Source organism: Streptomyces sp. NPDC059582 (genome assembly GCF_042735715.1).
Lineage (GTDB): Bacteria > Actinomycetota > Actinomycetes > Streptomycetales > Streptomycetaceae > Streptomyces.
Window position 1 is genome coordinate 1 of sequence record NZ_JBHWCC010000036.1, and the last position, 57,671, is coordinate 57,671.

Sequence of the window (57,671 nt, forward strand, 5' to 3'; positions counted from 1 at the left end):
GCCGCCGGCGGGGCCGACGGCGGCCGGTCTGCCGGGGGCGCCCGTCCCGCCGTGACCGCCGTCGTCGACCAGCCGGGCGCGAGCGTCCGGCTCGCCGGATGCTGTACGCCCGTACCGCCCGACGAGGTCACCGGCTTCGCCGTACGCGGGGGAGCGGTGACCGTGCACCGCGTGGAGTGCGCCGGGGTGGCGCGGATGAAGAGCACAGGGCGCGCGGAGGTGGGCGTGCGCTGGGGGGACACCACCGAGTGCCGGGTCACACTGGTCGCTGAATCGTTCGGCCGCCCGCATCTCCTGGCCGACCTCACCGAGGCCATGGCCCTGGAAGGCGCCGAGATCGTCTCCGCGACCGTCGAGCCCCCGAGCCAGCAGCGCGTACGCCACACCTACACCCTGCAACTCCCGGACGCGGCCCACCTGCCGGCCCTCATGCGCGCGATGCGCAACGTGCCCGGTGTGTTCGACGTGAGCCGCGCCCAGCACCAGGCGCCGGCGATCTGAGGGCGCCTCCTCGTGACGCGGGCGCCTCCTCGTGACGCGGGCGCCCCCTGAAGTACCCGTTCGGGTGGGATCGACGCGCGCCGTCGCCGTGGCACCCGCGCGCGCTGGTAGCCGTGGGGCATGTCGCACACCCTTCGTATCCGGGCTCCCCGACCCCGCACCCAGGTCCGCCGACGTCTGAAGGCGGCCCTGCTCGCCTCCGCCGTCTCCGTCTGCCTCGTCGCCGCGAGCGCACCCCCGGTCCCGCTGGGCGTCGGCGACCGCCTCTTCCCGTACCTGGGCAACCCCGGCTACGACGTGGCGTCGTACGACCTCTCCTTCACCTATCCCGGCAGCAACAACAAGCCCCTCCAAGCGGTCACGACGATCGACGCCTGGACCACCGCCTCGCTGGACCGCCTCAACCTCGACTTCGCCCATGGCACGGTCGAGTCGGTCCTCGTCGACGACCTGCCCGCCTCCTTCGCCACCGTCGGCGACGACCTCGTGATCACACCCGAGACCCCGCTGCCGGAGGGCAGCTGGATGCGGATCACCGTGCGGCACACCAGCGACCCCAGGGCCGTCGAGGGCCGGGACAGCGGCTGGGTACGGACCGCGGACGGCCTCGCCATGGCCAACCAGGCAGATGTCGGCCACCTGGTGTTCCCGTCCAACGACCACCCCTCCGACAAGGCCATGTTCACCATCCGGGTCACCGCGCCCGACGAGTACACCGCCGTCGCCAACGGGCTCCCCACCGGCGTCGACCGGGCCGGCGGGGCGACCACCTGGACCTACCGCACCCAGCACCCCATGGCCACCGAGCTGGCCCAGGTGTCCATCGGCCGCTCCAGCGTCCCGCACCGCGAGGGACCGCACGGACTGCCCGTACGGGACGTCGTTCCCACCAAGGACCGCGACAAGCTCGAACCGTGGCTGGCGAAGACCCCCGACCAGATCGCCTGGATGGAGAGCAAGGTCGGGCCCTACCCCTTCGAGACCTACGGCCTGCTCATGGCCGAGGCCTCCACCGGCTTCGAACTCGAGACGCAGACCCTCTCCCTCTTCGAGAAGGACCTGTTCACCGAGCCCCTCTACCCGAAGTGGTACGTGGAGTCGATCATGGTGCACGAGCTCTCGCACCAGTGGTTCGGCGACAGCGTCAGCCCCCGCACCTGGTCCGACCTGTGGCTCAACGAGGGACACGCCACCTGGTACGAGGCCCTGTACGCGCAAGAGAAGGCGAAGAAGCCGATGGAGACGCGGATGAAGGCGGCCTACGGCGCCTCCGACGGCTGGCGCGCGGCCGGCGGACCGCCCGCGGCCCCCAAGGCCCCCGCCGAAGGCCAGAAGATCGGCATCTTCCGGCCCAACGTCTACGACGGTGCCGCCCTCGCCCTCTACGCCCTGCGCCAGGAGATCGGACGCGAGGCCTTCGAGCGGCTGGAACGGTCCTGGGTGCAGGACCACCGGGACGGCACGGCGACCACCGCCGACTTCGAGCGCCTCGCCTCGGACATCTCCGGACGCGACCTGAGCGGGTTCTTCAAGGGCTGGCTCTACGGCGAGAAGACCCCGCCGATGCCCGGTCACCCGGACTGGAAGCCGGACGCACCGACCAAAAAGCCCGCGGCGAAGCCCGCCCCGAAGGCCGCCGCGGTGACCGCGAAGCCCGCTTCGGCGCGCTAGTGCCGCAGCAGGCGACGTGCGCCCCGTCGCGACGCCCGGTGCGCCCTCTCGCCGCACCGGCCGAAAGCCCACGTACGTCCAGTACGAGGACGTCCGGCCGGCCCGCCGGGAGCGCGCACCGGACGCCGCTCCTTCACGGGCGAACGTTGCCTGCCACGGCCCTAGAAGGCCGCTGCCGCGCCCGCGAAATAACACGGTGACGAGACGGGCCGTCCCGTGCGACCATCATCAGGTCGGCGACGCACCCCGGCGGCCCGCCCCCCGCGGCATGGGTGGCCGGGAATCTCCCGGGGTACTCAAGCGTTGTGACCTGTGACGGTTCACGTTTTGTCGCCGAACCGGCAACTCCATCGACGTAAGGATCCAATGACCTCCTCTTCTTCCCCTTCCCAGGACACCAAGCGCTTCGCGCACGCCTACCCCGAAGGTCTCCGGGCCGATGCCCTGATGGAAGAGGACGTCGCCTGGAGCCACGAGATCGACGGAGAGCGGGACGGCGAGCAGTTCGACCGCTCCGAGCGCGCGGCCCTGCGCCGTGTGGCGGGTCTGTCCACCGAGCTCGAGGACGTCACCGAGGTCGAGTACCGCCAGCTCCGCCTGGAGCGGGTCGTGCTCGTCGGCGTCTGGACCTCGGGCACCGTGATCGACGCGGAGAACTCCCTCGCGGAGCTCGCCGCCCTCGCGGAGACCGCGGGAGCGCTCGTGCTCGACGGCGTGATCCAGCGCCGCGACAAGCCCGACGCCGCCACCTACATCGGTTCGGGCAAGGCCGAGGAGCTGCGCGACGTCGTCCTCGAGACGGGCGCGGACACCGTCATCTGCGACGGTGAGCTCAGCCCGGGCCAGCTGATCCATCTCGAGGACGTCGTCAAGGTCAAGGTCATCGACCGTACGGCCCTGATCCTCGACATCTTCGCCCAGCACGCCAAGTCCCGAGAGGGCAAGGCGCAGGTCGCGCTCGCGCAGATGCAGTACATGCTGCCGAGGCTGCGCGGCTGGGGTCAGTCGCTGTCCCGTCAGATGGGCGGCGGCAAGGGCGGCGGTCTCGCCACCCGTGGTCCCGGTGAGACCAAGATCGAGACGGACCGGCGCCGGATCCGCGAGAAGATGGCGAAGATGCGCCGGGAGATCGCGGAGATGAAGACCGGCCGCGAGATCAAGCGCCAGGAGCGGCGCCGCAACAAGGTGCCTTCCGTCGCCATCGCGGGCTACACCAACGCCGGAAAGTCCTCGCTGCTCAACCGCCTCACGGGCGCGGGCGTGCTGGTCGAGAACGCCCTGTTCGCGACCCTCGACCCGACCGTGCGCCGGGCCGAGACGCCGAGCGGCCGGCTGTACACGCTGGCCGACACGGTCGGGTTCGTCCGGCATCTGCCGCACCACCTGGTCGAGGCGTTCCGCTCCACCATGGAGGAGGTCGGCGACTCCGACCTGATCCTGCACGTGGTGGACGGCTCACACCCGAACCCGGAGGAGCAGCTGGCCGCCGTACGCGAGGTGATCCGCGATGTCGGCGCCACCAAGGTGCCCGAGATCGTCGTGATCAACAAGGCGGACGCGGCCGACCCGCTGACCCTTCAGCGGCTGATGCGGATCGAGAAGCGCTCCATCGCGGTATCGGCCCGCACCGGCAGGGGCATCCAGGAGCTGCTCGCGCTGATCGACAACGAGCTGCCCAGGCCCTCGGTCGAGATCGAGGCGCTCGTGCCCTACACGCACGGCAAGCTGGTCGCCCGCGCCCACTCCGAGGGCGAGGTGATCTCCGAGGAGCACACCCCCGAGGGCACCCTGCTCAAGGCCCGGGTTCACGAGGAGCTCGCGGCGGACCTCGCGCCGTACGTGCCCGCTCCCGCGCTCTGACCGTCGACGCGAAGGCCCGCCCCCTCTCGCAGGGGGCGGGCCTTCGACGCATCCGGACGACTACCTGCCGCCGTACGTCCTGCTCATGTTCTCGTACATCGTCTCGGCCTCCCGGCCCAGCTGCGGGCCCGCCAGCCAGGTGTTGTCGGCCGGGCCGATCGACGTGTTGGACACCAGCTCGGTCCTGCCGTCCACCACCCGGAACCAGCCGCCGCCCGACGAGCCGCCGGTCATGGTGCAGCCGATGCGGTACATCGTCGGCAGCGAGGCGCTGAGCGAGAGACGCCCCGGCCGGTCGATGCACTTGAACATCTTCTGGCCGTTGAACGGCGGCGCCGCCGGATAGCCCCAGGCCCCCATCCTGGCGGCCTCCGTCGCCGACGGGGCGGTGAAGTCGACGTCGAGCGCGGCGCCGACCGTCTCCTCCAGCGACTTGGCACCCTGCTCCGGCCGCACATGCAGCACCGCGTAGTCGTACGGGGCACCCGCGCCGCCGGTCTCCGAGCCGCCCTGGATCCACTCGTCCGAGGTGGAGGCCCAGTCCGCCCACCAGTTGCCGTAGGGGGCGATCTCCGAGGAGTTCGCGTCGGTCAGCTGCGCCTCGGACCTACCGAGGTCGTTGTAGGCCGGGACGAAGGCGATGTTGCGGTACCAGCCGCCCTTCCCGCCCGCGTGCACACAGTGGCCGGCCGTCCAGACGAGGTTCGACCTGCCGGGGTGGTTCACATCCTTGACGACCGTGCCGGAGCAGACCATCGAACCCTCGGGAGAGTCGAAGAAGACCTTGCCGACCGGCGCCGCGTTGTCGTGGTACGGCGTCTTCTCGGCCACGGCCTGCACGGGCGCCGGTTCGGGATCGCTGGCCCCCTGATCGGCCGCCGCGTCCTTCGTCGAGACCGTCTTGTCGGCCTCCTCGGCGGACTTCATCCGCTCGGGCTTCCAGAGACCCTCGATCACCGGGTTGACGAAGTCCTTCGCCTCACTGAGCCACTTGTCCTTGTCCCAGTCCTTCCAGGCGCCGTTCTTCCACTTGTCGACGTCGATGCCGTGTTCCTTGAGCCGGTTCGCGAGCTCGGCCGGGATCCGGACCTCGCCGCCGGAGTTGCCGGCGGCCTGCGAGGTGGTGGCGGCGGGCTTGGCGTCCGCCTTGTCGTCGCCGGAGCCGTCGCAGGCGGTCGCGGTGAGCGCCAGGGCCGCGACGAGGCCGGTGGCGGCGAGCAAGGTGCGCCGCCTACGTGGTGTCGCGGGCGTACGTATGGAGCGCATGATGCGTTGACCCCCGTTGAAATGTGCGTCTGTCATACAAGCGTCCCGAGCCGCGCGGACCGGGTCGTCACTGCTTGGCGAACTTGCCGCTCACCGAGTCGTACACACCCTTCGCCACCGTGCCCAGCCGCGGGCCGGCCAGCCAGCCGGCGGTCACCGGGCCGATCGAGGTGTTGGACACCAGCGCCGGCTTGCCGTCCGAGCCCGACGCGACCCAGCCGCCGCCCGAGGAGCCACCCGTCATGCTGCAACCGATCCGGTACATCGTCGGATCCGAGGCGTTGATCGACAGGCGTCCCGGCTTGTCCTGGCACTGGTACAGCGTCTGCCCGTCGTAGGGCGGCGCCGCCGGATAGCCGGTCGCCGTGATGCTCTTCACGTTCGGCACGGCCGGAGCGTTGAAATTCACCGGCAGCGCGGAACCGACCGTCTCCTCCAGGGACTTGCCCGTGCCGCCCTTCTCGAGCGTCACATGGATGACGGCGAAGTCGTACGAGGCACCGTCACCACCCGACTCGCTGCCCCCCTTGATCCACTGGTCCGAGGTCTGCGCCCAGTCGCCCCACCACACACCGTAGGGAGCGACCTCCTCCTTGGTGGCGTTCTGCAACTGCGCCGCTGTGGCACCCGCGTTGTTGTACGACGGCACGAACGCGATGTTGCGGTACCAGCCGCCCTTCTTGCCGGCGTGCACACAGTGGCCCGCCGTCCACACCAGGTTGGACTTGCCCGGGTGGGCCGGGTCCTGCACGACCGTCGCCGAGCAGACCATCGTGCCTTCGGGGGAGTCGAAGAACACCTTGCCCGCCTCGGGGGCGTTGCCGTGGTACGTAGGCGCCACGGTGCTGGCGTCCACCGGTGCGGGCGTCGGGTCGGTCACGCCCTGGTCACCGGAGAGGTCGTTCTCGTCCACGCCCTGGTCGGGGTCGTCGGCGCCTCGCATCCGGTCCGAGCTCCACAGCCCCTCGATGATCGGATTGACGTAGTCCTGCGCCTCGCGCAGCCAGTCGTCCTTGTCCCACTTCTTCCAGGCGCCGTTCTTCCACTTGTCGATGTCGATCCCGTGCTCTTTGAGCCGGTCCCTGATGTCGTCCGGGATCTTGATCTCGCCGTTGTCGCCGGTCGCCGAGGCGGCGGCGGACGCCTTGGCGTCGGCGTTCGTATCCCCCGAATCGCAGGCGGTGACGGTGAGCGCCAGGGTCGAGGCCAGGGCGACCGCGACCAGCACGGGGGAGGTCCTGCGGCGCGCACTCCTCCTTCGTCGAGTGTGGAACGACGGCCGTATGGATCGCATGGTCTGACTCCCCCTGAACTGAGACGACTTGGCACTCTGCCAACGCTGTGGGAACGGCATCACACACTATGCGCTCGCTGTGGGGGACTGCCGACGAAGCCGCAACAGTTCCGTCACGGCAAGGATCTTGAAGCAACCCGTAACCCGCTGGACGGTCCGCGGTTGGTAGCGGTGGGGACTGCGCGGGGGTGTACGGGGAGGAGAGTGAGCCGTGGCGGTGACCGAGGGGATCCTGCGACGTCAGTCGGCACGCGAGTCGGCGGCGCGCACCTACGCGCGCGCCCTTCCGATCGTGCCGGTGCGGGCCCGTGGCCTGACCATCGAGGGTGCGGACGGCCGCCGCTATCTCGACTGCCTCTCCGGCGCCGGAACACTCGCCCTGGGACACAACCACCCGGTCGTCCTGGAGGCCATCCGCAAGGTTCTGGACTCCGGCGCACCCCTGCACGTCCTCGACCTGGCGACCCCCGTCAAGGACGCCTTCATCACCGAACTGTTCCACACCCTGCCGCCCGGCCTCGCCGACCACGCGCGCGTGCAGTTCTGCCGGCCGGCCGGCACGGACGCGGTGGAGGCCGCGCTCAAACTCGTCCGGGCCGCCACCGGTCGGTCGGGCATCCTCGCCTTCACCGGCGCCTACCACGGCATGACCGCCGGAGCCCTCGCCGCGTCCGGCGGCGCCGCCGACGTCCGGGTCACGCGCCTGCCCTTTCCGCAGGACTACCGCTGCCCGTTCGGCGTCGGCGGCGAGGCCGGCGCCGAACTCGGCGCCCGTTGGACCGAATCCCTCCTCGACGACCCCAAGTCGGGGGTACGGCACCCGGCCGGCATGATCCTCGAACCCGTCCAGGGCGAGGGCGGGGTGATCCCCGCGCCGGACACCTGGCTGCGGCGCATGCGGCAGATCACCGCCGACCGCTCCATTCCGCTGATCGCCGACGAGGTCCAGACCGGGGTCGGCCGCACCGGAGCCTTCTGGGCGGTCGAGCACAGCGGGGTGACCCCCGACGTGATGGTGCTCTCCAAAGCCATCGGCGGCAGCCTCCCGCTGGCTGTCGTGGTCTACCACGACGATCTCGACGTCTGGGAACCCGGCGCCCACGCGGGCACGTTCCGCGGCAACCAGCTCGCCATGGCCGCGGGCACCGCGACCCTCGCCTACGTCCGCGAACACCACCTCTCCGAACGAGCGGCCGACCTCGGTGCGCGCATGCTGTCCCAACTCCACGCCTTGGCCCGGGATTTTCCGTGCATCGGGGACGTACGGGGACGCGGTCTGATGATGGGCGTGGAGGTGGTGGATACGAGCGGGGTCGCGAGCGGGAGCGGGAGCGGGAGTGCGGGGGTGGATGTGGATGTTGATCTGGACGCCGGTGGTGGTGCGGGCTTCGGCTTCGGCGTTGGTGCTGGTGCGGAGGCTGGAGGTGTCTATGCCGGTGCCTCCGGACGTGCGGGGGTCGGTGAAACCGCCGGGGACCTTGTCGGTGCCGTGACGCACGGGGCCCGGGAGCCTGCGGGCGGCCCCTACCCTGCGGCGCCCGAACTCGCTGCCGCCGTCCAGCGGGAGTGCCTGCGCCGAGGTCTCATCGTCGAACTCGGCGGCCGCCACTCCAGCGTCGTACGCCTGCTCCCGCCACTGACCATTACGGACGAGCAGGCCTCCGCCGTACTCGACCGTCTCGCCGACGCCGTGGCTTCGGCGGCCAGGAGCCACACGACCCACGACGAGCCGGCTCAACCACAGCGCCGCCGACGTCGCCAGGGCGACCGCGCCGAGCGCGCGGGGTAGGCCGGCAACCGGTGGCTGACTGGTCCGGCCGGGGGTTCGGGCCGGACCTTCCGGGCTGCGGCTTCGCTGATCAGCGAGTGGGTGTGCGCATCTGTGTTCCCCAGGTCCGGGGCCGGTCGACCTGCGAGTGGGCAGGGCCGGACGCACGTCAGGCCCTGCCCACTCGGACCCGCCTGACGTCCGGGGTCCGCTCCACCGGCGTACGCGCCACACCCCGAGCCGACCCCGGACACCGAGCCACCGGGAGCAGCCCCGTCCACGACCCTGAAGCACAGAGCGCCAGTTCCGCCGGCCCGCACCACAGCCCCGAAACACTGAGCGACCGGCCTGTCGGCCGACACCACTGCCCCGGTCCGCCGCTGTCGCACACGCCGGAACCACCCGATGAGGAACCGTCTTGAACACCACTCCCACCTCCACCTCCACGCCGGACTCCTCCGTCTCACAGGTCGAGCAGACTGCGGTCACCGCCTCTTTTCCCGCGCAGCAGGACGGGATCCCGGCCGCGGACGGCGCCCGTGACGGGGAGGGCGCCTTGGATGCGGACGGTGCCCTGGCCGCGGACGGCGCCTTGGGCGTGGACGGTGTCCTGGACGAGGTGGGTGCTTTGGGCGCGGAGGGCGCCGGTGACGGGGAGGGCGCCTCGGATACGGACGGTGCCCTGGCCGCGGACGGCGCCTTGGGAGTGGACGGACTCCTGGACGAGGTGGGTGCTTTGGGCGCGAAGGGTGCCCGTGACGGGGTGGGCGCCTCGGATACGGACGGCGCCTTGGGCGTGGACGGTGTCCTGGACGAGGTGGGTGCTTTGGGCGCGGAGGGCGCCCGTGACGGGGTGGGCGCCTCGGATACGGACGGTGTCCTGGCCGCGGACGGCGCCTTGGGAGTGGTGGGGGTCCGTGACGGGGAGGGCGTCTCGGGAGTGGAAGGTGTCCTGGACGAGATGGGCGCGGAGGGCGCCCGTGACGGGGAGGGCGCCCTGGACTCGGAGGGTGCCCTGGACTCGGAGGGTGCCCCGGACGAGGCGCGGGAGTCCGGTGCCGCGGACGATCCCCTGGAGCATCCGGACCCGCACACCGCAGCCGAAGCCGCCGTCGTCGAGAACCTGCTCCGCTGTTGGGTACGCGAGACCGGTCTCCCCGCCCCAGACGACGGCGTCCTTCGCATCCCCCTCCCCGCCAGCGCCACGGCTCTGCTCGCCCCCGTCCATTACTGGTCCGCGACGGGCTGGCACCGCTTCGGTCTCCCGAACCTGGCCGACACTCCCGACCCGTCCCCACCTGCCGACGCGGTCACGATCGCCGCGCTGCTCACCCGTGAGACCTCCGTGACGCCACCCCGACCGTCGGCCGGCGCATCAGCAGGTACGCGGACCGACACGCCCTCCGGCTCGGTCACCGGCGCCGGAACCGGCCCAGGGACCGGCACCGACCTGGTTGCCCGCGTCGCCGACTCCGTCCGTCGTATCGCCACCTTCGTCAGCGATCGCAGGGAACACCCCGGGGACGACGCCGACCACTTCCTCGCGGCCGAACAGGCCCTCATGCTGGGGCACCCACTGCACCCGACCCCGAAGAGCCGCGAGGGTCTCTCCGAGTCCGAAGCTCGCCAGTACTCACCCGAATTGCGCGGAGCCCACCCGCTCCACTGGATGGCTGTCGCCCCTTCCGTACTCGCCACCGACTCGGCTTGGACCGAGCGCGGCCGTCCTGTCTCCGCAGCCGCCCTCACGGCACGGCTCGCCGGAACCGGACTGCCGCTGGCCGACGACTACGTAGCCCTGCCGCTGCATCCGTGGCAGGCCCGCGAAGTCCGTCCCCGGCCCGAGACCGCGGCCCTGATCGAGTCCGGACTTCTCCAGGACCTCGGTCCGCACGGTTCGCCGTGGCACCCCACCTCCTCGCTGCGAACCGTCCACCGGTCCGGCGCCCCCGCCATGCTCAAACTCTCCCTGGGCCTGCGCATCACCAACTCCCGTCGTGAGAACCTCCGCAAGGAGCTCCACCGTGGCGTAGAGGTCCATCGCCTGCTGCGGTCCGGCCTGTCCCAGCAGTGGCAGGCCGTGCACCCGGGCTTCGACATCGTCCGCGACCCGGCCTGGCTCGCCGTCGACGGCCGGGACGGTGCCCCCGTTCCCGGGCTCGACGTGGTGATCAGGCACAACCCCTTCGCCCCCTGGAACGACGTCTCCTGCATCGCCGGACTCGTCTCGCCCCGGCCCCGCGAGGATCCGTCCGACACGGGTTCGGACCAGCAGGAAGGCGGCAGGTCGGTCCTGCGCTCCCGATTGGCCGAGGTCGTCACGCGCCTCGCCGACCGGACCGGTCGCCCCCTGGGAGCCGTCGCCGTCGAGTGGTTCCTGCGCTACCTCCAGCAGGTCGTCCGTCCGGTGCTGTGGCTGGACGCGGAGGCGGGAATCGCCCTGGAAGCACACCAGCAGAACACGCTGCTCCTGCTGGACGGGGACGGTTGGCCCACCGGCGGCCGATACCGCGACAACCAGGGTTACTACTTCCGCGAATCCCGGCGAGCGGAACTCGACGCCCGGCTGCCAGGCATCGGAGAGCACAGCGACACGTTCGTCTCCGACGAGGTCACCGACGAGCGATTCGCGTACTACCTCGCGATCAACAACGTCTTCGGTCTCATCGGCGCGTTCGGATCGCAGCGCCTCGCCGACGAGCAGTTGCTGCTCGCCGCCTTCCGCCGATTCCTCGGCTGCGCCGTCTCCGGTCCTTCCCGGCTGCGCACCTCCCTGCCCGCCAGGCTGCTCGACTCACCCGTCCTGCGCTGCAAGGCCAATCTGCTCACCCGGCTGCACGGCCTCGACGAGCTCGTCGGCCCGGTGGACACCCAGTCCGTCTACGTCACCATCGCGAACCCCCTGCGCTCTTGACCTTCACCCGCACTCCTGGCCATCGCCACTCCCCGTCATCCCTGAGGAACATGCCCCACCCCACCTCCTGAGAGGAGCGTCCCCGTGCCTCCCAACGACGCCTGGCCCGACGCCGGTACCGTCCCGGTCGCAGACATCGGCCCCGACACGTGCTTGGATCCGGTCGGGCGTGACACCGACACGGCCCACGGCACGGACAGTGAGGACACCGAGGACAGCGAGGACACGCTGGACCTGCGTCTGCCCGATGAGTTCCTCGCGCTCATCGCGGAGGAGGGGACCGAAGCCGACCCTGGGCGGAGCCCGGGCGCCTCCACCGGCATGGCACGAGCCGGCCTCCTCACAGCGAACAGTGACGACCTGCTCGACGGTGTCGCGGACTGGGGACCGATCGCCACCCCCGCCGGTGAGTTTTGCCTTGTGCCGGTCCACGTCGACCGGGACCTTGCCCTCATCGGCGGATGGATGAACGACCCCGCCGTGGCGGCGTTCTGGCACCTGGCCGGATCGCAGGCCGCGACCGAGGACCACCTCCGGGCCCAGCTCACCGGTGACGGGCGCACCGTTCCCTGCCTCGGCGTGCTGGAAGGCACGCCGATGAGTTACTGGGAGATCTACCGGGCAGACCTCGACCCGCTAGCCCGGCACTATCCCGCGCGACCTCATGACACCGGAATCCACCTCCTCATCGGCGCTGTCGCCGATCGTGGTCGTGGCGTCGGCAGCACCCTGCTCAGAGCGGTCACCGACCTTGTGCTCGACAGACGCCCCGCCTGCGCACGCGTCGTGGCAGAACCCGACCTTCGCAACACCCCCTCCGTCGCCGCCTTCCTGAGTGCCGGCTTCCGGTTCTCCGCCGAGGTCGACCTGCCCGCCAAGCGGGCCGCCCTCATGGTCCGAGACCGGAGCCGACGTGATCTGATGTGACGCCCTGCAGCAGTGCCGTCACTTCTGGTACACCGCTCGGGCCGATCCGGTTCCCACGGTTCCCACGGTTCCCACGGTTCCCACGGTCTTCCTGCGATCGGCGTCCCACCCCTGTCCCGCGATCCGTTTCCACCGTCCCGCGATCCGTTCCCACCCTCCTGTCGCCACCCACACCCCCTGCCGACCCAGACCGCCTCCTGCGGACCCCCGACCCGAGAAACCCGCACTGTGACTCCGCCCCCAGCCTCCGTCATCAGCCCTGCCCATAGCCCTGCCCACGTTCCGCCACCGAGCGGAGCCCGCACTCCCACCCCTGTCCCCGCTCCCACGCCCGCCGTGATCCCCTGCTTGATCACACGTTTGTCAGTGCCGAGCCGTAGGGTGGTCGGGCTATGACGAAGCCTTCACTCCCCGAACTCCTGCACGCTGCCGTCACTGCTGTCGGCGGTATGGAGCGCCCCGGCCAGGTGACCATGGCCGAAGCCGTCGCGGAGGCGATCGACGACGGTTCCCATCTGCTGGTCCAGGCCGGCACAGGAACCGGAAAGTCCCTCGGCTATCTCGTGCCCGCGCTCGCGCACGGGGAGCGTGTGGTCGTCGCGACGGCCACCCTGGCCCTTCAGCGTCAGCTCGTGGAGCGGGATCTGCCGCGCACGGTCGACGCGCTGCATCCGCTGCTGCGCCGCCGACCGGAGTTCGCGATGCTCAAGGGCAGGTCGAACTACCTGTGCCTGCACCGCCTGCACGAAGGGGTCCCGCAGGACGAGGAGGAGGGCCTCTTCGACCAGTTCGAGGCCGCCGCGCCCACCAGCAAGCTGGGCCAGGACCTGCTGCGCCTGCGCGACTGGGCGGACGAGACGGAGTCCGGCGACCGGGACGACCTGACTCCCGGCGTCTCCGACCGTGCCTGGGGCCAGGTGTCGGTCTCGTCCCGCGAGTGCCTGGGCGCGTCGAAGTGCGCGTACGGCGCGGAGTGTTTCGCCGAGATGGCCCGCGAGCGGGCCAAGCTGGCCGAGGTGGTCGTCACCAATCACGCCCTGCTCGCGATCGACGCCATCGAGGGGGCGCCGGTCCTGCCGCAGCACGAGGTGCTGATCGTCGACGAGGCGCACGAACTGGTCTCGCGCGTCACCGGGGTCGCCACCGGCGAACTGACCCCTGGCCAGGTCAACCGTGCGGTGCGGCGCGCCGCCAAACTCGTCAACGAGAAGGCCGCCGACCAGCTCCAGACCGCGGCCGAGGGCTTCGAGCGGCTGATGGAGCTGGCACTGCCCGGCCGCCTGGAGGAGATCCCGGAGGATCTCGGCTACGCGCTGATGGCGCTGCGGGACGCTGCCCGCACGGTCATCTCCGGCATCGGCGCCACCCGCGACAAATCCGTCCAGGACGAGGACGCCGTGCGCAAGCAGGCACTGGCCTCCGTGGAGTCGGTGCACGACGTGGCCGAGCGGATCGTGAACGGCTCCGAGTGGGACGTCGTCTGGTATGAGCGACACGACCGTTTCGGGGCCTCCCTGCGTGTCGCCCCGATGTCCGTGTCGGGCCTGCTGCGGGAGAAGCTCTTCGCCGACCGCTCGGTGGTCCTGACCTCCGCGACGCTGAAACTGGGCGGCGACTTCAACGGCGTGGGCGCCTCGCTGGGGCTCGCTCCCGAGGGCACGGTGGGCAAGGAGGACGAGGACGTCCCGCAGTGGAAGGGCGTCGACGTGGGGTCCCCCTTCGACTACCCCAAACAGGGCATCCTCTACGTCGCCAAGCATCTGTCGCGCCCCGCGCGTGACGGCGACCGGGCCGACATGCTCGACGAGCTGACCGAACTGATCCAGGCGGCCGGCGGCCGAACGCTCGGCCTCTTCTCCTCGATGCGGGGCGCCCAGTTGGCCGCCGAGGAGCTGCGTGGCCGGATCCCCGATTTCCCGATCCTCCTCCAGGGCGAGGAGACCCTCGGAGAGCTCATCAAGAACTTCGCGGCCGATCCCCGGACGTGCCTCTTCGGCACGCTGTCCCTGTGGCAGGGCGTCGACGTGCCCGGCCCGAGCTGTCAGCTGGTCGTCATGGACAAGATTCCGTTCCCGCGCCCGGACGACCCGTTGATGAGCGCCCGCCAGAAGGCGGTGGAGGACGCCGGCGGCAATGGCTTCATGGCTGTCGCCGCCACGCACGCGGCGCTGCTCATGGCGCAGGGCGCGGGTCGCCTCGTACGGGCAATGGGGGATCGCGGCGTGGTGGCCGTACTGGACCAGCGCCTGGCCACGGCGCGCTACGGAAGCTATCTCAAGGCGTCACTGCCCGACTTCTGGTTCACCACGGACCGTAACCAGGTCCGGAAGTCGCTGGCGGCCATTGACGCGACGGCGAAGCAGACGGAAGCGGTGTGACGGTCGCGGGGTGGTCTGTTGTGTCGCAGCGACAGACCACCCGCGAAGCCCGAAGCTGGACAGCCACCCTGCGCGGTCCGACGCCAGACGGCCAGCCACCGTGAGGTCCGACAGCGGCCAGCCACTCCGTGAGGTCCGACGGCGGACCTCACGGCGCGACACCCGATGGGCGCTTTCCGCCGCAGCGCGACCCCCAGCCGCAACCCGTCACAGCGCGACCCCCGCGCAGGAACTCTGAACCACCACAGCCCTGGATCACGGGAGAGATCACTCTCGAACCGGACGCGGACAACACAGGGCCCCGGAACCGGCGCAGGGGTCCCGGGGCCCAGTCAGGCGGCGGGTCGGTGAGGCCTTCCCGCGGGTGTGCTCAGACGCGGCGCAGAACGGCCACCACCTTGCCGAGGATGGTCGCGTCGTCGCCGGGGATCGGCTCGTAGGCCGCGTTGTGCGGGAGCAGCCAGACGTGGCCGTCCTCGCGCTTGAAGCGCTTCACAGTGGCCTCGCCGTCGAGCATCGCGGCGACGATGTCGCCGTTCTCGGCTACCGGCTGGCGGCGGACGGTGACCCAGTCGCCGTCACAGATCGCGGCCTCGATCATCGAGTCACCGACGACCTTCAGCACGAACAGTTCACCGTCGCCGACCAGCTGCCGGGGGAGCGGGAAGACGTCCTCGACGGATTCCTCGGCGAGGATCGGGCCACCTGCCGCGATGCGGCCGACCAGGGGGACGTACGACGCGGCAGGCTTGCCCGCGGTGTCCGTGGGCTGCGCGGAGGCTGCCTGGTCGGAGCCGCGGACCTCGTACGCGCGCGGGCGGTGCGGGTCTCGGCGTAGGAAGCCCTTGCGCTCCAGTGCCATGAGCTGGTGTGCGACCGAGGAAGTGCTGGACAGGCCGACCGCCTGGCCGATCTCCCGCATCGACGGCGGGTAGCCGCGCCGCTGCACGGAGTCCCTGATGACCTCGATCACCCGGCGTTGCCGGTCGGTGAGTCCTGAGCTGTCCGCCCGGATCCCTGGGGGTCGGCCTGGCAGGGACCGCTTGTGTCCCTCGGGATTCGCGGCTTCGTTCATCGCATGCACCGGCTCGAGTCGGCCCTGGGAGCGGTCCTGGGCAGTGATGGTGGCACTGTCTGCGGTGGTGGTCACGTCGGCCCCTCTCGATGGTCTCCCTGCTGGACAACGGTAGTTGCTTTCGAAAGGTTGCGCCAAACACACGTTCGAGTGAAAAATCGCGGATTGTCTGTCGCGATCATGTGTCTGGGTGTATGGCTAACGTGCTGGCCGACGGACAAAAGGGCTCATTGTCGTACCCTTCGCCGCCGGGGCCGGTGACCTCTTGGGTTGCCGCCCCAGTTTGCCATCCGGAGGTCCGCCGACCGTGAACCACCCGCGCTCTGTGCGGGAGTCCCACGTCTCCTCCGTGCGGCGCCCACGGTATCTCCGTAAGTGCCGAAACGGTACGCCCGTGCGCGGCGCGGCCACCCGCGCCCCCGCGCATCCGCGTGTCGCGCGGGGCCCCGGACGTTCGGTGTGGCGGTACTGGCGTCTGGCACGTGCCAATCCGCAGGTGACACGCGAGTTCCGCGTGTATGTATGAGCCAAGCCCCACATCTAGTGGTTGGATTGCGGCTGCGGCCCAGAAGTTGTGGTCCCCCCGGTCTTCGGACACCCGGCGATCGCCTATGCTTGGGGCTGCTTCGAGGGGCCCGGGAGGTCTTTCGAGGCCATTGAGTCTGCTGTGAGGAGGGTTGGAGTACATGCACTGCCCCTTCTGCAGGCACCCCGACAGCCGTGTGGTCGACAGTCGTACGACCGACGACGGCACGTCGATCCGCAGGCGCCGCCAGTGCCCTGACTGCTCCCGTCGGTTCACGACCGTGGAGACGTGCTCGCTGATGGTGGTGAAGCGGTCCGGAGTCACCGAGCCCTTCAGCCGCACCAAGGTCATCAACGGCGTGCGCAAGGCGTGCCAGGGTCGGCCTGTCACCGAGGACGCCCTCGCCCAGCTCGGCCAGCGGGTCGAGGAGGCGGTGCGGGCCACCGGAAGCGCCGAGCTGACCACCCACGACGTGGGGCTGGCCATACTCGGCCCGTTGCAGGAACTTGACCTCGTCGCCTATCTGCGGTTCGCCTCGGTCTACCGGGCGTTCAACTCGCTCGAGGACTTCGAGGCTGCGATCACGGAACTCAGGGAACAGCCGGGACGCCCCGCCGCGGACGACGAAGACCGCGAGGGCCGTGAAGACGGTACGGGCGTGAGCCCGGGGGGCCAGGAAGACCATCGCGGGTCCGGCGGGACTGCTCAAGTCCCCGATCCCGCGCACGCCGCCGACTGACCGACGGGCCGGACCCGGGCGGAAACGCCGGATCCGGCCGAGCGGCGGCGACCGGAGACCTGTTGCGGGGGCAGTGTGAGAGCGCCCGTGACACCAGACAGAACACCGTGCCCTGGGAACAATCAGGGCACTTCAGGGCGTTTTTGCCCGTAGAGGGAGGCGGCATGACAGAGACGGCGAGCGGTCCGGCACGGAGTTCCCGCGCCAAGGGCACCAAGGTGAACAAGGGCCTGCGTATCGAGCGCGTCCACACCACCCCCGGCGTGCATCCGTACGACGAGGTGGCCTGGGAGCGCCGTGACGTCGTCATGACCAACTGGCGCGACGGCTCGATCAACTTCGAGCAGCGTGGCGTCGAGTTCCCCGACTTCTGGTCGGTGAACGCGGTCAACATCGTCACCAGCAAGTACTTCCGGGGCGCCGTCGGCACCCCGCAGCGCGAGACCGGTCTCAGGCAGCTGATCGACCGCATCGTGAAGACGTACCGGAAGGCCGGCGAGGACCACAAGTACTTCGCCTCGCCCGCCGACGCCGAGATCTTCGAGCACGAGCTGGCGTACGCCCTCCTGCACCAGATCTTCAGCTTCAACAGCCCCGTCTGGTTCAACGTCGGCACCCCTCAGCCCCAGCAGGTCTCCGCCTGCTTCATCCTGGCCGTCGACGACTCCATGGAGTCGATCCTCGACTGGTACAAGGAAGAGGGCATGATCTTCAAGGGCGGCTCCGGCGCCGGCCTGAACCTGTCCCGCATCCGCTCCTCCAAGGAGCTGCTCTCCTCCGGCGGCAACGCCTCCGGCCCGGTCTCCTTCATGCGCGGTGCCGACGCCTCCGCCGGCACGATCAAGTCGGGTGGTGCCACCCGCCGCGCGGCCAAGATGGTCATCCTGGACGTCGACCACCCCGACATCGAGGACTTCATCCAGACCAAGGTCAAGGAGGAGGAGAAGATCCGCGCCCTGCGCGACGCGGGCTTCGACATGGACCTGGGCGGCGACGACATCACGTCCGTCCAGTACCAGAACGCCAACAACTCGGTCCGCGTGAACGACGAGTTCATGAAGGCCGTCGAGAACGGCGAGAAGTTCGGCCTGCGCGCTCGCATGACCGGTGAGGTCATCGAGGAGGTCGACGCCAAGTCCCTGTTCCGCAAGATGGCCGAGGCCGCCTGGGCCTGCGCCGACCCGGGCATCCAGTACGACGACACGATCAACAACTGGCACACGTGCCCGGAGTCCGGTCGTATCAACGGCTCGAACCCGTGCAGCGAGTACATGCACCTGGACAACACGTCCTGCAACCTCGCCTCGCTGAACCTGATGAAGTTCCTCAAGGACGACGGCAAGGGCCACCAGTCCTTCGACGTCGAGCGCTTCGCCAAGGTCGTCGAGCTCGTCATCACCGCGATGGACATCTCCATCTGCTTCGCGGACTTCCCGACCCAGAAGATCGGCGAGAACACGCGCGCGTTCCGCCAGCTCGGCATCGGCTACGCCAACCTCGGCGCCCTGCTGATGGCGACCGGCCACGCGTACGACTCCGACGGCGGCCGCGCCCTCGCCGGCGCGATCACCTCCCTGATGACGGGTACGTCGTACCGCCGCTCCGCCGAACTGGCCGCGGTCGTCGGCCCGTACGACGGCTACGCCCGCAACGCCGACGCCCACAAGGGCGTCATGAAGCAGCACTCCGACGCCAACGGCAAGGCCGTCCGCATGGACGACCTGGACTCCCCGATCTGGGCCGCCGCCACGGAGGCCTGGCAGGACGTCATCCGCCTCGGCGAGCAGAACGGTTTCCGTAACTCCCAGGCGTCCGTCATCGCCCCGACCGGCACCATCGGTCTCGCGATGTCCTGCGACACCACCGGCCTCGAGCCCGACCTCGCCCTGGTCAAGTTCAAGAAGCTGGTCGGCGGCGGCTCGATGCAGATCGTCAACGGCACCGTCCCGCAGGCCCTGCGCCGCCTGGGATACCAGGAGGAGCAGATCGAGGCGATCGTCGCCCACATCGCCGAGAACGGCAATGTGATCGACGCCCCCGGCCTCAAGCACGAGCACTACGAGGTCTTCGACTGCGCCATGGGCGAGCGTTCCATCTCCGCGATGGGCCACGTCCGCATGATGGCCGCGATCCAGCCGTGGATCTCGGGCGCCCTCTCCAAGACGGTCAACCTCCCGGAGACCGCCACCGTCGAGGACGTCGAGGAGGTCTACTTCGAGGCCTGGAAGATGGGTGTCAAGGCGCTCGCCATCTACCGCGACAACTGCAAGGTCGGCCAGCCCCTCTCCGCCAAGACCAAGGAGAAGGAGAAGTCCGCGACGGACGCTGTCACGGCGAAGGCCGAGGACACCATCCGTACCGCGGTGGAGAAGGTCGTCGAGTACCGCCCGGTCCGCAAGCGTCTTCCCAAGGGCCGTCCGGGGATCACCACGTCCTTCACGGTCGGTGGCGCCGAGGGCTACATGACCGCCAACTCCTACCCGGACGACGGTCTCGGCGAGGTCTTCCTGAAGATGTCCAAGCAGGGGTCGACGCTCGCGGGCATGATGGACGCCTTCTCCATCGCCGTCTCGGTGGGTCTGCAGTACGGCGTGCCGCTGGAGACGTACGTCTCGAAGTTCACCAACATGCGCTTCGAGCCGGCCGGTATGACGGACGACCCGGACGTGCGGATGGCGCAGTCGATCGTCGACTACATCTTCCGTCGCCTGGCTCTGGACTTCCTGCCCTTCGAGACGCGATCGGCGCTCGGTATCCACTCCGCCGACGAGCGCCAGCGTCACCTCGAGACCGGCTCCTACGAGCCGACCGACGACGAGGTCGACGTCGAGGGCCTGGCCCAGTCGGCACCGCGCCAGACGGACCTGAAGGCTGTCGCCCCGCCGAAGGTCCAGGTCGAGGAGATCAAGCCGGAAGCCCCCAGGCAGGTCCACACCAGTGCCGAACTGGTCGAGATGCAGCTGGGCATCCAGGCCGACGCCCCGCTGTGCTTCTCGTGCGGTACGAAGATGCAGCGGGCCGGCTCCTGCTACATCTGCGAGGGCTGCGGCTCGACCAGCGGCTGCAGCTGAGTCCGCGAAGCGACGACGCGCAGTGACTCGCACTCGACGGGCCACTGACGCCTAGTCCCTGAGGAGGAGGGGCGCCGACCATCCGTCGGCGCCCCTTTTTCTGTTTCCTGTCGGCGACTCTTTTCGCACCGGCAGCCCTTTTCGGTGCGTGTCCGAACCGGAGGCGGCTCCCTTAGCCTCCGATCATGACCACGACGCAGTTGTACGACGGTGATATCGGCGAGCTCTCGGGGGCGCCCCGCGCCGCCGCCCTGGACGGCCTGGTCACCGCTCTCCGCTCACCCGACCCGACGGTGCGCGACGACCGGGCCTACGTCACGGCCGTGGGCTGGATACCGGCCCTCGACCCAGCGGAGCGGAACGACCTCGGCGACCGCATGGCCGCGTACTTCACCGATGCCGAACCGCAGGCCCGTACCTTCGCCCCGCTCGTCCTGGCGCGGATCGTCGAGGCGGGGGACTGGCGCGAAGCCTGGTGGCGGCCGTTCGCCGCCTGGTATCCGGCGGAGCAGGACCTGCGCGGGTACGACCCGGCACTCGGCTGGCTGCACGCCGCCGCACACGGCGCCGACCTGTTGGCCGCCCTGTCCCGGCATCCTGGCCAGGACCCGCTGCCGCTGGCCGGGTTGGCGGCCGATCGGCTGCTGGCCCCCACCGACCACCTCTTCGACGCCCTGGAGGACGACCGCATCGCCTACGCCCTCGCCCGGATCCTGAGCCATCCGGACCTCACCGCGGCGCAGTCCGTGGCGTGGCTGGACCCGATCGCCGAGGCCTTTCATACGGGCGAGCCCGGACCGGTGCCCGCCTGGGCCTCCAACGCCGTACGCACGCTGCGCATGCTCTACGTGGTGGCCCACCGTGGTGTGCGCACCCGCAACACCGACGGGCCGCCCCGCCCGCTCACCCACCGGGAACAGGTCCTGGAGGCCCTGGCGGAGACCCTCGCGATCGTCGCCCCCTGGACCGGATGAGGGACCGACCGTCACGCCCTGCCCATGGTCCTGGTGAAGGTCGTGGGATCGTCGTCGAAACCCTCGACACCGGAGTGGAAGGTCCACCCTCCGGAGGAGTCGCGGACGAACTCCGCGACCGTCGCGGCCGTCGCGCCGAGGACGCTGCCGAAGTCGTCCTCGGCCAGGACCGTGTAACCCTCCCGTATGCGCAGCCCCGGGTTGAGCACGCCGACGAACGTGCGCTCGGCGGAACGCTGCTGGATGACGACGCCGACCACCACGCGCGCGTACCGGGCGTCGAGCCGGTCGAGCTCCAGCGTCATGACCTCGTCCCAGCCGAAACCCTTGCCGTCCTTGCTGTCCCGGTTGAGGTAGATCGTGCCGTCGGGGGAGCGGCTGTCGAAGTACACGACGTAGGCAGGGGTGCCATGGGGATCGCCCGCGATGTACGTCGCGGCGACGATGTCCAGGTCGGTCGGCGCCTCCCCCGGCGCGCTCGGGTCCCACTTCAGCGCGACTTCGACCTTGCGGATGCCCTTGTTGAGGCCGCTCACCGGACTCCCCTTCCCCGTGTCACCGAAGCCCTTGGACCGAACTGCCCGTTCGTCAGGGCCGGTTGTCCATCCTGCCACGCGCACGTGTCGCTCGCGTGGCTGCTCTCGGCCGGACAGTGACGGGTGCCACGCTCAGGGCCGTACGATGGCGCGGTGCTGGTCAAGTGGATTCGCTGCACCGTCGTGGACCGCCGCGGCTTCGAGCGGGGGCAGCGAAAGTGGGCGGGGCTTCTGGGAGAGCCGGGATTCCGGGGACAGGGCGGAGGCTGGAGCAGGGGGCGGCCCTCGGTGGCGCATGTCTTCGCGTTCTGGGAGAGCCGCGCCTTCTACGACTCCTTCATGGCCCGCTCTCACGACCGGCTCGCGACGGCCCAGGCCGGCACGTTCAAGGATCCCCAGGTCAAGCTGTTCGACCACCGCTTCGACGTGAAGACCGGTTTCGAACCGCGCTTCACGGACGCGGACCTGATCAGGGTGGCCCTCTGCCGGGTTCACGAGGAGCGCGCCGAGCACTTCACCCTCATGCAGGAGAAGGTCTGGAACCCAGCCATGGCCGGCTCGCCCGGGATGGTCCGTGGGCTGTTCGGCGAGGCGCCGGGGCAGGAGTTCCTGGTGCTGTCGATGTGGCGCTCGCAGGCCGAGCACGGCAAGTACCGCACCGAGCGGGTGGAGCGGCTCGCCCTGCGAGCCCAGCTGGAGGCGGACGTCGCCGCCCTGACCGGGGACATCGTGGAGATGGAACCGAGCTGGACGGTGTGATCTCCCGTACGGTCGATCATGTGCCCTTGTGCGGTCCCTGGGCAGGATCTGTGTGACCTACGCCGTATGGAGGCCGTAGGAGTCTTCGATCGGCCGCCACTAGATCTAGGGTCTTGGCATGGCACGACCACGGCGCATCGTCCTTGTCCGGCACGGCGAGTCAACGGGCAATGTTGATGACACCGTCTACGAGCGTGAGCCCGACCACGCCCTGGCCCTGACCGAACAGGGATGGCGACAGGCCGAGGAGACGGGTAAACGGGTGCGCGAGGTGTTCGGCCGCGAACGCGTCAGTGTGTACGTCTCCCCGTACCGCCGTACCCACGAGACGTTCCGGGCGTTCCACCTGGACCCCGAGCTCATACGGGTGCGTGAGGAGCCCCGGCTGCGCGAGCAGGACTGGGGAAATTGGCAGGACCACGACGACGTACGTCTGCAGAAGGCCTACCGGGACGCGTACGGGCACTTCTTCTTCCGCTTCCCCCAGGGGGAGTCCGGCGCCGACGTCTACGACCGGGTCGGCGGCTTCCTGGAGAGCCTCTTCCGCAGTTTCGAGGACCCCGACCATCCACCGAACGTGCTCCTGGTGACCCACGGCCTGGCCATGCGCCTGTTCTGCATGCGCTGGTTCCACTGGACGGTCGCGGACTTCGAGTCGCTGTCGAACCCGGGGAACGCGGAGATGCGGATGCTCGTTCTGGGGGACGACGGCAAGTACACGCTTGATCGGCCGTTCGACCGTTGGCGAGATCCGGAACCGTACGGGATCACCGGATAGAGTGGCAGAGCGATGACTTCCTCACACGACGGGCGCCTGGAGCGCGCCCTGGCGAGCCTGCGCGGACTGGCGGTGGGGGACGCGCTGGGCTCGCAGTTCTTCGTGCCGGTGAACTATCCACTGCTCAAGCAACGACAGCTGCCATCCGGCCCCTGGCAGTGGACCGACGACACGGAGATGGCCTGTTCCGTCGTGACCGTCCTGGCCGCACACCGGCGCATCGACCAGGACGCCCTGGCCCTCTCCTTCGCCCGGCACCACGACTTCGACCGCGGGTACGGCCCGGCGGTCAACCGGCTGCTGCGCCTGGTCCGCGAAGGCGGCGACTGGCGCGAACTGGCTGCCGCGCTCTTCAACGGACAGGGGTCGTGGGGCAACGGCGCCGCGATGCGGATCGCACCCCTGGGTGCCTATTACGCGGACGATCCCGAGCAGGCGACCCACCAGGCGGAGATCTCCGCCTATCCGACGCACCAGCACCGTGAGGCCGTCGTCGGCGCCATGGCCGTCGCCGCGGCTGCCGCGCTGGCCGGCGCCCCCGGTGGGCCGCCCAGCCCCGAGGCGCTCCTCGACGGCGTCATCGCGCTCGTCCCCAGGAGCGCCGTCGGCGCGGGCCTGCGGCGCGCCCGGGACATGCTGGACTACGGCGACGCGGCCACGGTCGCGGCGGTGCTGGGCTGCGGGCGGCGTACGACCGCCCATGACACCGTGCCCTTCGCTATCTGGTCGGCCGCGCGAGCGCTGGGCGACTACGAACAGGCGTTCTGGAGGACCGCTCAGGTCGGCGGGGACGTGGACACGACCTGCGCCATCGTGGGCGGGGTGCTGGCGTCGGGGAAGGCGGGAGCCCCGCCGGCCGCCTGGCTGGAGCAGACGGAGGCAGTGCCGGGCTGGGTCACGACGTCCGTCTGACACGATCTGTCGCCTCTCGAAGCGTCACGGTGTCCGATGGCCGCCGGGCCCTGCCCTCGCGGCACGGGACGGTCTTGGCGTCGGCGCCACGGTGCGTGCCGGTCCCGGGCGCTGCGGCCAGAAGGCTCGTCGCTGGACTACCTGGCAAAGGTCCTGTCGGCTTCGAGGGGGGGCGACGCGCCGGATGTCAACTCTCCGTGCCCGTCGGGAACTCTGCGTGACCACTCGCTCGTTCTTCTGACATCCACCGTGCGACGCATGGGGGCGCACAGGCAGGTGGCACGGGAGCGGGGCGGGGGAGGTCGGGGTGCGGCTGGTGTCCATGATGTTCACGTTCGCCGTGTACGCGGCAGTGTGGGTGACCGGACCGACGACTCTGCCGTCATCCTGTCGGACATGGTCCGGTCACCTGTGGTACCGCGCGGGCCCGGCTGGATCAGCCGGCCGTGGGGCCGGCCGTCCCCGCCAGTGCCTCCAGGTCGCTCTTGCGGACCCGTATCACCAGCCCTGCGGTCGCCAGGGCGAGCAAGGCCATGGCGGCTGCCGGGATGAAGGCGGTGGAGATGCCCTGGGCGAGCACCTCGTGGCCCCAAGGGGCGGGCAGTTGGTGCGTCTTCGCGAACTCCGCCTTCTGCTCCGCGGAACCGCCGGCGAGGAACTTCGGCAGTTGCTTCTCCGCCTCGTCCTTGCTTGCCGTGCCGAACACGGTCGTCAGGATGGAGAGACCGAGCGAACCACCCACCTGTTGCGTGGCGTTGAGCAGTCCCGACGCGGCGCCCGCCTCGTGCTGGGCGACTCCGGAGACCGCGGTGACCGTCACCGTGACGAAGTTCAGGCCCATACCGAAGGCGAACACCAGCATCGGGCCCAGGATGCCGCCCACGTAGGTGCTGTCGGGGCTGATGAGGGTCTGCCAGGCCAGTCCGATCGCCACCAGGGCGGAGCCGGTGAGCAGGAACGGCTTGGGACCGAGAACCGGCAGGAAGCGCTGCGACAGGCCCGCCCCGAGCGCGATCGCGACCGTCACGGGAAGGAAGGCGACGCCCGCCTTGATCGGGCTGTAGCCCAGTACGTTCTGCACGAACAGCACGATGTAGAAGAACATGCCGAACATCGCCGCGGCCAGGCTCAGCATGATCACGTACGTGCCGGAACGGTTGCGGTCAGTGAACATCCGCAGCGGGGTGATCGGTTCCTTGGCCCGCCTCTCGACGAACACGAAGGCCAGCAGCAACACCACCGCGACCCCGAAGGAACCACGGGCAAGGCCGTCCCGCCAGCCCTCCTCGGCCGCGCGGATGAAGCCGTACACCAGGGATGCCATTCCCACCGTCGAGGTCAGCGCCCCCGCGATGTCGAAGCGTCCCGGGTGCCGTTCGGACTCGCTGATGTAGAGCGGGGTCAGCACGGCGATCAGCACACCGATCGGCACGTTGACGAAAAGCACCCAGCGCCAGTCGAGCCACTCGGTGAGCATGCCGCCCGCGAGCAGGCCGATGGCTCCGCCGCCCGCGGACACCGCGGCGAAGACGCCGAAGGCCCGGTTGCGTTCCGGGCCCTCCGGGAAGGTGGTGGTGATGAGGGCCAGCGAGGTGGGCGACGCGATCGCGCCACCCACGCCCTGGAGAGCGCGTGCCGCGAGCAACTGCCAGGGCTCCTGGGCAAGTCCACCCAGCAGCGAGGCGAAGGTGAAGAGCAGGATGCCGGACATGAACACCCGGCGGCGCCCCAGGATGTCACCCGCCCGGGCGCCGAGCAGCAGCAGACCGCCGAAGGTGAGCGTGTAGGCGCTGACCACCCAGGTGAGATCGGTCGTGCTGAACTTGAGCGCGTCTTGAATGTGCGGGAGAGCGATGTTCACAATCGTCGCGTCGAGTACCACCATGAGTTGGCAGGCCGCGATGACGGTGAGCGCTATGCCGGGATGCCCCTCCCGGCGTGCCGCTCCTGGCTTCTGGTTCTGAACCAACTGAGAGGTTGTCACTATGGGTCCCCCACAAGTGCCTTAGTGAACGCTCGCGTTCACTGTCGCGTCAACGGTAGTGAGTCCCCAGTAGTGAACGCAAGCGTTCACTTAACGCTTTGCCGCCCGGCGTGTCCCCCTTCGACGCCGTGCGGTTCGTCCCTCATCCCCGGAACACCCGCTTCCCCTGCTCGCTGGAGACGCTCAGATGGATACTTCGGGCTGGACGGCCGCCCCCGCTCGGACGGCCTCCCTCCGTCGGCGCGGCGCTGTGCTCGAACGCGCGATCCTCGATGCCGCGCTGGAGCAGCTCGGCACGGTCGGCTGGAACGGCCTCACGATGGAAGGCGTCGCCGCCGGCGCCCAGACGGGCAAGGCCGCGGTCTACCGGCGCTGGCCGTCGAAGGAGGACCTGGTCGCGGACGCGCTACAGGCGGGGCTGCCACGACTCGACGCGGCCCCCGACCGGGGGAGCGTGCGTTCGGACCTGATCGTGCTGTGCACACAGGCGCGCGACGCGATGTTCTCGCGCCCCGGTTTCGCGCTGCGCTCGGTGATTCACGAATGCGATCACGCCCAGGCCGAACGCTTCCATGCGGTGATCGTCGAGGGGGTCGTCGAGCCGACCATAAAGCTCCTGAGGGAGGTCATCGAGCACGGAATCGAGCGAGGTGAGGTGCGGCCGGACGGGGTGAACGGATACGTCCTCGATGCCATTCCAGCCATGATGATGTATCGCTCGAAGATGTGCGCAAGCGAATGGACCGACCGGGACATCGAGGAGATGATCGACCAGTTGATGGTGCCGTTGCTGCGTCCGCACGGCGGCTGAGAGCGGTCCACGGCGACGGTGCGGGGGCCCTGGCGAACCGGGGTGTCGCGCGGGGATCCCGGCGGCGTAGGCTAAGGGCGCCATGCCGTACGAACCACCTACCCACACCGTCGAGCGCTCCCTCCGCGCCACGACCGGAGCGAAGGTCATTGCAGGTGTCGACGAAGTGGGGCGCGGTGCGTGGGCCGGTCCTGTCACCGTCTGCGCGGCGGTCACCGGACTGCGCCGGGCTCCGCAAGGGCTTACCGACTCGAAGCTGCTCACCGTCAAACGACGCAACGAACTCGCCCTGGAGCTCAGGACGTGGGTGACGTCGTACGCCCTGGGGCACTCCTCTCCGCAGGAGATCGACGACCTGGGCATGACAGCGGCACTACGCCTCGCGGCGGTGCGTGCCCTCGATGCCCTTCCGATCCGTCCCGACGCGGTGATCCTGGACGGGAAGCACGACTACCTCGGTGCCCCCTGGAGGGTCCGCACGGTCATCAAGGGTGACCGGTCGTGTGTGGCGGTCGCGGCGGCGTCGGTCATCGCCAAGGTTCAGCGCGACAAAATGATGGCCGAACTGGGTATCGACCATGCAGACTTCGGTTTTGCGGACAACGCCGGGTATCCGTCGCCCGTGCACAAGGCCGCACTGGAGGAACGGGGTCCCACCCCCTACCACCGGTTGTCGTGGGCGTATCTTGATGCGCTGCCCCAGTGGCGGCATCTCAAGAAGGCCCGCAGTTGGGCGGACGGACGCGTTCCGGAGATCGAGGGTCAGCTCGGCTTCGACTTCTGACGATTCCGCTCGCACTGATGTGCCACCCGCTGGCGCGAGCCGCACCAATGTTTGATAAATAACAGCTCATGCCTCTCATTCCCGAGGAGCCTCAGATTCACGAGAGTGTCCAGGGTCCCCGCGCCACTTCGGCCAGCGGCCGCATCGCGCCGACCCCCCGCCCCGTACCCGGACCCCGCCCCGCGGCTCCGTCGCGCCCCGGTCGTCCCGGACCTCTCCGGCCCGCGCCGCCGGTGCAACGTACTGCGCGCGACGTGGCCGGGTCCAAGCCCGAACCGTCGGGTCCTGTCACCCCTGCCCCTTCTGATGCGGCGACTCCGCAGCTCCAGCTGATCCCGGCCACGGTCGAGGGTGCGCTCGAAGCCGCGGACGAGGCCGTGGACCTGCTCCTGGACTCGGGTCGCGTTCCCGGTGAGATTCTTGTGATCACCACCGGCGATCCGCACCCCTGGGCCGCTCACGAGCTGTCCTTCGGCGAAGCCTCGTACTGGGCACAGCACGACGCACGCGACGACGTGTTCTATGCCGACGCCGCCATCGCGGGTCGTGCGGGATCCCGTCCGGTGGTCGTCGTGGCCGTCAACGCCACCGCTGCCGCCACCGCCCTGTCGTTGGCCCATGCCAAGGCCGGCGCCCTGATGATCGTCTGTGGTGACCCGCAGCAGATCAACGCGGTGCTGGGCGCGGGCGTCTGAGTCGAGTCCGCCGGTCTCGGCGCAAGCCGGGAGCGACGGAGGTGCTGCCGCGGCGGCACCCGCACGGTGGGCGTTTCTGCATGCCCGGACGGCTGTGGTCGCAGTGGGCGCACGCCGTGGGCGTGTGCCTCCGCCCGGCCCGGACTTCATGGCGTCGGGCACGTTTCCCCACTGGACGGCCGGCCGTCGCGGGCGAGTGCTCGGCCGCCGGCCGGGGCGCACGAATCCGCGGTCGGCACCGGCAGCGTCAATGCATCTGTTTGGGGCAGGGCCACGCCTGGCGCTGCCGTCGACGACGGGGCTCCGGCTCCATGACATGCCCCGCCGTGCGCCCTGCGGGCAGGCTCTTCGCGGCGTACGCGCGTGTCCGCCTCGCTGGAGTGAAGCTCCGTCGATCGGCCCGGTTCAGCGGGCGGCGGCGCGGAGCAGGACCTCCGAGGCGGCGCCACCGGTGCGCGGCAGCAGCGGCGGCGCCTCGGACAACCCGAAGGGCTCCGGCGCCGAGTCGGTGTTGGGGCGACGGCCGCCGCGGCCCTCGCCGAGAACCTGCCAGCCGTCGTGGGTCAGCGTGATGTACGCCCCGCAGCGCAGCCCGTGCAGCGTGCAGGCGTCGCGCAGCCCCCACATCCACGCGCCGTCCTCCTCCGTCCAGCGCGCGTCGCCCTCACGGCAGTAGAGCAGCACGGCGGTGCGTACCGGAGTGCGGCGCCGCAGGTCGTGCGGGATCACCTTGCGCAACTGGGCGAGCAGCGCATTGCGGAACATCCAGCCGTCGGCCGGGACCGGGCGGCGAGTGAACGAGGCACTGGCCCGAACTCGTTCGTCGGGGTCGAGTACGGCCACGATCGCCGTCGCCGACTTGGGGCGATGCCGGGAGTGGAGGCCACTGACGACCTCCCGGGGGTTGCGCAGCAGTGGGATCCCTGCGGCGGCCCACTCCGCGGGTTCGAGCAGACGGCTGGCGGAAGCGGCGGACGTGGATGTCGACAACGATGCCGCCGAGGACGGAGCGAATCCGAAGGTCACGGGCCTCCCTTCGGCTACGCGCCCACACTGCGGGCGGGTCGGATTCGAGGGAACGCACACCGCAGCAGAGCCCTACCTGATCACGGACGAGCCGTGCGGGGAGCGGACTTCAATTCTTCCTGTCGAACTGGGATGCGGCAACGAGCAATTGGGGCCACCGACCCCTATGCGATGGTGTGTGGCTTATATCCCTACCCCGTGTTTCACCCGATGATACGAGAGGCGGCGGCGTGCGACGCGTTCGACCCCGATCAGGGGGTGAGGCGTACAGGACTCGAACGAGTGCGGGGATGTGGCCGTGAGGAGTCGCCCCCCGCCTCGGGCAAGGGCGGCGGAGGGAGCGGTAGAGAGTGGACGAGGTCCCTGGCAAGGGTGGATGGCACGTCAGCGCGCGGTCGAATGCCTTGAGGTGCTGGACTCTGTCGCCGGTCACCACGCTCACTGATCGCTGCTGGACGGTCTGTCGTTGTCCGACAGTCGCCCCCGGGCCGCCCGGAAACGACCTGCGGGGCGGCGGGAATCCGCCGTCCGCGGTGAACCTCGTACTTGCGCAGATGTCCCGCTGGCCGCTGGCCAAGACCGCAGACCGCTGGCCCAGACCGCAGACCGCAGACCAAGCCCACAGACCGCAGACCAAGACCACAGACCAAGACCACAGACCAAGACCACAGACCAAGACCACAGACCGCATGGCTTGGCGTCCTCGTAGTCCAGCCGGCGCCGGAGCTGCGTCCGGCAGGCATGCGTCCCGCGCGTGCTTTTGTATCGCCTGCTTCGTCCCGCGCTTCCTCGCGCAGCGCCGACCCCTCGTCCCGCGCCTACTCGGGCATGACCTGCCCCGCGCCTGCCCCACGCCCCTCATGTACTCGCGCATCGTCTGCCGCTCGCACTGCTGCCGCGCGAGCCGGTGGTCACGCTGGGTGAGCTGGCCCATTGTCCTTGCGATCGGGTTGCATGGGGGTATGGACAACCTGGAGCTCCGCGCTGAAGCCGACGCAATCCTCGCTGAGCTCGTCGGTGACCCAGGGGGTTCGGCGCGGCTGCGGGACGACCAGTGGCAGGCGGTCGCGGCTCTGGTGGAGGATCGGCGCCGCGCGCTGGTGGTGCAGCGCACCGGCTGGGGCAAGTCGGCGGTCTACTTCGTCGCCACCGCACTGCTGCGGCGGCGTGGGTCAGGCCCTACGGTGATCATCTCGCCGCTGCTGGCGCTGATGCGCAACCAGGTCGATTCGGCGGCGCGGGCCGGGATCCAGGCGCGCACCATCAACTCGGCCAACCCGGAGGAATGGGACGCCATCTACGGGGAGGTCGAGCGCGGTGAGACGGACGTCCTCCTGGTAAGTCCGGAACGCCTCAATTCTGTCGATTTCCGCGAGCAGGTGCTGCCCAAGCTCGCGTCCACGACCGGCCTCCTCGTGGTCGACGAGGCGCACTGCATCTCGGACTGGGGGCACGACTTCCGCCCCGACTACCGCAGGCTGCGGGCGATGCTCGCCGAGCTCTCACCGGGCGTACCGGTGCTGGCGACCACCGCGACCGCCAACGCGCGGGTCACGGCGGATGTGGCCGAGCAGCTCGGCACGGGGGCCGGTGAGGCCCTGGTGCTGCGCGGCCCGCTGGAACGGGAGAGCCTGCGGCTGGGCGTGGTCCAGCTGCCGGACGCCGCGCACCGCCTGGGCTGGCTCGCCCAGCACCTCGACGAACTCGCGGGCTCCGGGATCATCTACACCCTTACCGTGGCCGCGGCTGAGGAAGCCACCGCCTTCCTGCGGCAGCGCGGCTTCAACGTGGCTCCCTACACGGGCAAGACGGAGAACGCCGACCGGCTGCAGGCCGAGGTCGATCTTCAGGAGAACCGGGTCAAGGCGCTGGTCGCCACTTCCGCGCTCGGCATGGGGTTTGACAAGCCGGATCTGGGCTTCGTGATCCATCTCGGCTCGCCGTCCTCGCCGATCGCCTACTACCAGCAGGTCGGCCGCGCGGGCCGCGGTGTGGAGCACGCCGATGTGCTGCTGCTGCCGGGCAAGGAGGACGAGGCGATCTGGCGCTACTTCGCCGATACCGCCTTCCCGCCCGAGGCCCAGGTTCGCCAGACCCTCTCGGCCCTCGCCGATGCGGGACGGCCCTTGTCCCTGCCGGCGCTGGAAGCGGTCGTGGAACTTCGGCGTACCCGGCTGGAGACCATGCTCAAGGTGCTCGACGTCGACGGGGCCGTCAAGCGGGTGAAGGGCGGTTGGACCTCCACCGGTCGACAGTGGACCTACGATGCCGAGCGGTACGCTTGGGTGGCCAGGCAGCGTGCGGCCGAGCAGCAGGCCATGCGCGACTACGTGAGCACGTCCGGGTGCCGAATGGAGTTCCTGCGTCGGCAGCTCGACGACGAGGGGGCGACTGCGTGCGGTCGGTGTGACAACTGCGCGGGCGTCTGGGCCGATCCCTCCGTTTCGGCGGAGATGCTGACGGGCGCGACGAAGGAACTGGACCGCCCGGGGGTGGAGGTCGAACCGCGCCGCATGTGGCCGACGGGGATGCCCGCACTGGGCATCGACCTCAAGGGGCGTATCCCGGCCAAGGAGCAGGGTTCCACCGGGCGGGCTCTGGGGCGCCTGTCGGACATCGGCTGGGGCAACCGGTTGCGCCCGCTGCTGGCCGAGAACGCGCCCGATGCGCCGGTCCCGGACGATGTCCTTCAGGCCGCGGTGGCGGTTCTCGCCGATTGGGCTCGCTCGGCGGGTGGCTGGGCGCCGAATGTCCCGGACGCCTCTGCCCGGCCGGTGGGCGTCGTCGCTGTTCCGTCCCTGACCCGCCCGCAACTGGTCGGCTCCCTGGCCCAGGGAATCGCAACCGTCGGCCGTCTCCCCTTCCTCGGAAGCCTGACGCGCACCGGGCCGAGCGGCGCGCACGCACCGCGTCGGAGCAATTCCGCCCAGCGTCTCAGGGTGCTGTCCGGTGCCTTCGCCGTTTCCGAGGACCTTGCTGGTGCCCTGGCCGGTGCTCCCGGCCCGGTGCTGCTCGTGGACGATTACACGGACTCCGGCTGGACCCTCGCGGTCGCCGCCCGCCTGCTCCGTCAGGCCGGCAGCGAACGAGTTCTTCCGTTGGTCCTCGCCGCGGCGGGCTGAGGGTCCCGGGCTCCACCGAGTCCGGTTCCGCACTCGGCCGAGCCCCATGGCGTGTCCCTGACGGAAGTTATCCACAGGGCAAAGCGGAACCGTGGGATTCGCGAGATCGTCAGCGCATGACGAATCACGGCGAAACGACTGGATCGTTCGAAAGCGGCGACATGGCGCGAGACGCGGATATGGGACATGCCGCGTTCGAGGGCCCCACAGCCACGCACCAGGTCACCCTGCGCACCCCGGCCGAACTGGCCGATGCGCTGCCCTACCTGCTCGGGTACCGCCCCGAGGACAGCATCGTCCTGGTCGCCCTGCACGACAAGGGCGGCCGGGGCCGGTTCGGCGGCCGGGCGCGGCTCGGAATCCCGGCCGGCTCCGACGACTGGGCTTCTGTGGCCCGTCAGTTGGCACAGGGACTGGTGACGGGCAGCGAGCGCAGGGGCGCCCGGCCCGAGCAGATGGTCGCCTACCTCTGTCAGGAACCGAGGAAGGGTGAGTCCGGCCGGCAGGTCATGGAACGGCTCCAGCCCCTCGCCCAGCACATCCGTGTCGAATGCGGTCTCCTCGACGTGCCGGTCATCGAAGCGCTGTGCATCTCGGACGGCCGCTTCTGGTCGTACTGCTGCACAGGCGAGGCGTGTTGTCCGGCCGAGGGCGTCGCGATGGGCCTGCCCGGCACCTCGGTGCTGGCCGCCGCAGCCACCTACGCCGGCGTCCAGGTGCGCGGCACGCTGCGAGAACTACGGGCCAGGCTGCTGCCTTGGGAGACGGCGGCCGCGCTGGATCAGGAGGCCGCCCTGGACGGCGCCAGCAGGAATCTGGTCCCCAGGATCCTGGACGAGATGAGCCGTGCCTGTGTGGCTGACGAGACCCTGGCACTGGCTGAACGGGTCATGAGGCGCTACGCCGAGGCGCCCACAGTCTCCGGAACGCTCATGGCCGACGGCCGCGACGACGAACTGCTGGGACATGACGAGGCAGCGGCGCTGATTCTTGGTCTCCAGGACCGTACGACCCGGGACTGGGCGGCGGCATGGATGGAGGGGGACGAGGCCGGTCCCGCGCTCCGTCTCTGGCGCGCCCTGGCCCGCCGCTGTGTCGGGTCCTACGGCGAGCACGCCGCTGCGCCCCTCACTCTTGCGGGTTGGGTCGCCTGGTCGACCGGCGACGACCTGGAGGCCCGGGAAGCCCTGGCCATGGCGCTGGGCGCTGACCCGGCGTACCTCTTCGCCCGTCTGCTGCACCAGGCCTGCAACGAGGGCCTGGACCCGGAATCGGTCCGCCGCTGCCTGCGAACCGAGCGCGCGGAACGTGACGTGACCGGGCCGGAGGCACGTGAGGTGACTGAGCCGGTGGTCAGTGAGGTGACTGAAGCGGTGTCCGGTGACGCGGCCGGTGCCGTCGCGAGTGACACACCTGGTTCTCCGGTCGCATCGGGAGCGGCGCCTCGCCGCCGACGCCGTTCGCGTGGCGGCGCCGGTGTCACAGAGGGGCGCCGCCACGGCGCGGCCCCGACGGGCAGTACGCGCCCACGGGGTGCGGGGAAGGGGGCTGCGCGGTGTCGGAGCACCAGGGCGGGAGGCGCGAGCCTTGGGCGCGGTGACACCGATGAGGAGGCATGAGCAGGGGGAGGCATGAGGACCACGCCCCAGGGCCGGCGCCAGGTGGGCCGCTGCACCGCCGCCATTCGGTTGGCTGCCCCATGGCGGCCGTGACCCCAGGGAGCCCGGCTCCGTTCACCTGAGTGGCGGAACGCATGGACGGTGCGCGCTGCCGCGCCCAGGTTCCGCCCCCAGCCCTCCGGCCGGCGCCGCCCACGCCGGCGGCGCACAGAGCGCAGAAGAAGACACCGTATGCACCAGTCCACTCCGCCCTCAGTCGACGACGACCGCTTTGCCGCCGGGCGATCCACTGCGCCCCTACCTCCGGGCACGGGCGCAGGCACGGGTCCGCAGCCCGCGGACGAGTCCGGTGCGCACCAGGACCGATCGCCCGCCCGGACAAACCCGAGCCAGAACCAGAACAGCGAGCAGAACCCGAACTACTACCAGAACCAGAACAACAGCCAGAACCAGTACGACAACCAGAACCCAAACCAGGTCCAGAGTCCAAACCAGGTCCAGAACCCAACGCAGAACCAGCCCCACACCCCCGTGGAGCAAGACCGAGTTCCCGGGCTCACGAGCGCAAGCCCGTCCCCTTCGCCCGCGAGCCGCGCCAAGCCGTCCTGGTCCAGGAATCAGGCATGGTCTCCGTCTCAATCCTCGGCCCCGACTGCGCCCCCGACCCCTCGTCGTGCCGCCGACCTCCCGTCCACCCACACCGCGTTGATCTGCGTCGCCCTCCCCGGACTCGTGATCTCGACAGAGCAGGCACAGCTGACCGGCCAGGGACTGGAGGGCTACTACCGTGCGGGCCGGCGCATTCTGTCCCGCTGCCAGGTTCGCGTGGCAGGCCGCGAACCGCTCGCGGTCCAGGCACGGATGACCGCGGCTGACCAGTCGCGTTTCGTCGGGACCCTGTGTGTGTCCCCGGGCGCAGGACCGGATCCGGACGTCGTCGTCGAGCGGATCCGCCACGCGGACGGCACGGAGCGGATCACACTGCACAGCACGGCCCAGCGCCCGCTGCGTCTCCCGGTAGAGGTGGCTCTGGGTACGGACCTGGCCGACCTCGGGGCCATCGCGTCCGGCACCCCGGGGCCCGAACTGCCCGCCAGCGTCCACGACTCCGGCCTGCGATGGTCCTGCGCCTCCGGTACGTCGTCGGTCACCGCCGACCCGCCACCCGCCGACGCGCTGGCCTCCGCGGGACTGCTGCGCTGGGACATCGAACTGCCTCCGGGCGGAAGTACGACCCTCGAACTACGTATCCGACCGGACGGCGCGGGACCCGTCCGAGCCGTGGGCCGCGCGGCGACGAGCCCACTCGCCGCCGCGCGCGCGACCGGCGACCACCCGGGTGCGCAGGCACTCCTGCGCACGACCGTCGAGGACCTCCAGGCACTGCTGCTGCGCGACCCGGCGCACCCGTCCGACATGTACCTCGCGGCCGGGGTGCCCTGGCGCTGCGGCCTGGCTCCGGCCGAGGCGCTGGCCGCGGCCCGGATGGCACTGCCGCTCGGCACCCGGATCGCCGCGGGCACGCTGCGCGCCCTCGCCCGCACCCAACTCCCAGGCCCAGGGGTGCGCTCCGGAATGATCCCCGGACCGCTGCGGGACGCGGGCCCGCGTCTGCCGCCGGCCTGTTCGGCCACCGAGGCCACGCTCCTGTTCCCGGCGCTTCTCGCCGAGGCCCGCCGCTGGGGGCTGCCCGCACAGGAGGTCGAGGAACTGCTGTCGGCGGCCGAGCGCTGTCTGACCTGGCTGCGGACCACCGTGGGCGACGGCATCTACTTGTACGACCCGCAGACCGGAGCCCCCGCCCGCTGCGAGACACAGGCCCACGCCCACCGTGCGGCCGTTCTCGGCGCCGACCTGCTGGACGCCTGCGGGCGGCCCGGTGGCGACGGGCTGCGGCAGTGGGCGAGGGCACTGCGGCACGCGTTTCGGCAGGACTTCTGGGTCGAGCACCCCGACGGCGGACGTCCCGCGGTCGCGCGCGCCCCGGACGGACGCCTCGTCGCGCACCTCGGCGCGTCGGTCGTCCACCTGCTCGACACAGGTCTGCTGGGCGGTGGCGAACTGGCACCGGGGCTGCTCGACAAGGTGCGGACGGAACAACTCGCCCGGCTGCTCGGCGCCCCCGCCATGGACTCCGGCTGGGGACTGCGCGGGCTCGGCGTCAAGGAGGCGGGGTACAGCCCGTTCGGTCACCGTGGCGGCGCCGTGCGGGTCCAGGAGACGGCGATCGCCGTCGCGGGTCTGACCGCCGCGGGGTACGAGAAGGAGGCGACCTCACTGCTGCGCGGGGTGCTGGCGGCGGCCGACGCCTTCGGTCACCGCCTGCCCGAGATGTACGCGGGCGAGCAGCGCACCGACGGGGGCGCTCCCGTACCGCATCCCGCGGCCTGCCGTCCCGCCGCCACCGCGACGGCCGCCGGGGTGTTGCTGCTCACCACCCTCGTCGGGATCCGTCCCGACGCCCCGGCGGGTACGGTCACGCTGCGTCCCGTGCGCAGTGCGCCCCTCGGCGAGATCGGCTTGACGGGCCTGCGCGTCGCGGGCGCGCCCTTCTCCGTACGGGTCAGCAGGCTCGGCCTCGCCATGGTGGAGGAGGCGGCCGCCGGGCTCCAGCTGGGAGTGTGACCTCGTAGGACACCACGCCGCACGCCGCACGCACCGGGCCCTGAAGTGGCCGTGCGGTGCATTTCGAGCGGACTGGATCAGCCATCGATGCGGCCGACGAAGGGAGTGTTTATCGTCAGGCAGACGACTATGATCGCCGCATGCCCTACGACCCGTCAGCCTTTCCGCCCTTCGCCGTCACCGTGGACCTGGTCGTGCTGACCGTGCGTCGTCATGCTCTGTGCGCGCTGGCGGTGCGGAGGGGGGAATCGCCGTTCCAGGGGCGCTGGGCACTTCCCGGTGGCTTCGTACGGGCCGACGAGGATCTTTCGCAGGCCGCGGCACGTGAACTCGCCGAGGAAACCGGGCTGCGCGCCCACGACCCCGCCCAGGACAACGGCGCCCACTTGGAACAGCTCGCCACCTACGGCGACCCCAAGCGCGACCCTCGGATGCGCGTGGTCAGCGTCGCCCACCTGGCGCTCGCCCCCGATCTGCCCGCTCCCCGAGCCGGTGGTGACGCCAGCAACGCGCGTTGGGCGCCCGTGGAGGAGCTGCTGCAACAGAATGGCTACGGCCGGGACGGCGAGCCGGTCGCGCCGCTCGCCTTCGATCACGCACAGATCCTGTCCGACGGGGTGGAACGCGCCCGCTCCAAGATCGAGTACTCGTCGCTGGCCACGGCGTTCTGCCCCACCGAGTTCACCGTCGGTGAGCTGCGCCGTGTCTACGAAGCCGTGTGGGGCGTGGCGCTCGACCCGCGCAACTTCCACCGCAAGGTGACCGGCACGCCCGGCTTCCTGGTCCCGGCCGGCGGCACCACCACCCGTCAGGGCGGGCGTCCGGCCCAGCTCTTCCGCGCCGGCGGCGCCACGCTGCTCAACCCCCCGATGCTCCGCCCGGAGGTCTGAGTTCGGCTCCGGCGGGCCCGCTTCGCGCCGAGTCGGCGGCACCATGCCGGGCAGGAGAACGAGCCAACTGGTCGGCCGCTGGCACTGTGCGCCCCGCGATGCCCAACAAAACGGACATAGCACGCTATCTTGCTTCAGGTGATCCAGGCCTTCGGACTGACCAGCAACTCCCGCAAGGACCTTCCGCCCGCGGTCGACGACGTCTCCTTCGAGGCACGCGCGGGCCGCGTCACCACGCTGCTCGAAGCGGCGGGTACGGGCAGGACCGCGGCACTGAGACTGATGCTCGAACTCCAACAGGGCCGTGGCATCACCTACTTCAGAGGCCGCCCCCTGCACCGCATCCCCCACCCGTCGCGCGAGGTGGGCGTGCTGCTCGGGGACGTTCCGGGCCATCCGGCCCGTACGGTCCGCGGCCACCTGCGCATGCTGTGCGCCGCCGCGGGAGTGTCGGCACGAAGGGCTGACGAAGTCCTCGAGGTCGTCGGCCTCGTCAGCCTGCGCGACGAACGCCTCGGCACTCTCTCCCGTGGCATGGACCGCCGCCTCGGCCTCGCCTGCGCTCTGCTCGCCGACCCGCACACCCTCGTACTCGACGGCCCCACCGAAGGGCTCTCCCCCCGCGAAAGCCGGTGGCTGCACGGAATGTTGCGCGCGCACGCCACCCAGGGCGGCACGGTCCTGTTCACCACCGCCGATCCCAAGGAGGCCGCCCGTTCCGCCGACCGGATCGTCACGCTGGAGCAGGGCAGAGTCGTAGCCGACCAGGAGGCCGTGGACTTCGCCCGCACCCGGCTTCGCCCCCGTGTCGCCGTTCGCAGCCCGCATGCCGCCCGCCTCGCGGCCCTCCTCACCAAGGAGGCCCGCACAGCCCAGCGCTCCGTCGAGGTGGTCGAGGACGGCGGTAACCGCCTCTCCGTCTACGGCAGTACCTGTGCCGACGTCGGCGAGACCGCGTTCCGCCACGGCATCCTCGTACACAAACTCGCCGACGAAGTCGGTGACATGGGGGCCGGTGCGGGAGCCGAGCCGACCGACGAGGGACTCGACGAGCGGGAGTTCGAGGCCGGTGGTCGTCTGGAGGGGAAGCGCGCCGTCCCTGCCGGCAGCAGCAGTGCCACCGCCGCCGCCACAGAGGGGCAGCGCGAGCCCGGCGCGGTCGATTCCGCCGACACGCCGCGCCTCCCGGTCGACGAGCCGTCGTCCGCCGGAGCTGAGCAGCTCACCGCCGACCCGCCGGTACCGTCCGCCTTCCCGTCGCCGCGCCCCCGTGCGGCGATCGCCCCGGCCGCCCCTGTCACGGGCGACAGGTCCCACGCCATGGCCCAGGCGGAACCGCCCGTCGCACCGGTCTCCGGCGACGCGGAGGCGATGCTTGCTTCCGCCACGCCGGGTCCCACTGAGGCATCCCCGGTCTCCCCTGCCGGGCCGCATCCCGCCGGCACATCGCCGGTCCTCACCAGGACTCCCGCGGTGGACGAGGCCGATCCCGCGACGTGCCCAGTCGCTCACCCGTCGGCCGTCACACCGGACGTGCCTGTCACGGTGACCCCCCTTCGTCCCGCCGAGACCACCATGCGCGACGCCCTGTCCGCCCTCCCGCCCCCGATCGCCGTCCGACCGGCCCCCAGCCCGCTCCGCCCCCTGCGCTACGAACTCCGCCGCGCCGCCGGCATCGGCACCGGGTTCCTGACGGCCGCCGCCGTGCTCGTCACCTCGGTACTCGTTGCCGTACTCCTGGGGCGCGTCGGCCACACCCCGCAGTCGCGGCTGCTGGCGGCCTGGCCGCGGGAGCTTCCCCTGCCCCCCGCCGCGCTCGGCGCCGGACTGCTCGGTGCGCTCGCCTTCGGCGACGAGTTCCGCCACCCCGCCCTCGCGGTGGACCGCGGCACCGTGCCCCGCAGGCTCGGGCTGCTCGCCGCCAAACTGTTCGTCTCCGCCGTCACCGCGCTGATGCTGGCCATTCTCACGGTGGGCTGCGACGCCGAAGTGCTCTATGTCGTATACGGGCGGGAGCTCGCCCAGGTTCCCGCCGACTGGTTCTCGCTGTGCGTCGGTTGGATCGGGCTCGTGGTCGGCTGCGCCTGGGCCGGGGTCCTCGCCGCGGGCGTCTTCCGGTCCACCACCGGCGGGCTCGCGGTGGTGCTGGCCGTACCGGTCGTCGTCGTACCGCTCGTACAAAAGGTCTTGGAGGGACCGTCTGTGCGGAGCGCGGCCGGCCTCTCCGGTCGGCTGCGCGAGGTGTTCCTGTTGCAGTGGCCCTTCGGGGGAGAGAGATATCTGGCGGGTGCGGTCCAGGCCGTCGGTCAACCTGTCGGTGGCGCGCTGGCGTTGTCGCTCACCGCGCTGCTCTGCGCGTATCTGCTCACGACCCTGCGGAGGATGGGCCGATGACGACCGTCCGCACGCTTCGATGTACGGCCTGCGCACAACTCCCCGGAGAAAGCCCATTTCTTTCCGATAAGGCGTCAATTGCGACGGGGTGAGCGATCACCCTTTCGTGTGCTTTTCACCAAAGACCTCAAGGGAGTTGGAGACGACGCCGACAAAGGATCCGTGAGTACCCTTGCGCACACCATGATGACCGCCGCCCGCTCCGCAGACTCCGGCCTCGTCGGCCCGGGCGAACTCGACCGCTACCCCTACGCGGAGACCTCCGTCTCCGACCGCGTCGGAGCTCCCGTGTGGGAGAGCGCAGACCCGGAGCTGGGTCGTGTGGGCCGACGTGCCGCGGGCAGCCGCGGACGCGGCCTGCACGGCCAACTTGTCCAGCAACTGGGACAGATGATCGTCTCCGGCGACCTGGGCGCAGACCGCCCGCTGGTGCCGGAGGAGATCGGCCAGCGCTTTGAGGTCTCCCGGACCGTCGTCCGTGAGTCGCTCCGGGTCCTTGAGGCCAAGGGCCTGGTCAGCGCCCGCCCGAACGTGGGCACGCGCGTGCGCCCTGTCAGTGACTGGAACCTCCTCGACCCGGACATCATCGAATGGCGGGCCTTCGGACCGCAGCGTGATGACCAGCGCCGCGAGCTGAGCGAGCTGCGCTGGACGATCGAACCGCTCGCCGCCCGCCTTGCCGCCGGACACGGGCGCGAGGACATCCAGCAGCGGCTGTCCGACATGGTCGAGATCATGGGGCATGCGATGGGGCAGGGCGACGCGCTCACCTTCTCCCGGGCCGACGCGGAGTTCCATTCGCTGCTCATCCAGGTCGCCGGCAACCGCATGCTGGAGCACCTCTCCGGGATCGTGTCCGCCGCCCTCCAGGTCTCCGGCGGGCCCGTCACGGGCTGTGATCGGCCGAACGAGGCGTCCCTCGCGCACCACGGCAGGATCGCCGACGCCCTCGCCGCGGGCGACGGCGCGGCGGCCGAGACGGCCATGCGTCAGCTGCTCACCATCCACCCCGAGGTGGAGCGTGTGGTGCCCGCGCCACGCGAGCACTGACCGCGCTTCGCGGGCGGCCCGGCCGGAGATGTCTCCCACCTCCTGTGACATCGCCCGGTCGGCGTACCGTCCTCCGCCGGACCCCGCAGGAGCCTCCGGTTCCTGCGGGGTCCGGCGGTGCGACGGGACGGCGGGTTCATCGCGGCGATCCAGGTCAGCCATGGACGACCTACTCTGTTCATGTTTGACCATTTTTGAGCGCTTACGGGGTGTGACTCGGGCCACGCAGATTGGGCGTAACGCTCGTGGAAACAACGCGATGACCTAAGAGGTGACTGCCGCGGAGGGAATACGGACGCCGTTAAAGGCGCTGTGCATCTCCCCGGCCCCCGCCCGCGCCGTCGGCCCATCCCCAGGCCGGTGGTCGGCTCCTGTCCGCCATGGACGGGGCCGGAAGCCGTTTTCCAACGTTCCGAGAGGTTGTTCGTGTCGGCCAGCACATCCCGTACGCTCCCGCCGGAGATCGCCGAGTCCGTCTCTGTCATGGCGCTCATCGAGCGGGGAAAGGCTGAGGGGCAGATCGCCGGCGATGACGTGCGTCGGGCCTTCGAAGCTGACCAGATTCCGGCCACTCAGTGGAAGAACGTACTGCGCAGCCTCAACCAGATCCTCGAGGAAGAGGGTGTGACGCTGATGGTCAGTGCCGCGGAGCCCAAGCGCACCCGAAAGAGCGTCGCAGCGAAGAGTCCGGCCAAGCGCACCGCCACCAAGACGGTCGCGGCGAAGACGGTGACCACCAGGAAGGCCACCGCCTCGACGGCTGCCCCTGCGACCCCCACCGATTCCGACGTCGCCGATTCCGCCGACGAAGCCGCGACCGCCAAGAAGGCCGCTGCCAAGAAGACGACCGCCAAGAAGGCCGTGGCGAAGAAGACGACCGCCGTCGCGAAGAAGACGGTGGCCAAGAAGACCAGCGCCAAGAAGGACGACGGCGAGCCCGTCGAGGACGAGGCGCTCGAAGAGGTCAAGGGCGGCGCCGAGGAGCCCGAGGGCACCGAGAGCGCCGGCTTCGTGCTGTCCGACGACGACGAGGACGACGCGCCAGCCCAGCAGGTCGCGGCCGCCGGTGCCACCGCCGACCCGGTCAAGGACTACCTCAAGCAGATCGGTAAGGTCCCCCTGCTCAACGCCGAGCAGGAGGTCGAGCTCGCCAAGCGCATCGAGGCGGGTCTGTTCGCCGAGGACAAGCTGGCCAACGCGGACAAGCTGGCGCCGAAGCTCAAGCGCGAGCTGGAGATCATCGCCGAGGACGGCCGCCGCGCCAAGAACCACCTGCTGGAGGCCAACCTCCGTCTGGTGGTCTCCCTGGCCAAGCGCTACACCGGTCGCGGCATGCTCTTCCTGGACCTCATCCAGGAGGGCAACCTGGGTCTGATCCGCGCGGTCGAGAAGTTCGACTACACCAAGGGCTACAAGTTCTCCACGTACGCCACCTGGTGGATCCGTCAGGCGATCACCCGCGCCATGGCCGACCAGGCCCGCACCATCCGTATCCCGGTGCACATGGTCGAGGTCATCAACAAGCTCGCGCGCGTGCAGCGCCAGATGCTCCAGGACCTGGGCCGCGAGCCCACCCCGGAGGAGCTCGCCAAGGAACTCGACATGACCCCCGAGAAGGTCATCGAGGTCCAGAAGTACGGCCGCGAGCCCATCTCGCTGCACACCCCGCTGGGCGAGGACGGCGACAGCGAGTTCGGTGACCTCATCGAGGACTCCGAGGCCGTGGTCCCGGCCGACGCGGTCAGCTTCACGCTCCTGCAGGAGCAGCTGCACTCCGTCCTGGACACCCTGTCCGAGCGCGAGGCGGGCGTCGTCTCCATGCGCTTCGGCCTCACCGACGGTCAGCCGAAGACCCTCGACGAGATCGGCAAGGTGTACGGCGTCACGCGTGAGCGGATCCGTCAGATCGAGTCCAAGACGATGTCCAAGCTGCGCCACCCGTCGCGTTCCCAGGTGCTGCGCGACTACCTCGACTAGACCCTGGACGTACGACACCGAAGGCCCGGTTTCCCGCGAGGGGACCGGGTCTTCGCGCGTGTCTGAGGGTGCGCGCCGCCACGCGCTGGATCACTCTGGGTCTCTCATGAACAGCCCAGAGTGAGGATCGTGCATGCGTCGTCTTTCTTTCCGGGCCCTGGCCCGGCCGGTGGTGCTGGCGGCCGCGGTGGCTGCCATACCGTTGGTGTCCACCGCCCCCGTGGCCGCCGACAGCATCGTCGTCGGCGGATTCCCCGTCGACGTGTCCAGCAGCCCCTGGACGGTGGCGCTGTCCAGCCGTGACCGGTTCGGGGGTACGCGGGCGGGGCAGTTCTGCGGTGGGGTGGCGATCGGCCAGACAACTGTGCTCACCGCCGCCCATTGCGTGGGCGAGGAGGTTCTGGGAGCGCCACCGGACCGTGCGACCGACCTCAAGGTCATCGCGAACCGTACCGACCTGCTCTCCTCCAAGGGGCAGGAGATCGCCGTACGGGACACCTGGGTGAATCCGGGCTACGACAGTTTCAGTAACGCCGGTGACTTCGCGGTGCTGACTCTCGCGAAGCCTCTGCCCGCGGGCTCGGTCATCGGGATGGCCGCGGCGGGCGATTCCGTGTACGAGCCGGGAACGGTCGCCACGGTCTACGGGTGGGGCGACGTCACGGGAGGTGGGGACTATGTGCACAGCCTTAGGGCGGCGCACGTGCACGTGCTGCCCGACGCTCAGTGTGAGCAGGCCTATCCGGGCAGTGCCGACGGAAGGTACCTGGCCGCGACCATGCTGTGCGCCGGCGAGACCGAGGGAGGTCCCGACGCCTGCCAGGGGGACAGCGGCGGCCCGCTGGTGGCCGGGGGCAAACTGATCGGGCTCGTGTCGTGGGGGAACGGCTGTGGGCGGCCGGGGAACCCCGGCGTCTACACGCGTGTCTCCGACGTCGTACGGGTCCTGGGCCAGAGCCGCACCGCCCCGCAGGGGGCGCGCAGAGCCCTCTGACGCTCTCTGAGCGTCGGTGCGTCGAGAGCGCCCGGCCGGCTGCCCAGCGGTTCGGTCGGGCGTTCGGGCGCGCAGTGGCCCGGTCGCCTTGTTTCGGCGTGGCGCACGGAAGTCCTCGGTCACGAGTCGGGCGGCCGCTCCCGGGTTCGGGGGCGGCCGCCCGTGCACCGGCCTGTGCCGGAGCTGGCTCGTCGTGGATCCGAAGCGTCAGCGTTCGTCGTCGGGGGAGGATTCCGGAACGGAGGTCAGCCGCTCCGTCTCGTCCTGTATCTCAGCGGCGATCTTCTTGAGTTCCGGCTCGAACTTGCGGCCGTGGTGGGCGCAGAAGAGCAGTTCTCCGCCGCTCAGCAGGACGACGCGCAGGTATGCCTGGGCGCCGCAGCGGTCGCAGCGATCAGCCGCCGTCAGCGGGCTCGCGGGGGTCAGAACAGTAGTCACGTCGCCTCTTCTCTAGCTCGACGAGCTGTCGTACCAGGGTCAACATCCAACCAGCCCCAAAACGTTCCCGCTCGTGGCTTCTCCTCGAAAAAATTCTTCCGAGGCGGCAGGTTGCTGCCGGTTTGGCGGCGAATGTGCCGTATTGCGTGTCTGTCGGCTTACGGTTTCGCGCTGTCGATCATGGTCGGGTCCTCCCGGCCGGGTTGCCGGTTTGTTCATGAGGACGTGCCCGGAGCCTAAATGGTTCATGCCCCGAAGGGAACGTGATATGTACTTCACTCCAACGAGGGATCGAACAGGTATGCGACTCTGGACTAGTGTGAGTTCGGAAGTGGGTGGCGTTACAACGGCTCTACCAGGCCTCGGTACCCTCTTGACGGCGACCCAAGCCGCGCCCTTACCCAGAAGGGCCCCACTTGAAATTCAGCGAGGAGCGAACCGCGTGACCGCCGAAACGTCCGTGCCGTCCACAGCGCTGCTGGCAGGAGCTGACCGGGACGGTTCCAACTACACCGCGCGGCACCTGCTCGTCCTCGAGGGCCTCGAGGCCGTACGCAAGCGCCCGGGTATGTATATCGGCTCCACCGACAGTCGCGGTCTGATGCACTGCCTGTGGGAGATCATCGACAACTCCGTGGACGAGGCCCTCGGCGGCTACTGCGACCACATCGACGTGATCCTGCACGACGACGGCTCGGTGGAGGTACGCGACAACGGCCGGGGTATCCCGGTCGACGTCGAGCCCAAGACCGGGCTGTCCGGCGTCGAGGTCGTCATGACCAAGCTGCACGCCGGCGGCAAGTTCGGCGGTGGCTCGTACGCGGCTTCCGGTGGTCTGCACGGCGTCGGCGCCTCCGTGGTGAACGCCCTGTCGGCCCGGCTGGACGTCGAGGTGGACCGCAGCGGTCACACCCACGCGATCAGCTTCCGGCGCGGTGTTCCCGGCACCTTCGCCACCGACGGCCCCGACGCGAAGTTCGAGACGGGCGGCCTGCGCAAGACCAAGCGCATCGCCAAGACCCGCACCGGCACGCGCGTGCGCTACTGGGCGGACCGGCAGATCTTCCTCAAGGACGCCAAGCTCTCCCTGGAGCACCTCCACCAGCGTGCCCGCCAGACCGCGTTCCTGGTGCCCGGCCTGACGATCGTCGTCCGCGACGAGTACGGCCTCGGGGAGGGCGGCAGCAAGGGCGAGGAGTCCTTCCGCTTCGACGGCGGCATCAGCGAGTTCTGCGAGTATCTGGCGACCGACAAGGCCGTCTGCGACGTCCTCCGCTTCACCGGCCAGGGCACCTTCAAGGAGACGGTCCCGGTCCTGGACGACCACGGTCAGATGACCCCGACGGAGGTCACCCGGGAGCTCGGCGTCGACGTCGCGATGCGCTGGGGAACCGGCTACGACACGACACTCAAGTCGTTCGTCAACATCATCGCCACCCCCAAGGGCGGCACTCACATCGCCGGCTTCGAACAGGCCGTCGCCAAGACGATGAACGAGGTCCTGCGCACCAAGAAGCTGCTGCGCGTCGCCGAGGACGACATCGTCAAGGACGACGCCCTGGAGGGTCTGACCGCCGTCGTCACCGTCCGTCTCGCCGAGCCGCAGTTCGAGGGCCAGACCAAGGAGGTGCTCGGTACATCGGCGGCCCGCCGCATCGTGAACACCGTGATCTCCAAGGAACTCAAGGCCTTCCTGACCTCGACGAAGCGTGACGACGCTGCCCAGGCCCGCGTCGTCCTGGAGAAGGCCGTCGCCGCCGCCCGTACGCGCATCGCCGCGCGCCAGCACAAGGACGCGCAGCGCCGCAAGACGGCCCTGGAGTCCTCCTCGCTGCCCGCCAAGCTCGCCGACTGCCGCAGCGACGACGTCGACCGCAGCGAGCTGTTCATCGTCGAGGGAGACTCCGCGCTCGGCACCGCCAAGCTCGCCCGCAACTCCGAGTTCCAGGCTCTGCTGCCGATCCGAGGCAAGATCCTCAACGTCCAGAAGTCGTCCGTGACCGACATGCTCAAGAACGCCGAGTGCGGCGCGATCATCCAGGTCATAGGAGCGGGGTCCGGCCGGACCTTCGACATCGAAGCGGCCCGCTACGGCAAGATCATCATGATGACCGACGCCGATGTGGACGGTTCCCACATCCGCACCCTGCTGCTCACTCTGTTCCACCGCTACATGCGGCCCATGGTCGAGGCGGGCCGGGTGTTCGCCGCGGTGCCGCCGCTGCACCGGATCGAGCTGACCCAGCCGAAGAAGGGCCAGGACAAGTACATCTACACGTACTCGGACCGTGAGCTGCGCGACAAGCTCATGGAGCTCCAGAGCAAGGGCACCCGGTACAAGGACTCCATCCAGCGGTACAAGGGTCTGGGCGAGATGGACGCCGACCAGCTGGCCGAGACGACCATGGACCCGCGCCACCGCACCCTGCGCCGCATCAACCTCTCCGACCTGGAGGCCGCGGAGCAGGTCTTCGACCTGCTGATGGGCAACGACGTGGCGCCCCGCAAGGAGTTCATCTCGAGCTCGGCGGCGACGCTGGACCGGTCGCGCATCGACGCGTAGGCACCTTCGGACGCTGCGGCGCCCCCACGACGACGGATGCCGACACCTCCGCGTCTGGCCGGGGATCGGGCCCCGGGGGCTGGGGCTGGGGCGCGGTGTTCGGGGCTGAGGCCAGGGCATCGAAACCGAGAGGCATCGGGACCGGGGCATCGGGGCCGGGACCGGCGTCGGGCCGGTTTCGGCTGGGGCTGGCGGTCGGGTTGGGGCCGGAGTGGGATTCGGCCCGGTGATCCTGTCGCGGCCGGATGATGTCGTTGGGGCTGAGGGCTGAGGGCTGAGGGCTGAGGGCTGAGGGCTGACGGCTGGGTCGGCCGGGTGAGGTGTCGGTCCTGGGCCGGAGAGGCTGGACCGGCCTGGGCTGGGCTGGGGTGTTCGGGGTCAGGGAAGCGCGACGGCTCTGAGCCGTGGCTGCTGCCTCAGGGCGGCACCCCTCCCGCCTGCCCGGATCACATCGTCCCTGCCCGGAGCCGGATCAGGTGGTGTCCGGCTCGCGCCGGGATGGTGTGGCGCGGCCCCGCCCGTCCTTGGGCGGTGTGGAGCGTCTCCACCCAGGGGTGGAGTGCTTGGCCCATCCGGGATCCACCCATGATCCACCCCGGCTCCGATCTGTCCTCCCGCCCATTTCCGTAGCGTCGAAGGCGTCGGGGGCACTCGCTGTCGGCATCTCCTCTCCCGCTCACGGAGGCTGCGATGTCAGGGCTCGTCAACGCGTTGGTGATCGTGGCCGTGGTTGCCCCGGTGGTCGTGCGCCAGTTTCGGGCACGGCAGGTCGACGCCGACCGGCGCTGGTGGCTCGTGCCCGTGATCCTGGCCGTGGTGGCCCTGCGAGAGCCGGGCATGCTCGACACCCGGCACCACACGGCGGCGGCTCTGCTGCTCGGCGTCGAACTCCTCATCGGCCTGGCCACAGGAGCCGGTTGGGCTTGGACCACCCGCATATGGGTGGAGCCGGACGGCGCCGTGTGGAGCAAGAGCACCAAGGCGAGCGTGGCCGTGTGGATCGTAGGCATCGGCCTGCGCGTGGGTCTCGTCGCGCTCGGCTCGCTGATGGGCGTGCACCAGAACAGCTCGGCCCTGATGCTGGGCCTCGCGGCCACCCTGCTGGTCCGCTCCGGCATCCTGGTCCGGCGGGCGCAGGCCGTCGCCTCGGCCGACGCCCGAGCCGCGACGTACGGTGACGCCATGCCCCTGTCCACGAGGAAGGAACAGGTGTGACAGACAACGCCTGGACCCGTTGGCCCTCGCGGGAGGCGCTCGGGCGCAAGGAGATCGTGCAGAGCCGGCGACTGCTCGGTTGGGGCGTCAGGCTGTTGGTTCTCGGCATGCTGCTGTGGGGTGCCTTCAGCAACAGCCGAATGCACGGCTGGGGCGTGGTGGCCGCTGCGGCAGGTGTCCTGCTGGCGGCCGCGGCAGGCTGGGCCTTCTTCAGGACCACGTTCGCGCACCGGCTCCGGCCCTCCATCGCGCTGATCACCGTACTGTTCGCCCTCGCGCTCGCGGGTCAGGCGGTCGACTTCAGGGTGCCCGCCCTGGTCATCTGGTGCGGCTGCGCCGTCACCGCACTGGAGCGGCTTCCTCTGATGGCCGCCCTGCCGGTGACGTCGGTGGCCCTCGGCGCGTACGCGGTGGTCAACAACGACTCATGGTTGACCACCGCTACGACCACGGTCGGGCTCGCCCTCGCCGGCTACGTGCTGCGCCTGGACGCCGAGGCCCGGGGCAGCGCCCAGCGGCTGCTCGCCCAGGAACGGGCGGCGCGGGCGGCCGAGGCGGAATCCGCGGCGCTCGCGGAGCGGGCTCGCATCGCGCGGGAGATCCACGACGTGCTCGCCCACAGTCTCTCGGCCCAGCTTGTACACCTGGAGGCGGCCAGGTTGCTGATCGAGCGGGGGGCGGACCGGGACCGGATCCTGGAGCGGGTCGTGGCGGCACGCGGCATGGCGCGGAACGGCCTCGACGAGACCCGGCAGGCACTGTCCGCGCTGCGTGGCGAGCTGACGCCGCTGGAGGACTACCTGACAGAGCTCGTCCGCGCGGCCGACGGAGCCGAGGTCACCGTCACGGGTGAACGCCGAGCACTGCCGGCAGAGGCGTCGCAGGCCGTGCGCAGGGTCGCCCAGGAAGCCCTCACGAACGTCCGCAAGCATGCCCTGGGCGCCAAGGTCGAGGTTCGGCTCGATTACAGCGCGCACCAAGTGACCTTGGACGTGAGGGACTCGGGCGGATCGCCGGGTGAACTCTCCGGCGCGGGGGGCGGGTACGGTCTGCTGGGCATGCGGGAGCGCGCCGAACTGCTGGGCGGCTCGCTCCGGGCGGAGCGGGACGAAGAGGGGTTCGTGGTGACGTTGAGGGTGCCGACATGACGCAGGAGGCAGCGAAGCCCGCGCGGGTCGTGGTCGTGGACGATCAGACCGTGGTCCGGGAGGGCATCGTGATGCTGCTGGGGCTGTTGCCCGGGATCGAGGTCGTCGGTGCCGCCGGGGACGGGGACGAAGCGGTGAAACTGGTGGCGGAACTCGCTCCGGACGTGGTGCTGATGGACCTGCGTATGCCGCGTTGCGACGGGGTGGAGGCGACCCGGCGCATCAGGTCGCAGTACCCCGGGACGCAGGTGGTGGTGCTCACGACCTTCGCGGACGACGACTCGCTGTTTCCGGCGTTGAGGGCGGGGGCGCGCGGCTACCTCACCAAGGACGCCGGAGGTGACGAGATCGTGCGGGCCGTGCACAGCGTGCTGTCCGGGGAAGCGGGGCTGGCGCCGAGCATCCAACGGCGGCTGCTGGAGCGGTTGTCGGAACCCGAACCGGTTCCGGCGGCGCCCACCGAGGCGCCCGACGGACTCACCGCGCGCGAGATCGACGTGCTGGCGCTGATCGCCGAGGGGCTCAGCAACCAGGAGATCGCCCGCAGGCTGCATGTCTCCACCGCGACCGTGAAGACTCACATCAACAACCTGTTCGCCAAGACCGGACTCAAAGACCGTGCCCAGGCCGTGCGTTACGCGTATGCGAAGGGAGTGGCACGGCCACCAGCAGGTTGAGTCACCTGATGGGGTGAAGAGCAGGGGGAAGAATAGTCGGGGATCTTCCCTATCTGTCCATGCTTGGGCATGCAGTCAAGCAACGGGCACCCACGCGGAGGCGAGGGCGGTCCAGAGAGTCCGGACGAGAACCACGAACGGCTCGCCTCGTCCCCTGCCACAGCGCCGGAAGTCCAGCCGTACGACGACCCTTGGTACGACGCACTCGCCTCGGGCTGGGGTGAGGCAGCCGGCACGTCGCCGCCAGTGGTTCCCGTTCCGCAGGCCCGCCGGGAGCAGGACGGCCGGGCGGTGGCCATGGCCGAGGTCTACCTCGAGGTGCAGCGGAGCGTGGCCTTCCAGGAGGTACGCAGCCGGTACCGGAGGTTCGTGGTGCCGGCGGTCGCCGTCTTCTTCACCTGGTACGTGGCGTACGTGGTGACCGCGACGACCGCGCCGGGGTTCATGGCGCGGCCCGTGGCAGGGGCCGTGAACGTGGCGATGCTCGCCGGGCTCGGCCAGTTCCTCAGCACGTTCCTGCTCACCTGGGCCTATGCCCGGCACGCGCGGCTGCGCAGGGACCGGGCCGCGCTCGAACTGCGCTGGGACACTCAGGAACTGACCCGTGGAGTCCGAGGCGGTATGTCGTGACGGGTAATCACCAGACCCTGGCGTTGTTGCTGTTCAGCGCCTTCATCGCCGTGACCCTGGGGATCACGACATGGGTGAGCCGCAACCGGCACGGTTCGGCGGAGGAGTTCTATGCGGGCGGCAGGCTCTTCTCACCCCTAGAGAATGGTTTTGCCATTGCGGGTGACTACATGTCGGCCGCTTCCTTCCTCGGCATCTCCGGCCTCATCGCGCTGTTCGGCTATGACGGGCTGCTCTACTCCGTGGGCTTCCTCGTGGCCTGGCTGGTCGTACTGTTCCTCGTCGCGGAACTGGTGCGTAACTGCGGTCGGTTCACTCTCGCCGACGTGGTCGCGGCACGCATGAGGGAGCGCCCGGTGAGGATCGCGGCGGGAACTTCCTCGGTCACCGTGTCCGTTCTCTATCTGGTGGCGCAGATGGTGGGCGCGGGCAGCCTGGTCGCGCTGCTCCTCGGGCGGACGAGCGAGGCGGCACAGGCCTGGACCGTCATCGGCGTCGGCGCGCTCATGGTGATCTATGTGTCGTTGGGAGGGATGCGGGCCACCACCTGGATCCAGATCGTCAAGGCGGTCATGCTGCTCGGGGGCACCATCGTGCTGACCGTCCTCGTCCTGATGCGTTTCCACGGAGACTTCGACCAGCTGCTGCTCACCGCCGCGGCGCGCAGCGGTCACGGGGACGCGTTCCTGGCGCCGGGACTGAAGTACGGCGGGGACTGGACCGCGCGGTTCGACTTCATCAGCCTGGGCCTTGCTCTCGTCCTCGGCACGGCCGGCCTGCCGCACATCCTGTCCCGCTTCTACACCGTGCCCACGGCGCGGGCCGCACGACGCTCGGTCGTGTGGTCGATCGGACTCATCGGCGGCTTCTACCTGATGACGATCGTCCTCGGGTTCGGGGCGGCGGCGATCGTGGGTCCGGACACGGTGCGCGCGTCGAACGCGGCCGGCAATACGGCGGTTCCCCTGCTGGCGCTCGACCTGGGCGGTGGCGCGGAGTCGACAGGGGGCACGGTCCTGTTCGCGATCGTGGCCGCGGTCGCCTTCGCCACGATCCTCGCGGTGGTCGCCGGGATCACGCTCGCCTCCTCGGCGTCCGTGGCACACGACCTGTACGCGTCGCTGCGGCGTCGACGAGCGGAGCCGTACAGCGAGGTGGCCGTGGCGCGGACCGCCGCGGTGGGCATCGGGGCGCTCGCGATCGGGCTCGGCCTGCTGGCCCGTGACCTCAACGTCGCGTTCCTCGTGGGGCTGGCGTTCGCTGTCGCCGCGTCCGCGAATCTGCCGGTGCTGCTCTACTCGCTGTTCTGGCGCGGCTTCACCACGCGAGGGGCGGTGTGGTCGGTGTACGGCGGCCTGGTTCCGGCGCTGTTGCTGGTCGTGCTGTCCCCGGTGGTCTCGGGCAGTCCGCAGTCGCTGTTCCCGGGTGTCGACTTCCAGTACTTCCCCCTGGAGAACCCCGGGCTCGTCTCGATCCCGCTGGGCTTCGTCGCGGGCTGGCTCGGCACGGTCACCTCCGCCGAACTGCCCGACGAGGCCAAACACGCGGAGACCGAGGTGCGTTCGCTGACGGGGGCGGGGGCGGTGTAGCCGCACCGAGGTCGCGCCCTACCGTCGTATGGCCGCCTCACGGGGTGGTCGTACGCCGCCTCACTCTCGTACGCCTGCTCACAGTCGTACGCCTCTGCTCACAGTCGTGCGCCTGTTCACAGTCGTACGCCTCTGCTCACAGTCGTGCGCCTGTTCACAGCGTATGGCTGTTGAGGTCGTTCGGCCGCCTCACCGTCGTACCTGCTGTGCCCGTCGTCGTAGGGCCGTCGCGGTCGTCATGGGGCGGCTGCGGCTACGGCTACGGTGCCACCCAGGCATAGCGGTGTTCCGGGCGGCCGGTGTCGCCGTATCTGAGGGTCAGGCTCAGACGGCCGGCCTGTTCCAGGTGGCGGAGGTAGCGCTGGGCGGTGGAGCGGCTCAGGCCGGTCTCGGCGGCGACCTCGTGGGCGGACAGCGGTTGGCTCGCGCGGTGCAGCACGGCACAGATCAGGTCCGTGGTGGGCTCCGAGTGGCCGCTCGGCAGCCCCGGCGCCGTCGTCGCCGGGGCGGTGCGCAGGGCGCCGAAGATCCGGTCGACCTGTTCCTGTCCGGTGATGCCGCGACCGCCCACGCGGTCGACGGTGCGGCGCAGAGCGGCGTAGGAGTCCAGGCGCGTGCGCAGCGCGGCGAAGGTGAACGGTTTCACCAGGTAGTGCAGGGCGCCGAGGCGCATCGCGGCCTGCACGGTCGTCACATCGCCCGCCGCTGTGATCATGATGACGTCGGTGCCGTGCCCCTGCTCCCGCATGCGGTGGACGAGTTGCAGACCCGTCCGGTCGGGGAGGTAGTGGTCGAGCAGGACGAGGTCGATGGCACCGCGCTCGACAGCGGTCAAGGCCTGGGCAGCACTGTGCGCGCGGGCGGCTACCCGGAATCCGGGAACCTTGCCCACGTACTTGGCGTTGATCTCGGCGACACGGAAGTCGTCGTCAACCACCAGGACGTCAATCATTGGCCCTCTCTTCCTCAAGGCCAGGTGGGCGTCAAGCCCGTGTTTCGGCTCCGCTTTTGTAGCGCGAGCAAAACGAGCACAACAGGCTCCTGCGAGCAAAAGAACGGCTAGCGCTCAGAAGACTGCTGCTGTGGCACGGACCACACCTACGGTCCTCGGTCATGAGCGCAACCACCAGCCCCGCCATCGAGCTACGGGGCGCGAGCAAGACATTCAAAACCCCGTCGGGGGGTCTGCACACGGCTGTCAGGGGACTGGATCTCACGGTTGGACGCGGCGAGTTCGTGGCGGTCGTCGGGCCCACGGGCTGCGGCAAGTCCACCACGCTGACCCTGGTCAGCGGCCTGGAGGAGCCCACCGAGGGTGAAGTCCTGGTCTCCGGCGAGCCGGTTCGCGGCGTGGGCGGCAAGGTCGGCTTCGTCTTCCAGCAGGACGCCACCTTCCCCTGGCGTACCGTCCTGTCCAACGTGATGGCCGGCCCGCGCTTCCGGGGCGTGCCCAAGGCGGAGGCCAGGCAGAAGGCACGCGAATGGCTGGCCCGGGTGGGCTTGACCGCCTTCGAGGACCGCTACCCGCACCAGCTCTCCGGCGGTCAGCGCAAGCGCGTGGCCCTCGCCGCGACCTTCGTCAACGATCCCGAGATCCTGCTGATGGACGAGCCGTTCTCGGCGCTCGATGTGCAGACCAGGGCCCTGATGTCGGACGAGCTGCTGGAACTGTGGGAGGGGACGGGCGCCTCGGTCGTCTTCGTCACCCACGACCTGGAGGAGTCCATCGCCCTGGCCGACAAGGTCGTCGTCATGACGGCCGGGCCCGCCACCGTCAAGCAGGTCTTCGACATCGACCTGCCGCGGCCGCGCAAGGTGGAATCGGTGCGCCTGGAACCGCGGTTCATCGAGATCTACCGCGAGATCTGGCAGTCGCTGGGCGAAGAGGTCCGCATCACCCGCGAGAGGGGCACCGCCCATGTCGCCTGACGTCCTGCCCGAGACCGCCGCCGCCCTGGCCGTCGCGGAGCCTCAGAAACAGGGGCGTGCGCAGTCGCGGGCACGCGCCGCGCGCAGACGCAAGATCGTCGTCGCGGCCTCCCGTGCTCTGCTGCTGATCGCCGTCCTCGGGCTGTGGGAGTTCCTCGCCCGCACCAAGGCGATCGATCCGTTCAATTTCTCGATGCCCTCCAAGATCTGGGACCAGATCTACACCTGGGTGACCCATGGGACCGCGCTCGGATCCCTGGGCGAACAGATCTGGTACACGCTCTACGAGGCGCTCCTGGGCTGGGTGTTCGGAGTGGCCGGCGGTGTCGTGTGCGGTATCGCTCTCGGCAGGATCACCTTCCTCGCCGATGTTCTTGGTCCATACATCAAGGTGCTCAACTCCATACCGAGGATCGTTCTCGCTCCGATCTTCGTGATCTGGTTCGGGCTCGGCCCCGCCTCCAAGGTCGCCTCGGCTGTCGTCCTGGTCTTCTTCCCCGTGTTCTTCAATGCCTTCCAGGGTGCCCGTGAAGTCGACCGCAACCTGGTGGCCAACGCGAGGATCCTCGGCGCGAGCGACCGCCGGGTGACCCTTCAGGTGGTCATCCCGTCCGCCACCTCATGGATCTTCACCAGCCTGCACGTCAGTTTCGGCTTCGCCCTCATCGGTGCCATCGTCGGCGAGTACATCGGCGCGACCAAGGGCATCGGCCTGCTCGTCGCCCAGTCCCAGGGCACTTTCAACGCGGCCGGTGTGTACGCCGCGATGGTCATCCTCGCCGTCGTCGCGCTTGTCGCCGAGGGACTGCTGACCTTCGCCGAACGCCGCATCTTCCGGTGGAAGCCCTCGGACTCCGGCGACTGAGGCCCACCCCAGAGCACCACGGCTCAGCACCACGGGCGAGCCCCACGGCCACGCCGTACCTGCCGCCTTCCTCTGTCGCCTTCTCCCGCCTCCTCTTCCCCCCTCGCCTTCCTTGTCTTGCCTTCCTGTCTCGACTTCTCCGCACCGCCCTCTCACAAGGACGTGAACCGCCATGCGCAAGACCGCCAGATACGCCGCCCTGGCAGCCACCGGTCTGCTCGCTCTCTCCTCCCTGACCGGCTGTGCCGACGACGCGGCCACCGCGTCGTCCGGCTCCGGCAGCAAGGGCGACGGAAAGGGCGAGCAGGTCAAGATCATGGTCGGTGGCCTCGACAAGGTCATCTACCTGCCGGCGATGCTCACCCAGCGACTCGGCTACTTCGACGCCGAGGGACTCGACGTGGAGCTGCTGAGCGAGCCCGCCGGCGTCCAGGCCGAGACCGCGCTGGTCTCCGGCCAGGTCCAGGGCGCGGTCGGCTTCTACGACCACACCCTCGACCTCCAGGTGAAGGGCAAGGCTGTGGAGTCCGTCGTGCAGTTCTCGCACGCGCCCGGTGAGGTGGAGGTGGTCTCCACCAAGGCAGGCGGCGACATCAGCTCGCCCAAGGACTTCAAGGGAAAGAAGCTCGGTGTCACCGGCCTCGGTTCGTCCACCGACTTCCTCACCAAGTATCTCGCGGTCAAGAACGGTGTGAAGGTCAGCGAGTTCACGCCGGTCGCCGTGGGTGCCGGCCCCACCTTCATCGCGGCGCTCCAGCAGGGTGCCATCGACGGCGGTATGACGACCGACCCGACCGTCGCCACGATCCTGGACAAGAAGGCGGGCGAGATCCTCCTCGACATGCGGACGCCCGAGGGCTCTCAGAAGGCTCTCGGCGGCCCGTACCCGTCGTCAAGTCTGTACATGCAGACGGACTGGGTGAACGGCCACAAGGCCACAGTCCAGAGGTTGGTCAATGCATTCGTCAAGACGCTCAAGTGGATGTCCACCCACAGTGCCTCCGAGATCGCCGACAAGATGCCCGCCGACTACTCCCAGGGCGACAAGGTGCTGTACGCGGACGCCATCGACAGCACACTGCCGATGTTCACCAAGGACGGCGTGATGCCCGCAAACGGACCCGAGACCGTCGAGAAGGTGCTCAAGGCGTTCAATCCCAACATCCAGAACGCGGACGTCGACCTGAGCAAGACGTACACGACCGAGTTCGTCGAGAAGGCCGCGGGCTGACATACGTACAGAGGGAGGGCACGGCCCCTTCCCCCGCCCCCACGGGCCGTGCCTCAGGCGCGGGTCGCCCACACGTAACGGTGTTCCGGGCGGCCCGCGTCGCCGTACTTGAGAGTCAACGTGGCCCGGCCCGTGCGCTCCAGGAGCTTCAGATAGCGCTGGGCGGTCTGCCGGCTCACTCCGGTCCGGTCGGCGACCTCCTGCGCGGACAGCGGGCCTTCGGCGGTCACCAGGGACCGGCGTACGAGTTCCGCGGTGTTCGGCGAGTGCCCTTTGGGCAGTCCGGGTTCCGAATGTGCCGACAGCGCTCCGAACATGCGGTCCACATCGGCCTGTTCGGCCTCGCCGCCACCGTCGAGGGTGCGGCGCAGCTCCGCGTACGCCTCCAGTTTGGCGCGCAGGCCCGCGAAGGCGAACGGCTTGACCAGGTACTGAAGCGCTCCCTGCCGCATCGCCGCTTGCACCGTCGAGACGTCCCGGGCCGCCGTCACCATGATCACGTCGGTCTGGTGGCCGCGCCGACGCATCTCCTGGACGACCTCCAGCCCCGTCTCGTCGGGCAGATAGTGGTCCAGCAGGACCAGGTCGAGCCGGGGCAGCTCCTCCATCCGACACAGCGCCTGCGCCGCGTCGTGCGCCTCGCCGGCGACGTGGAAACCCGGCACCTTCTCGACGTAGGCGGCGTTGACCCGGGCCACTCTGGCGTCGTCGTCCACGACCAGGACCTCGATCACCGAGCCTCCTCCTCGACCGCGGTCCGCGCGGGCGCCTCACCGATGGGGGCGGGCCCGGTGGTGAAGGCGGGTTCCGGATCCGGCTCGGCCAGCGCCTCGGGCAGGACGACGGTGAACTCGGCGCCCCCGCCGTCCGCCTCGCCCACGGCCGCACTGCCGCCCTGCCGTTCGGCGAGCCTGCGCACCAGGGAGAGCCCGATTCCGCGCTTCCCGTGCGCCGGCGGCTTCTTCGTGGACCACCCCTCGGTGAAGACCAGTTCCCGTTGCTCCGCCGGGATTCCGGGACCGGTGTCCCAGACCCGGAGGACGGCGGTGCGGCCCTCGGCGCGCAGTTCGACCTCCACGCGCGCGTGCGGTGTGCCCGCGACGGCGTCCAGCGCGTTGTCCACCAGGTTGCCGACGACCGTGACCAGCCCCCGGGGATCGACCAGGCGGTCCGGGAGCCGGGTGCGGTCCGAGACCCACAGGGCGACGCCGCGCTCGGCCGCGACGGTCGCCTTGCCGACCAGCAGGGCCGCGAGCAGCGGGTCCTGGATCTTCTCGGTGACCTGCTCCGCGGTGACGCGGTGATCGCCGACGACCTCGCCGACGAACTCCACGGCGTCGTCGAACATCTCCAGCTCAAGCAGCCCGAGCAGCGTGTGCATCCGGTTGGCGTGCTCGTGGTCCTGGGCGCGCAGCGCGTCGATCAGGCCGCGCGTGGAGTCGAGTTCCCGGCCGAGCTGTTCGAGC

43 protein-coding genes (1 of these 43 running past the window's edge) are annotated in these 57,671 nt (G+C 70.0%); 33 read left to right on the forward strand and 10 right to left on the reverse strand.

Features of this window, described 5'->3' with window-relative positions; translation table 11 throughout:
- From ACFV0T_RS27220 to hflX, 3 genes are all read left to right on the forward strand, one after another.
- Positions 1 to 501 (forward strand): ACT domain-containing protein (locus ACFV0T_RS27220; protein ID WP_385784317.1); only part of this gene is annotated, 501 nt, incomplete at its 5' end.
- Between the two features lie 120 nt (positions 502 to 621).
- Positions 622 to 2,172, forward strand: coding sequence for a M1 family metallopeptidase (locus ACFV0T_RS27225; RefSeq protein ID WP_385784320.1), 1,551 nt, complete (start codon positions 622 to 624; stop codon positions 2,170 to 2,172).
- Between the two features lie 366 nt (positions 2,173 to 2,538).
- On the forward strand, positions 2,539 to 4,032 hold the full coding sequence (gene hflX / locus ACFV0T_RS27230; protein ID WP_385784321.1) for a GTPase HflX: 1,494 nt from the start codon (positions 2,539 to 2,541) through the stop codon (positions 4,030 to 4,032).
- Positions 4,033 to 4,092: 60 nt separating this feature from the next.
- Here hflX and ACFV0T_RS27235 read toward each other — a convergent pair whose 3' ends face one another.
- Together ACFV0T_RS27235 and ACFV0T_RS27240 are read right to left on the reverse strand one after the other, a co-directional pair.
- Positions 4,093 to 5,298 (reverse strand): trypsin-like serine peptidase, encoded by a 1,206-nt coding sequence (locus tag ACFV0T_RS27235; RefSeq protein WP_385784324.1) that lies wholly within the window; start codon positions 5,296 to 5,298, stop codon positions 4,093 to 4,095.
- Positions 5,299 to 5,365: 67 nt separating this feature from the next.
- Complete coding sequence (locus ACFV0T_RS27240) at positions 5,366 to 6,592, reverse strand: trypsin-like serine peptidase (RefSeq protein WP_385784327.1); 1,227 nt, start codon at positions 6,590 to 6,592, stop codon at positions 5,366 to 5,368.
- 211 nt (positions 6,593 to 6,803) lie between these two features.
- Here ACFV0T_RS27240 and ACFV0T_RS27245 point away from each other — a divergent pair, with 211 nt between their 5' ends.
- From ACFV0T_RS27245 to ACFV0T_RS27260, 4 genes are all read left to right on the forward strand, one after another.
- Positions 6,804 to 8,381, forward strand: a complete 1,578-nt coding sequence (locus ACFV0T_RS27245) for a diaminobutyrate--2-oxoglutarate transaminase family protein (RefSeq protein ID WP_385784329.1) — start codon at positions 6,804 to 6,806, stop codon at positions 8,379 to 8,381.
- Between the two features lie 940 nt (positions 8,382 to 9,321).
- Complete coding sequence (locus ACFV0T_RS27250; RefSeq protein ID WP_385784519.1) at positions 9,322 to 11,274, forward strand: IucA/IucC family protein; 1,953 nt, start codon at positions 9,322 to 9,324, stop codon at positions 11,272 to 11,274.
- Positions 11,275 to 11,358: 84 nt separating this feature from the next.
- Positions 11,359 to 12,201: a GNAT family N-acetyltransferase gene (locus ACFV0T_RS27255; protein WP_385784332.1), complete on the forward strand. Its 843-nt coding sequence runs from the start codon at positions 11,359 to 11,361 to the stop codon at positions 12,199 to 12,201.
- A 392-nt stretch (positions 12,202 to 12,593) separates the two neighbouring features.
- Positions 12,594 to 14,579 (forward strand): ATP-dependent DNA helicase, encoded by a 1,986-nt coding sequence (locus tag ACFV0T_RS27260; protein ID WP_385784334.1) that lies wholly within the window; start codon positions 12,594 to 12,596, stop codon positions 14,577 to 14,579.
- Between the two features lie 370 nt (positions 14,580 to 14,949).
- Here the strand turns inward: ACFV0T_RS27260 and lexA are convergent, their stop codons facing one another.
- Positions 14,950 to 15,729 (reverse strand): transcriptional repressor LexA, encoded by a 780-nt coding sequence (gene lexA, locus ACFV0T_RS27265; RefSeq protein ID WP_385784336.1) that lies wholly within the window; start codon positions 15,727 to 15,729, stop codon positions 14,950 to 14,952.
- A 611-nt stretch (positions 15,730 to 16,340) separates the two neighbouring features.
- Between lexA and nrdR the strand changes: the two genes are divergently transcribed.
- From nrdR to ACFV0T_RS27280, 3 genes are all read left to right on the forward strand, one after another.
- On the forward strand, positions 16,341 to 16,919 hold the full coding sequence (nrdR, locus tag ACFV0T_RS27270; RefSeq protein WP_385784339.1) for a transcriptional regulator NrdR: 579 nt from the start codon (positions 16,341 to 16,343) through the stop codon (positions 16,917 to 16,919).
- Between the two features lie 164 nt (positions 16,920 to 17,083).
- Positions 17,084 to 19,990, forward strand: a complete 2,907-nt coding sequence (locus tag ACFV0T_RS27275; RefSeq protein WP_385784342.1) for a vitamin B12-dependent ribonucleotide reductase — start codon at positions 17,084 to 17,086, stop codon at positions 19,988 to 19,990.
- 185 nt (positions 19,991 to 20,175) lie between these two features.
- Complete coding sequence (locus tag ACFV0T_RS27280) at positions 20,176 to 20,964, forward strand: DUF2785 domain-containing protein (RefSeq protein WP_385784345.1); 789 nt, start codon at positions 20,176 to 20,178, stop codon at positions 20,962 to 20,964.
- An 11-nt stretch (positions 20,965 to 20,975) separates the two neighbouring features.
- Here ACFV0T_RS27280 and ACFV0T_RS27285 read toward each other — a convergent pair whose 3' ends face one another.
- Positions 20,976 to 21,500 carry a TerD family protein gene (locus ACFV0T_RS27285; protein WP_385784348.1) on the reverse strand — a complete coding sequence of 175 codons (525 nt, stop codon included), beginning with the start codon at positions 21,498 to 21,500 and terminating at the stop codon, positions 20,976 to 20,978.
- Positions 21,501 to 21,653: 153 nt separating this feature from the next.
- Here ACFV0T_RS27285 and ACFV0T_RS27290 point away from each other — a divergent pair, with 153 nt between their 5' ends.
- The 3 genes from ACFV0T_RS27290 to ACFV0T_RS27300 all read left to right on the forward strand — a co-directional run bounded on the left by ACFV0T_RS27290 (position 21,654) and on the right by ACFV0T_RS27300 (position 23,949).
- Entirely contained in the window at positions 21,654 to 22,259 is a 606-nt protein-coding gene (locus tag ACFV0T_RS27290) for a YdbC family protein (RefSeq protein ID WP_385784351.1), read from the forward strand.
- A gap of 118 nt (positions 22,260 to 22,377) precedes the next feature.
- Positions 22,378 to 23,037 carry a histidine phosphatase family protein gene (locus ACFV0T_RS27295; RefSeq protein ID WP_385784353.1) on the forward strand — a complete coding sequence of 220 codons (660 nt, stop codon included), beginning with the start codon at positions 22,378 to 22,380 and terminating at the stop codon, positions 23,035 to 23,037.
- Positions 23,038 to 23,049: 12 nt separating this feature from the next.
- On the forward strand, positions 23,050 to 23,949 hold the full coding sequence (locus ACFV0T_RS27300; protein ID WP_385784356.1) for an ADP-ribosylglycohydrolase family protein: 900 nt from the start codon (positions 23,050 to 23,052) through the stop codon (positions 23,947 to 23,949).
- 436 nt (positions 23,950 to 24,385) lie between these two features.
- Here the strand turns inward: ACFV0T_RS27300 and ACFV0T_RS27305 are convergent, their stop codons facing one another.
- On the reverse strand, positions 24,386 to 25,933 hold the full coding sequence (locus tag ACFV0T_RS27305; RefSeq protein ID WP_385784359.1) for an MFS transporter: 1,548 nt from the start codon (positions 25,931 to 25,933) through the stop codon (positions 24,386 to 24,388).
- Positions 25,934 to 26,120: 187 nt separating this feature from the next.
- On the opposite strand from ACFV0T_RS27305, the gene ACFV0T_RS27310 reads away from it, so the two are divergent.
- From ACFV0T_RS27310 to ACFV0T_RS27320, 3 genes are all read left to right on the forward strand, one after another.
- A complete protein-coding gene (locus tag ACFV0T_RS27310; protein ID WP_385784363.1) occupies positions 26,121 to 26,744 on the forward strand; it encodes a TetR/AcrR family transcriptional regulator in 624 nt (207 codons plus the stop codon).
- Positions 26,745 to 26,826: 82 nt separating this feature from the next.
- Entirely contained in the window at positions 26,827 to 27,528 is a 702-nt protein-coding gene (locus ACFV0T_RS27315) for a ribonuclease HII (RefSeq protein ID WP_385784366.1), read from the forward strand.
- Between the two features lie 68 nt (positions 27,529 to 27,596).
- Positions 27,597 to 28,223: a hypothetical protein gene (locus ACFV0T_RS27320; protein WP_385784369.1), complete on the forward strand. Its 627-nt coding sequence runs from the start codon at positions 27,597 to 27,599 to the stop codon at positions 28,221 to 28,223.
- A gap of 405 nt (positions 28,224 to 28,628) precedes the next feature.
- Here ACFV0T_RS27320 and ACFV0T_RS27325 read toward each other — a convergent pair whose 3' ends face one another.
- Complete coding sequence (locus ACFV0T_RS27325) at positions 28,629 to 29,249, reverse strand: hypothetical protein (protein ID WP_385784372.1); 621 nt, start codon at positions 29,247 to 29,249, stop codon at positions 28,629 to 28,631.
- Between the two features lie 962 nt (positions 29,250 to 30,211).
- Here ACFV0T_RS27325 and ACFV0T_RS27330 point away from each other — a divergent pair.
- The 8 genes from ACFV0T_RS27330 (at position 30,212) to ACFV0T_RS27365 (ending at position 43,920) form a co-directional block, all read left to right on the forward strand.
- Positions 30,212 to 32,371 carry a RecQ family ATP-dependent DNA helicase gene (locus tag ACFV0T_RS27330; protein ID WP_385784375.1) on the forward strand — a complete coding sequence of 720 codons (2,160 nt, stop codon included), beginning with the start codon at positions 30,212 to 30,214 and terminating at the stop codon, positions 32,369 to 32,371.
- Between the two features lie 116 nt (positions 32,372 to 32,487).
- Positions 32,488 to 33,990, forward strand: coding sequence for a DUF4192 domain-containing protein (locus tag ACFV0T_RS27335; RefSeq protein WP_385784378.1), 1,503 nt, complete (start codon positions 32,488 to 32,490; stop codon positions 33,988 to 33,990).
- Between the two features lie 708 nt (positions 33,991 to 34,698).
- The gene (locus ACFV0T_RS27340) at positions 34,699 to 36,615 is read left to right on the forward strand and encodes a glycogen debranching N-terminal domain-containing protein (RefSeq protein WP_385784522.1); all 1,917 of its coding nucleotides are present in this window, start codon (positions 34,699 to 34,701) and stop codon (positions 36,613 to 36,615) included.
- A gap of 140 nt (positions 36,616 to 36,755) precedes the next feature.
- Positions 36,756 to 37,505, forward strand: a complete 750-nt coding sequence (locus tag ACFV0T_RS27345; protein WP_385784381.1) for an NUDIX domain-containing protein — start codon at positions 36,756 to 36,758, stop codon at positions 37,503 to 37,505.
- A gap of 138 nt (positions 37,506 to 37,643) precedes the next feature.
- Complete coding sequence (locus ACFV0T_RS27350; RefSeq protein ID WP_385784384.1) at positions 37,644 to 39,899, forward strand: ATP-binding cassette domain-containing protein; 2,256 nt, start codon at positions 37,644 to 37,646, stop codon at positions 39,897 to 39,899.
- Between the two features lie 162 nt (positions 39,900 to 40,061).
- Complete coding sequence (locus tag ACFV0T_RS27355) at positions 40,062 to 40,949, forward strand: FadR/GntR family transcriptional regulator (RefSeq protein WP_385784387.1); 888 nt, start codon at positions 40,062 to 40,064, stop codon at positions 40,947 to 40,949.
- Positions 40,950 to 41,375: 426 nt separating this feature from the next.
- Positions 41,376 to 42,926, forward strand: a complete 1,551-nt coding sequence (locus ACFV0T_RS27360; RefSeq protein WP_385784390.1) for an RNA polymerase sigma factor — start codon at positions 41,376 to 41,378, stop codon at positions 42,924 to 42,926.
- A gap of 133 nt (positions 42,927 to 43,059) precedes the next feature.
- Positions 43,060 to 43,920: a serine protease gene (locus tag ACFV0T_RS27365; RefSeq protein ID WP_385784392.1), complete on the forward strand. Its 861-nt coding sequence runs from the start codon at positions 43,060 to 43,062 to the stop codon at positions 43,918 to 43,920.
- 207 nt (positions 43,921 to 44,127) lie between these two features.
- Here ACFV0T_RS27365 and ACFV0T_RS27370 read toward each other — a convergent pair whose 3' ends face one another.
- The gene (locus tag ACFV0T_RS27370) at positions 44,128 to 44,358 is read right to left on the reverse strand and encodes a hypothetical protein (protein ID WP_385784395.1); all 231 of its coding nucleotides are present in this window, start codon (positions 44,356 to 44,358) and stop codon (positions 44,128 to 44,130) included.
- A gap of 442 nt (positions 44,359 to 44,800) precedes the next feature.
- Between ACFV0T_RS27370 and ACFV0T_RS27375 the strand changes: the two genes are divergently transcribed.
- The 6 genes from ACFV0T_RS27375 to ACFV0T_RS27400 all read left to right on the forward strand — a co-directional run bounded on the left by ACFV0T_RS27375 (position 44,801) and on the right by ACFV0T_RS27400 (position 52,180).
- The gene (locus ACFV0T_RS27375; RefSeq protein ID WP_385784398.1) at positions 44,801 to 46,921 is read left to right on the forward strand and encodes a type IIA DNA topoisomerase subunit B; all 2,121 of its coding nucleotides are present in this window, start codon (positions 44,801 to 44,803) and stop codon (positions 46,919 to 46,921) included.
- A 690-nt stretch (positions 46,922 to 47,611) separates the two neighbouring features.
- Positions 47,612 to 48,136: a DUF1453 domain-containing protein gene (locus tag ACFV0T_RS27380; protein ID WP_385784401.1), complete on the forward strand. Its 525-nt coding sequence runs from the start codon at positions 47,612 to 47,614 to the stop codon at positions 48,134 to 48,136.
- Positions 48,133 to 49,284 (forward strand): sensor histidine kinase, encoded by a 1,152-nt coding sequence (locus ACFV0T_RS27385; RefSeq protein WP_385784403.1) that lies wholly within the window; start codon positions 48,133 to 48,135, stop codon positions 49,282 to 49,284. Before ACFV0T_RS27380 ends, ACFV0T_RS27385 begins: the two co-directional genes overlap by 4 nt.
- Positions 49,281 to 49,961 (forward strand): response regulator, encoded by a 681-nt coding sequence (locus ACFV0T_RS27390; RefSeq protein WP_385784406.1) that lies wholly within the window; start codon positions 49,281 to 49,283, stop codon positions 49,959 to 49,961. Before ACFV0T_RS27385 ends, ACFV0T_RS27390 begins: the two co-directional genes overlap by 4 nt.
- Before the next feature lie 69 nt (positions 49,962 to 50,030).
- The gene (locus ACFV0T_RS27395) at positions 50,031 to 50,591 is read left to right on the forward strand and encodes a DUF485 domain-containing protein (protein WP_385784409.1); all 561 of its coding nucleotides are present in this window, start codon (positions 50,031 to 50,033) and stop codon (positions 50,589 to 50,591) included.
- On the forward strand, positions 50,588 to 52,180 hold the full coding sequence (locus ACFV0T_RS27400; protein WP_385784411.1) for a cation acetate symporter: 1,593 nt from the start codon (positions 50,588 to 50,590) through the stop codon (positions 52,178 to 52,180). Before ACFV0T_RS27395 ends, ACFV0T_RS27400 begins: the two co-directional genes overlap by 4 nt.
- 259 nt (positions 52,181 to 52,439) lie before the next feature.
- Here ACFV0T_RS27400 and ACFV0T_RS27405 read toward each other — a convergent pair whose 3' ends face one another.
- On the reverse strand, positions 52,440 to 53,132 hold the full coding sequence (locus ACFV0T_RS27405; RefSeq protein WP_385784413.1) for a response regulator: 693 nt from the start codon (positions 53,130 to 53,132) through the stop codon (positions 52,440 to 52,442).
- A 161-nt stretch (positions 53,133 to 53,293) separates the two neighbouring features.
- Between ACFV0T_RS27405 and ACFV0T_RS27410 the strand changes: the two genes are divergently transcribed.
- From ACFV0T_RS27410 to ACFV0T_RS27420, 3 genes are all read left to right on the forward strand, one after another.
- Positions 53,294 to 54,109 carry an ABC transporter ATP-binding protein gene (locus ACFV0T_RS27410; RefSeq protein WP_385784415.1) on the forward strand — a complete coding sequence of 272 codons (816 nt, stop codon included), beginning with the start codon at positions 53,294 to 53,296 and terminating at the stop codon, positions 54,107 to 54,109.
- Positions 54,099 to 54,974 carry an ABC transporter permease gene (locus ACFV0T_RS27415; RefSeq protein WP_385784418.1) on the forward strand — a complete coding sequence of 292 codons (876 nt, stop codon included), beginning with the start codon at positions 54,099 to 54,101 and terminating at the stop codon, positions 54,972 to 54,974. The genes ACFV0T_RS27410 and ACFV0T_RS27415 overlap by 11 nt, the downstream gene beginning before the upstream one ends.
- Positions 54,975 to 55,146: 172 nt before the next feature.
- Entirely contained in the window at positions 55,147 to 56,205 is a 1,059-nt protein-coding gene (locus tag ACFV0T_RS27420) for an ABC transporter substrate-binding protein (protein ID WP_385784421.1), read from the forward strand.
- Between the two features lie 53 nt (positions 56,206 to 56,258).
- On the opposite strand, the gene ACFV0T_RS27425 is transcribed toward ACFV0T_RS27420, so the two are convergent.
- Positions 56,259 to 56,939: a response regulator gene (locus ACFV0T_RS27425; RefSeq protein WP_385784423.1), complete on the reverse strand. Its 681-nt coding sequence runs from the start codon at positions 56,937 to 56,939 to the stop codon at positions 56,259 to 56,261.
- Positions 56,936 to 57,671, reverse strand: partial view of an ATP-binding protein gene (locus tag ACFV0T_RS27430; RefSeq protein ID WP_385784425.1) — the end only. It continues 959 nt past the right edge of the window; 736 of the gene's 1,695 nt are visible here — the last part of the coding sequence; its start codon lies beyond the right edge, outside the window — the gene reads right to left on this strand; it ends in the stop codon at positions 56,936 to 56,938. The genes ACFV0T_RS27425 and ACFV0T_RS27430 overlap by 4 nt, the downstream gene beginning before the upstream one ends.

Excerpts from the sequence above, each read along its gene's own strand:
- ACFV0T_RS27225 (WP_385784320.1), top strand. The coding sequence starts at position 622 with ATGTCGCACACCCTTCGTATCCGGGCTCCCCGACCCCGCACCCAGGTC.
- hflX (WP_385784321.1), top strand. The coding sequence starts at position 2,539 with ATGACCTCCTCTTCTTCCCCTTCCCAGGACACCAAGCGCTTCGCGCAC.
- ACFV0T_RS27235 (WP_385784324.1), bottom strand. The coding sequence starts at position 5,298 with ATGCGCTCCATACGTACGCCCGCGACACCACGTAGGCGGCGCACCTTG.
- ACFV0T_RS27240 (WP_385784327.1), bottom strand. The coding sequence starts at position 6,592 with ATGCGATCCATACGGCCGTCGTTCCACACTCGACGAAGGAGGAGTGCG.
- ACFV0T_RS27250 (WP_385784519.1), top strand. The coding sequence starts at position 9,322 with ATGGGCGCGGAGGGCGCCCGTGACGGGGAGGGCGCCCTGGACTCGGAG.
- ACFV0T_RS27260 (WP_385784334.1), top strand. The coding sequence starts at position 12,594 with ATGACGAAGCCTTCACTCCCCGAACTCCTGCACGCTGCCGTCACTGCT.
- nrdR (WP_385784339.1), top strand. The coding sequence starts at position 16,341 with ATGCACTGCCCCTTCTGCAGGCACCCCGACAGCCGTGTGGTCGACAGT.
- ACFV0T_RS27275 (WP_385784342.1), top strand. The coding sequence starts at position 17,084 with ATGACAGAGACGGCGAGCGGTCCGGCACGGAGTTCCCGCGCCAAGGGC.
- ACFV0T_RS27280 (WP_385784345.1), top strand. The coding sequence starts at position 20,176 with ATGACCACGACGCAGTTGTACGACGGTGATATCGGCGAGCTCTCGGGG.
- ACFV0T_RS27295 (WP_385784353.1), top strand. The coding sequence starts at position 22,378 with ATGGCACGACCACGGCGCATCGTCCTTGTCCGGCACGGCGAGTCAACG.
- ACFV0T_RS27300 (WP_385784356.1), top strand. The coding sequence starts at position 23,050 with ATGACTTCCTCACACGACGGGCGCCTGGAGCGCGCCCTGGCGAGCCTG.
- ACFV0T_RS27310 (WP_385784363.1), top strand. The coding sequence starts at position 26,121 with ATGGATACTTCGGGCTGGACGGCCGCCCCCGCTCGGACGGCCTCCCTC.
- ACFV0T_RS27315 (WP_385784366.1), top strand. The coding sequence starts at position 26,827 with ATGCCGTACGAACCACCTACCCACACCGTCGAGCGCTCCCTCCGCGCC.
- ACFV0T_RS27320 (WP_385784369.1), top strand. The coding sequence starts at position 27,597 with ATGCCTCTCATTCCCGAGGAGCCTCAGATTCACGAGAGTGTCCAGGGT.
- ACFV0T_RS27330 (WP_385784375.1), top strand. The coding sequence starts at position 30,212 with ATGGACAACCTGGAGCTCCGCGCTGAAGCCGACGCAATCCTCGCTGAG.
- ACFV0T_RS27335 (WP_385784378.1), top strand. The coding sequence starts at position 32,488 with ATGACGAATCACGGCGAAACGACTGGATCGTTCGAAAGCGGCGACATG.
- ACFV0T_RS27345 (WP_385784381.1), top strand. The coding sequence starts at position 36,756 with ATGCCCTACGACCCGTCAGCCTTTCCGCCCTTCGCCGTCACCGTGGAC.
- ACFV0T_RS27365 (WP_385784392.1), top strand. The coding sequence starts at position 43,060 with ATGCGTCGTCTTTCTTTCCGGGCCCTGGCCCGGCCGGTGGTGCTGGCG.
- ACFV0T_RS27380 (WP_385784401.1), top strand. The coding sequence starts at position 47,612 with ATGTCAGGGCTCGTCAACGCGTTGGTGATCGTGGCCGTGGTTGCCCCG.
- ACFV0T_RS27390 (WP_385784406.1), top strand. The coding sequence starts at position 49,281 with ATGACGCAGGAGGCAGCGAAGCCCGCGCGGGTCGTGGTCGTGGACGAT.
- ACFV0T_RS27395 (WP_385784409.1), top strand. The coding sequence starts at position 50,031 with ATGCAGTCAAGCAACGGGCACCCACGCGGAGGCGAGGGCGGTCCAGAG.
- ACFV0T_RS27405 (WP_385784413.1), bottom strand. The coding sequence starts at position 53,132 with ATGATTGACGTCCTGGTGGTTGACGACGACTTCCGTGTCGCCGAGATC.
- ACFV0T_RS27410 (WP_385784415.1), top strand. The coding sequence starts at position 53,294 with ATGAGCGCAACCACCAGCCCCGCCATCGAGCTACGGGGCGCGAGCAAG.
- ACFV0T_RS27415 (WP_385784418.1), top strand. The coding sequence starts at position 54,099 with ATGTCGCCTGACGTCCTGCCCGAGACCGCCGCCGCCCTGGCCGTCGCG.
- ACFV0T_RS27420 (WP_385784421.1), top strand. The coding sequence starts at position 55,147 with ATGCGCAAGACCGCCAGATACGCCGCCCTGGCAGCCACCGGTCTGCTC.